Source organism: Dorea sp. 210702-DFI.3.17 (assembly GCF_020560825.1).
GTDB lineage: Bacteria > Bacillota > Clostridia > Lachnospirales > Lachnospiraceae > Dorea > Dorea formicigenerans.
Genome location: NZ_JAJCNB010000020.1, coordinates 1 through 48,000 on the forward strand (window position 1 = coordinate 1; position 48,000 = coordinate 48,000).

41 protein-coding genes and 1 other RNA gene are annotated in these 48,000 nt (G+C 41.4%); 10 read left to right on the top strand and 32 right to left on the bottom strand.

All coding sequences use genetic code 11. The annotated features are described in order from the left end of the window. Positions 1-398 precede the first annotated feature (398 nt). The 4 genes from LI149_RS10205 (at position 399) to LI149_RS10220 (ending at position 4,449) form a co-directional block, all read left to right on the top strand. Positions 399-1,034: a helix-turn-helix domain-containing protein gene (locus tag LI149_RS10205; RefSeq protein WP_101629280.1), complete on the top strand. Its 636-nt coding sequence runs from the start codon at positions 399-401 to the stop codon at positions 1,032-1,034. Between the two features lie 411 nt (positions 1,035-1,445). Continuing rightward, the gene (locus LI149_RS10210) at positions 1,446-1,763 is read left to right on the top strand and encodes a hypothetical protein (protein WP_227086713.1); all 318 of its coding nucleotides are present in this window, start codon (positions 1,446-1,448) and stop codon (positions 1,761-1,763) included. Between the two features lie 77 nt (positions 1,764-1,840). Next, positions 1,841-3,796: a hypothetical protein gene (locus LI149_RS10215; RefSeq protein ID WP_101629281.1), complete on the top strand. Its 1,956-nt coding sequence runs from the start codon at positions 1,841-1,843 to the stop codon at positions 3,794-3,796. Positions 3,797-3,798: 2 nt separating this feature from the next. Then, positions 3,799-4,449 carry an ATP-binding cassette domain-containing protein gene (locus LI149_RS10220; protein ID WP_009243732.1) on the top strand — a complete coding sequence of 217 codons (651 nt, stop codon included), beginning with the start codon at positions 3,799-3,801 and terminating at the stop codon, positions 4,447-4,449. Between the two features lie 278 nt (positions 4,450-4,727). Here LI149_RS10220 and rnpB read toward each other — a convergent pair. The 8 genes from rnpB to der form a co-directional block, all read right to left on the bottom strand. Further along, positions 4,728-5,091: RNase P RNA component class A (gene rnpB / locus LI149_RS10225), an RNA gene on the bottom strand. 45 nt (positions 5,092-5,136) lie between these two features. After that, positions 5,137-5,589, bottom strand: coding sequence for a ribonuclease HI (gene rnhA, locus LI149_RS10230; RefSeq protein WP_005331130.1), 453 nt, complete (start codon positions 5,587-5,589; stop codon positions 5,137-5,139). Next, on the bottom strand, positions 5,590-6,288 hold the full coding sequence (locus LI149_RS10235) for an MBL fold metallo-hydrolase (RefSeq protein ID WP_227143317.1): 699 nt from the start codon (positions 6,286-6,288) through the stop codon (positions 5,590-5,592). Then, the gene (locus LI149_RS10240) at positions 6,288-6,758 is read right to left on the bottom strand and encodes a molybdenum cofactor biosynthesis protein B (RefSeq protein WP_005331133.1); all 471 of its coding nucleotides are present in this window, start codon (positions 6,756-6,758) and stop codon (positions 6,288-6,290) included. Before LI149_RS10240 ends, LI149_RS10235 begins: the two co-directional genes overlap by 1 nt. 116 nt (positions 6,759-6,874) lie before the next feature. Continuing rightward, positions 6,875-8,347, bottom strand: a complete 1,473-nt coding sequence (gene spoIVA / locus LI149_RS10245; protein ID WP_029730374.1) for a stage IV sporulation protein A — start codon at positions 8,345-8,347, stop codon at positions 6,875-6,877. A gap of 389 nt (positions 8,348-8,736) precedes the next feature. After that, positions 8,737-9,750, bottom strand: coding sequence for an NAD(P)H-dependent glycerol-3-phosphate dehydrogenase (locus LI149_RS10250; protein WP_227143318.1), 1,014 nt, complete (start codon positions 9,748-9,750; stop codon positions 8,737-8,739). A gap of 14 nt (positions 9,751-9,764) precedes the next feature. After that, a complete protein-coding gene (gene plsY, locus LI149_RS10255) occupies positions 9,765-10,406 on the bottom strand; it encodes a glycerol-3-phosphate 1-O-acyltransferase PlsY (protein ID WP_117606059.1) in 642 nt (213 codons plus the stop codon). A gap of 3 nt (positions 10,407-10,409) precedes the next feature. After that, on the bottom strand, positions 10,410-11,738 hold the full coding sequence (gene der, locus LI149_RS10260; protein ID WP_005331138.1) for a ribosome biogenesis GTPase Der: 1,329 nt from the start codon (positions 11,736-11,738) through the stop codon (positions 10,410-10,412). A 206-nt stretch (positions 11,739-11,944) separates the two neighbouring features. Between der and LI149_RS10265 the strand changes: the two genes are divergently transcribed. Beyond that, on the top strand, positions 11,945-13,162 hold the full coding sequence (locus LI149_RS10265; protein WP_005331139.1) for a ribose-phosphate pyrophosphokinase: 1,218 nt from the start codon (positions 11,945-11,947) through the stop codon (positions 13,160-13,162). Positions 13,163-13,352: 190 nt separating this feature from the next. Here the strand turns inward: LI149_RS10265 and LI149_RS10270 are convergent, their stop codons facing one another. The 12 genes from LI149_RS10270 to LI149_RS10325 all read right to left on the bottom strand — a co-directional run bounded on the left by LI149_RS10270 (position 13,353) and on the right by LI149_RS10325 (position 27,871). Continuing rightward, positions 13,353-14,516 carry a phosphoglycerate dehydrogenase gene (locus LI149_RS10270; protein ID WP_005331141.1) on the bottom strand — a complete coding sequence of 388 codons (1,164 nt, stop codon included), beginning with the start codon at positions 14,514-14,516 and terminating at the stop codon, positions 13,353-13,355. 1 nt (position 14,517) lies between these two features. Next, positions 14,518-15,600 (bottom strand): 3-phosphoserine/phosphohydroxythreonine transaminase, encoded by a 1,083-nt coding sequence (serC, locus tag LI149_RS10275; protein ID WP_005331142.1) that lies wholly within the window; start codon positions 15,598-15,600, stop codon positions 14,518-14,520. Between the two features lie 48 nt (positions 15,601-15,648). Continuing rightward, positions 15,649-17,325, bottom strand: coding sequence for a biosynthetic-type acetolactate synthase large subunit (ilvB, locus tag LI149_RS10280; RefSeq protein ID WP_227143319.1), 1,677 nt, complete (start codon positions 17,323-17,325; stop codon positions 15,649-15,651). 23 nt (positions 17,326-17,348) lie between these two features. Next, entirely contained in the window at positions 17,349-19,022 is a 1,674-nt protein-coding gene (ilvD, locus tag LI149_RS10285) for a dihydroxy-acid dehydratase (RefSeq protein ID WP_173786201.1), read from the bottom strand. A 116-nt stretch (positions 19,023-19,138) separates the two neighbouring features. After that, complete coding sequence (gene leuB / locus LI149_RS10290; protein WP_005331145.1) at positions 19,139-20,221, bottom strand: 3-isopropylmalate dehydrogenase; 1,083 nt, start codon at positions 20,219-20,221, stop codon at positions 19,139-19,141. A 148-nt stretch (positions 20,222-20,369) separates the two neighbouring features. Continuing rightward, entirely contained in the window at positions 20,370-21,068 is a 699-nt protein-coding gene (deoD, locus tag LI149_RS10295; protein WP_029730369.1) for a purine-nucleoside phosphorylase, read from the bottom strand. Between the two features lie 4 nt (positions 21,069-21,072). Further along, entirely contained in the window at positions 21,073-21,849 is a 777-nt protein-coding gene (gene udp / locus LI149_RS10300) for a uridine phosphorylase (RefSeq protein ID WP_227143320.1), read from the bottom strand. Positions 21,850-21,871: 22 nt separating this feature from the next. Beyond that, the gene (locus LI149_RS10305) at positions 21,872-23,692 is read right to left on the bottom strand and encodes a DUF6320 domain-containing protein (protein WP_117606054.1); all 1,821 of its coding nucleotides are present in this window, start codon (positions 23,690-23,692) and stop codon (positions 21,872-21,874) included. Positions 23,693-23,694: 2 nt separating this feature from the next. Further along, complete coding sequence (locus tag LI149_RS10310; protein WP_173786199.1) at positions 23,695-24,615, bottom strand: alpha/beta hydrolase; 921 nt, start codon at positions 24,613-24,615, stop codon at positions 23,695-23,697. Positions 24,616-24,666: 51 nt separating this feature from the next. Next, entirely contained in the window at positions 24,667-24,972 is a 306-nt protein-coding gene (gene yajC / locus LI149_RS10315; protein WP_005331150.1) for a preprotein translocase subunit YajC, read from the bottom strand. Between the two features lie 202 nt (positions 24,973-25,174). After that, positions 25,175-26,305: a tRNA guanosine(34) transglycosylase Tgt gene (gene tgt / locus LI149_RS10320; protein WP_173786198.1), complete on the bottom strand. Its 1,131-nt coding sequence runs from the start codon at positions 26,303-26,305 to the stop codon at positions 25,175-25,177. A gap of 24 nt (positions 26,306-26,329) precedes the next feature. Continuing rightward, positions 26,330-27,871, bottom strand: coding sequence for a peptidoglycan binding domain-containing protein (locus LI149_RS10325; protein ID WP_227143321.1), 1,542 nt, complete (start codon positions 27,869-27,871; stop codon positions 26,330-26,332). 167 nt (positions 27,872-28,038) lie between these two features. Between LI149_RS10325 and aroC the strand changes: the two genes are divergently transcribed. After that, positions 28,039-29,142: a chorismate synthase gene (gene aroC, locus LI149_RS10330; protein WP_005336765.1), complete on the top strand. Its 1,104-nt coding sequence runs from the start codon at positions 28,039-28,041 to the stop codon at positions 29,140-29,142. Positions 29,143-29,219: 77 nt separating this feature from the next. Here aroC and LI149_RS10335 read toward each other — a convergent pair whose 3' ends face one another. The 6 genes from LI149_RS10335 to LI149_RS10360 form a co-directional block, all read right to left on the bottom strand. After that, positions 29,220-31,526 (bottom strand): xanthine dehydrogenase family protein molybdopterin-binding subunit, encoded by a 2,307-nt coding sequence (locus LI149_RS10335; protein WP_227078193.1) that lies wholly within the window; start codon positions 31,524-31,526, stop codon positions 29,220-29,222. Beyond that, on the bottom strand, positions 31,514-31,999 hold the full coding sequence (locus LI149_RS10340; protein WP_005331169.1) for a (2Fe-2S)-binding protein: 486 nt from the start codon (positions 31,997-31,999) through the stop codon (positions 31,514-31,516). Before LI149_RS10340 ends, LI149_RS10335 begins: the two co-directional genes overlap by 13 nt. Continuing rightward, entirely contained in the window at positions 31,989-32,801 is an 813-nt protein-coding gene (locus LI149_RS10345) for a xanthine dehydrogenase family protein subunit M (protein WP_173789338.1), read from the bottom strand. The genes LI149_RS10340 and LI149_RS10345 overlap by 11 nt, the downstream gene beginning before the upstream one ends. Positions 32,802-32,918: 117 nt before the next feature. Further along, complete coding sequence (locus tag LI149_RS10350; RefSeq protein ID WP_227086529.1) at positions 32,919-33,902, bottom strand: ATP-binding protein; 984 nt, start codon at positions 33,900-33,902, stop codon at positions 32,919-32,921. Positions 33,903-33,924: 22 nt separating this feature from the next. Further along, entirely contained in the window at positions 33,925-34,998 is a 1,074-nt protein-coding gene (locus LI149_RS10355) for a hypothetical protein (protein ID WP_227143322.1), read from the bottom strand. Continuing rightward, complete coding sequence (locus LI149_RS10360) at positions 34,995-35,765, bottom strand: ABC transporter substrate-binding protein (RefSeq protein WP_227143323.1); 771 nt, start codon at positions 35,763-35,765, stop codon at positions 34,995-34,997. The genes LI149_RS10355 and LI149_RS10360 overlap by 4 nt, the downstream gene beginning before the upstream one ends. A 284-nt stretch (positions 35,766-36,049) precedes the next feature. On the opposite strand from LI149_RS10360, the gene LI149_RS10365 reads away from it, so the two are divergent. The 4 genes from LI149_RS10365 (at position 36,050) to LI149_RS10380 (ending at position 40,462) form a co-directional block, all read left to right on the top strand. Continuing rightward, positions 36,050-36,589 (top strand): helix-turn-helix domain-containing protein, encoded by a 540-nt coding sequence (locus LI149_RS10365; RefSeq protein ID WP_117614050.1) that lies wholly within the window; start codon positions 36,050-36,052, stop codon positions 36,587-36,589. Positions 36,590-36,676: 87 nt separating this feature from the next. After that, positions 36,677-37,750, top strand: a complete 1,074-nt coding sequence (locus LI149_RS10370; protein ID WP_040015300.1) for an ABC transporter ATP-binding protein — start codon at positions 36,677-36,679, stop codon at positions 37,748-37,750. Next, positions 37,722-38,567 (top strand): ABC transporter permease, encoded by an 846-nt coding sequence (locus LI149_RS10375; protein WP_052302905.1) that lies wholly within the window; start codon positions 37,722-37,724, stop codon positions 38,565-38,567. Before LI149_RS10370 ends, LI149_RS10375 begins: the two co-directional genes overlap by 29 nt. Beyond that, the gene (locus LI149_RS10380; RefSeq protein ID WP_040015301.1) at positions 38,564-40,462 is read left to right on the top strand and encodes an extracellular solute-binding protein; all 1,899 of its coding nucleotides are present in this window, start codon (positions 38,564-38,566) and stop codon (positions 40,460-40,462) included. The genes LI149_RS10375 and LI149_RS10380 overlap by 4 nt, the downstream gene beginning before the upstream one ends. A gap of 97 nt (positions 40,463-40,559) precedes the next feature. Here LI149_RS10380 and LI149_RS10385 read toward each other — a convergent pair whose 3' ends face one another. The 6 genes from LI149_RS10385 to LI149_RS10410 all read right to left on the bottom strand — a co-directional run bounded on the left by LI149_RS10385 (position 40,560) and on the right by LI149_RS10410 (position 47,933). Then, the gene (locus tag LI149_RS10385; RefSeq protein WP_173786196.1) at positions 40,560-42,230 is read right to left on the bottom strand and encodes a nucleoside kinase; all 1,671 of its coding nucleotides are present in this window, start codon (positions 42,228-42,230) and stop codon (positions 40,560-40,562) included. Positions 42,231-42,274: 44 nt separating this feature from the next. Continuing rightward, positions 42,275-43,087, bottom strand: coding sequence for a Nif3-like dinuclear metal center hexameric protein (locus tag LI149_RS10390; RefSeq protein ID WP_173786195.1), 813 nt, complete (start codon positions 43,085-43,087; stop codon positions 42,275-42,277). Positions 43,088-43,148: 61 nt separating this feature from the next. Continuing rightward, positions 43,149-43,877 (bottom strand): class I SAM-dependent methyltransferase, encoded by a 729-nt coding sequence (locus tag LI149_RS10395; protein ID WP_117614052.1) that lies wholly within the window; start codon positions 43,875-43,877, stop codon positions 43,149-43,151. Positions 43,878-43,890: 13 nt separating this feature from the next. Continuing rightward, the gene (gene rpoD / locus LI149_RS10400) at positions 43,891-45,021 is read right to left on the bottom strand and encodes an RNA polymerase sigma factor RpoD (protein WP_005336805.1); all 1,131 of its coding nucleotides are present in this window, start codon (positions 45,019-45,021) and stop codon (positions 43,891-43,893) included. A 38-nt stretch (positions 45,022-45,059) separates the two neighbouring features. Then, positions 45,060-46,835, bottom strand: a complete 1,776-nt coding sequence (gene dnaG / locus LI149_RS10405) for a DNA primase (RefSeq protein WP_173786194.1) — start codon at positions 46,833-46,835, stop codon at positions 45,060-45,062. Positions 46,836-46,928: 93 nt separating this feature from the next. Beyond that, positions 46,929-47,933: a deoxyguanosinetriphosphate triphosphohydrolase gene (locus LI149_RS10410; protein WP_227078187.1), complete on the bottom strand. Its 1,005-nt coding sequence runs from the start codon at positions 47,931-47,933 to the stop codon at positions 46,929-46,931. Between the last annotated feature and the right edge of the window lie 67 nt (positions 47,934-48,000).

Consider the following 48,000-nt stretch of genomic DNA (forward strand, 5'->3'; position numbering starts at 1 on the left):
ACAGTTTCTAGGTACTATGACATGTATGCGCAGGGCGGTGTTACATATACGCCCTGTACGGAACGCCTACGGCGTTCCTTTTCTTCCTGCACCAGCCCCGTTCTTAACGCTCACGAGCCTTTGGGAGGCTCGTGGCTAAACGGGGCAGGCACAGGAAGAAACACCGTTTTCGGTCGGATAGTCCATGCCTATTCATGCTATCAAAGCGAAAATAACTCTTTTCTATGCCTACTCAAGCGTGTGATTGACCTCATTGTGCTTAATCACTATATCCTCCATGAGAATAACGCCGTTAGAATTACTTGTCAAGAACTTTTTCTTGACTTTTTCGGCTATAATAAGTATGATAGGCTTATAAAGGAACGAAAAAGCCGGGAAAGGAAAAGATATAAGAAGTTATGGAGCATGACACAAAGAAAATAAATTTTTTAGGGGAGAACATACAGACCATAAGAAAACACAGGAAAATGAAACAGCAGGAGCTTGCGGACGCCATCGGTATCAATATGCAGAGCCTTTCTAAGATTGAACGAGGGGTAAACTATCCCACCTTTGACACGCTGGAAAAGATAATGGACGTACTGGAAGTAACACCGAATGAATTGTTGTCGGGAGAATGGAAGTTTGTCCAACAGGCGGAAAAAGAGGTATGCAAGTTTTTACGGACGGAAGAACGCCTAAATGCAGAACTGAAACACGGACACTATGATAACTTCTTTGACAGTGAAGAAGAATGGCTAGAGTATGAGTTGGAGCAGTTGCGGAAATACATCACAGACTATATCAAGGGAGAGGACATACAAGCGTCCGACCTTTACCCTATCAAAACATTTATCCAGCACTTGAAATTTCAGAAAGTATTAGACCGTTATGATGATTTATACAGCATGGATATGTTCGGGGAAAGCACAGACGGACACAAGTACGGTACACCTTATCAGGTTGTAAAGAGGATAAATCCCAACTCAAAAGAAGATATGGAGCTGTTGCGGGAAGTCTTAAAGGACAGCCATTTTGACAACGGGGACGAGTAGCCTTTTTCCTCTTGCAAAAAGATACAGCAAACAAAAAGCCCAGATCAAGAGTGCAAGCACCACTTCTAAAGAAGTGGCAGGCTCTTGACAGGGCTTTTTCTTTTCTGTTTATGGCAGACAAGAGAAAAAAGGATAGCTATATTGTATAGTTTCTCTAATAATTTTAGAGCAATGAATTTATCACAGGTACTTCGTCTTTTCATTGTAAAAGTACAATCGTGGAAAGCACTAATATTGGCACTTTGATTTTGTGCATTATGCACAAAATATGATAGCAACAAAGAGGTCATATATAAAATAGAAACAAAAATAACTTGACATTTAATGAAATATATGTCATGTTGAGGTTAGTAAAAACAGTACGTGACATAAAACTATCAAAAAGTAAAAAAGAGAAAGGAGGTTTATCGAATGAGAGCAAAGAAGTTGAGAACGAAAGTAGTTGGTCTTGTAGCAGCAGTTATGGTTGTCGGCGCTCCACTTACAGCGTGGGCTATTGATGTAGCGGGTGGAGATTTGTACTACAATGGAGGGCAAACAGACACCATTGTATATTCCGAAATTGGGCGTAAAGCAGGTATTAGTCGCAACTACATGGTAAAGGCAACTGTAAAGGTCGGCGGAGATACATATACCAGTGGATTCAAGTCAAACTACGCTTACAAAGATGCAAAGAGAGTTTGGTGGGCGAACGAAACATCTTATTATATTATTATCCATATTAAGTAAAATAGTTCAAACACCTAGGGCGGGGCTATTTGTCCCGCCCTATTTTATACATTTCTTCAAAGAAAGGGGCGTATGTTATGAAAAAATTTTTAAAGATTTTTATTTTCCTTGAAGTCATACTCTTTGCATATATTTTTAATACTTCTATTTACAACATTTATGAAAAGAATAACATTGCTACTGAGAATTTAAAAGGGTATGTTTTAGAAGAAACATCGCCAGAAATTCTCGACAAATTTTATACAATATTTACAGAAGAATATTCTCAAAATAAATTAGAACTCATTAACAATACGCTCACTTCCACAGATAAATCTGTTTATGATTTATATTGCTATCCATTAAATGAGTTTACACAAAAACAGCCTATATCTTCCTCTATTTTGTTTCAATATCATGAATTGCAAAAGGAAGATTTTTTAGATAGTGTTGGTGTATTCTATACAGATTTACCAGCTAACGCAATTAAAGAGATAGCTTCTCAACTGTCCGTCGCAATAAATAACTTTGAAAATGACGCTATTCCGTATAGTATGGTATTAGAATTGAATCTTCTGAATTTTGTAATCTTATTTATTGTACTTCAAATCATATACTGTATTTATACGTCTTATAGTTTGAAAAAAATAGGTATTAAAAAAAGCATGGGCTTTTCTACTATACATATTTTAAAGGAGCAAATTACCAGTGTAATAAAATATTTTGCTGTAATATGTTTAGTATTACTGTTCTTGCTAAATTTATATTACGCATTAACAAACAGATATGATTTTTCTTATTTAGCAACAAGTGTACTGTTCTTTATTGGTGTTTTAGCTATAAATATACTTTGTGTTTTAATTACAAGTATTTTAATTAAGTTTGTTTCTTTAGAGGCAATGATAAAAAATAAGACTTTAAATAGCGGCACAAATATTGTAGTTCAGGCTATAAAAATAATTTTTTCGGTAATAATCGCTATCACTATTATTTCATTGCTGAATCAGGGGAACTCATTTAGACAAAGCCAACAAGCTGTTTTAGATTATAAGTATCTGGACGGATATTATACCGCTAATGGTTTTAATTCATCGGAGTATGATTATGCGTTAGCAAACACAGACATATTAGAAAAATATTCTGAACAAACATTAGAGATGTATAATCATAACCATTCACTACTATGTGATTTTAGGACAGACGGTGGTTTGCAGACATCACGCCCCTATTATGAACAACAGCTTGTTATTGCAAATAGAAATTATCTGAATGAATTTTCAAATATCCAGCTCAGTGGAAAACCATTGGGAGAAGATATATTTAGTGAACCAACAGTATTAGTTCCACATAAATATAAGAATGATGAAAATTCTATTAGCGAATATATTAAGCAAGAATATTTCCGATTGATGAATTACAATCAATTTTATGGAATACCGGGAGAAGAAAAAACTATTGATAAATTTAATGTTGTTTATATAGACGATGATTCTACGATAAAAGTCAATACAGAAAATGGTTTTTCGGATATGGCTAATCCTGTTATCATTGTTGATACGGGCAATTTTGCAGGACTTTACTATTTGGATTCTTTAAATACAAGGTGTTTATTTTTTCAAATGGAGTCAAGAGAAGATTTTTCTTCTTTGTTATCAGAATATGATTTAGAGCAATTAGTTACAGCTGGAACATTACTTACACCTTATTTAATGCAACTTGAAAATGTGACATTCGTTCTTAAAACACTCACTATGTTTACGATTGTCTTTATAGTGTCTTTACTGTTTATTTTGTATATTTCAAATTATGTGGACATTTTTGTAAATCGAAAGAGATATGCGGCAAAAGAGATTTTAGGATTCTCTCATTTTAGGACACTGAAAAATCGGTATATTTTTTGGGGAATCGAAATAATTATATCAGGCGTATTAACTGCTATAAATTATTATTTTGCTTGCCTTTTTGCGATTATACTTATTGACTACATATTCTGCGAATTGCTTTATAGAATTTATATCTCAAACGCTTTATATGAGATTGAAAAGGGGGCATAAGTATGTCATTGATTACATTAAAGAACGTCAAAAAAGAATATGGGAAAAATCAGGTTCTATTTGAAAATTTATCTTTAGAAATAGAAAAAGGCGAATTTGTGGGGCTTGTAGGGAAAAGCGGGGCAGGTAAAACGACACTTTTAAATATAATAGGATTGATTACTGATATATCCGAGGGAACAATCACTATTGATAGTCATAAAAATTTGTCCATGAACGGTAAAAATGCTATGATTTTGAGAAGATATACAATAGGCTATCTATTTCAAAATTATGGACTAATAGAAGATGAAAGCGTGTTGTGGAATTTAAAATTAGCTCTTGAATATAAAAAAGTAAAAAAAGAAGAAAAACTGAAACTAATCAATAAGTATTTAAAGCAATTTGAGCTAAGTGACATGCTTAACAAAAAAGTATATCAGTTAAGCGGTGGAGAGCAACAGCGAATTGCAATTATTAAATTGATTTTGCAAGGAAGTCAGATTATATTAGCTGATGAACCAACTTCTGGACTTGATAAAGAGAACGAATTGATAGTGATGAAACTTTTGAAAGAATTAAATGAAAAGGGCATTACTATAATCATGGTCACTCACAACATGAATTTGTGCGATTGTTTTTCCAGAGTTATAAATGTAGAAAACTTTAGATAGTTTGTTAAAGGGAGATACGCGGTTTTATTATACGTGCAATCTCCCTTTATATTTCGTCATATCAAGACTCATATTCAATTATGGTAAATTCGTGGTAAAACACTTATTTTTTCAAGTGATGAACAGCCCTTAAATGCTGTATTTATGCGGATAATCGGATTTTCTATATCAAGTTTTATATAATTGATGATAAACATTGAATTAAATGTATAAAAAAGATTTTCAGTTTCAATTTTCGAAGCTGAAAATCTTTTTTATTACCATATTGGAATAAAACAAAAGCAAGCAAGACGATAAGCCGGGTTATGTCGTTGAGTGATCATCTATCTAGACCTGATGTTGCCATCAGGTTCCAGCGACCTACCTGAGACTTGACGGGCCGCCAAATTGTCTCTGCACGGTCTTGCTTCGAGTGGGGTTTACATGTGCCCCGGTCGTTACCGGCCGGGCGGTAGTCTCTTACACTGCCCTTCCACCCTTACCTGTCCATTCTCATAAGAGTCTGTCAGGCGGTACATTTCTGTTGCACTGGCCTTGGAGTCGCCTCCACCGGACGTTATCCGGCACCCTGCCCTGCGAAGCCCGGACTTTCCTCACCTGCTGCCTTTCGGCAATTACAGCCGCGATCACCTGTCTTACTTGCAAGTATTTATTATATCATATTTTTTCTAAAAAGAAAGAACTTTTTTACCTCATTGCATCTGCTGCAGAAGTTGCGAGTTCATCGCATCGCTCATTCTGAGGATGTCCATCATGTCCTTTCACCCAGATAAATGTCACATTGTGTGGCTCTTTCGCTTCCAGAAGCCGTTTCCAGAGATCCACATTTTTTACAGGCTCATTCTTTCCACGTTTCCAGCCTTTCTTCAGCCACCCGCCGATCCAGTTCTGATTGAATGCATCTACCACATACTTTGAATCAGAATACAACTTCACATCACACGGACGGTTCAATGCTTCCAGTCCAGCTATGACTGCCATCAACTCCATGCGGTTATTCGTTGTCTTCTCATATCCCTTTGACAATTCCTTTATATGAAGTTCGCCTTTTGAATCTACGTACTCTAAAATGGTTCCGTATCCTCCCGGTCCATCCGGGTTTCCTCTGGCTGCTCCATCGGTGTATATACTGACCAGCATCTATCTTTCCTCCTCAAAATAAAAGCTCTGCCCCGGTTCTTTCACCTTCATGATCCGCTCTCTATACGGCTCCGACACCGAATTTTTCAAAAACTTATCTAAAATGTCATACCCCCACATATGCATTGGGAATACAATCTTTGTATTCGTATGCCGCATAAAATAATTGATACCAAGTACAGACTCTTCTCCCTGTCTGGAATCAAGCGGGAAAAATGCATAATCAATTTCTTCACCCTCGATTTTTGCAATCTCTTTCTGATATGCCTGTCTCATCGGTTCATTCCAGGTCTCATCTTCCTCTTCTTCCCAGTACCACCAGTTCAGATCTCCTGCATGAAAAAATGTTTTCTCTTTCACCCTTACAAGAAATGCCACACCTTCATCGGTGGATTTCAGTGTATGAATCCTTAAATCCCAAATATTAAAATCTGCATCTGCACCTATATGCTCCGTCTGATCTTTTGGCCCTGCCGCCTCAATGTCATCAGATAAAATATAGTGGATATTCTCATATTCTTCTGCCCACGTAAATATTTTCTTTTTAAAATGATCGTAGTGCACATGACTTGCAAATACACAGATTTTTTTATCTTTATCAAACTGTGGCAGATTTCCTTTATAATAATCAAAAATCAATACATATTCGTCACACTCAACAGCAAATCCGCTATGTTCCAGGTAAGTAATTTTAATCATTATTTTATTCCCTGTGCCACTTCAACTGCATGCATGACCTCTGGCAAGATGTATCCAAGACATTCCTTTACAGCTCCTGCTTTTCCAGGAAGATTTACAATCACAACATTTCCACGGATTCCTGCCGCTGCACGGTTCAACATAGCTCTTTTTGTCAGTGTAAGCATGTGTGCACGCATACCTTCCGGAATTCCAAGAAGTGGTCTGTCTACAACTTCCATAGTTGCCTCCGGTGTGCAGTCTTCCGGTCCGCAGCCTGCTCCTCCTGTTGTCAGGATCAGGTCTGCAAGATTTCCATCTGCCATTCTCTGAAAAACAGTAGATAATACAGTTTTGTCTGTCGGGAGAGCCTTCATGAACACAACGTCAAGCCCTGCCTCCTCCACCATCTTGCGGATTACTTTTCCACTTGCATCCTCCTGCTCTCCTTTATAAACTGCTGTACTTGCAGTAATAATCGCTACTTTCATCAAATTGTACCTCCATACATTTTTCTATCTCATTCAAGGTCTTATCTTTTTTCTTAAGTTCCTTTTTGACATTCATAAAATAGTATAGCACAAATTATACAGGGGGTAAATCATTTTTATATGATGATGCACACCAGTCCTCCATTACTGTCATTGACAATCTTCTGCATTGTATCCTGAAGCTTTGTCTGGCTTTCATCCCCGATCATGGCAATTTTACCCCGGATACCATCCATCACTAATTCTTCCACAGATTTTCCGAAAATGTTCGTCTCCCAGATTCCATGTTCGGTTTCTGCTTCCTGCTTAATGAATGTAAGAAGATCTTTCGCCTGATCTTCTGTTCCGACAATCGGTGCAATCTCTGTCTCGATATTCGCCCGGATCAGATGGATAGACGGGGCCTTTGAATGTATCTTCACGCCATATTTATTTCCCTGTTTGATAAGCTCCGGCTCCAAAAGTGTAATTTCATCTCTTACCGGACTGACCACCCCATATCCTTTCATTCGAACAGTTGTAAATGCGTCCCGGACTCCTTCATATTCTTCCTTTAATTTCGCAAGTTCCTGAATTGTTGCAACCAGCTCATATTGTCCTGCAATCTTCGTTCCCGTCATCTCGCTTAACATTTCGTAATAATATCTTTCTGGTATAGAAATGTTGATATTCACACAGCCCTGACCCATTCCAATCTGATCCACTTTGCAGGAATCTATGTACTCACTCTCAGAAACATCTATACTTCCAAGAGCATCCCGGATTTTGGTAAGTCGTTCCAGAATCACTCTCACATGTTCAATCAGATCTTGTTTGATCTTGTGGTCTCTTGGAAGCATCTCCACCCATTTCGGAACAAAAAACTGAATTTCAGATATCGGAAACTCAAAAAGGACTTCCGATAAAATCTGGCAGATATCCTCTCTGGTAAGTTTTTCACAGTTGACCGGCAGCGCCCGTACTCCATATTCCTGTTCCAGATTCTTCGCGGTGTTCTGCGCCCGTTCTCCCTGTGGCTCTTTTGAATTCACAAGTACAATGAACGGCTTTCCGATTCCATTTAATTCCTGTATCGTCATACGCTCCGCATCTTTGTAATTTTCTCTTGGAATGTCTGTGATGGTACCGTCTGTCGTAATCACAATTCCAATGGTTGAATGATCATGAATTACTTTTCTAGTTCCAATCCCGGCAGCCTTTGCAAATGGGATCTCATAAGCAAACCACGGTGTTTTCACCTGTCTCTGGGAATCCCCGTCCATATAACCGGCAGCACCTTCTACCATATAACCGACGCAGTCAATCAGACGTACCTTCACATCTACGTCATCAGCAAGCCGGATTTTTGCTGCTTCCTTCGGCACGAACTTTGGTTCCGTTGTCATAATCGTGCGTCCCGAAGCAGATTGCGGCAGTTCATCCTGCGTACGCATTCTGGCATGTTCATCTTCCATTTCCGGAAGCACCAGCACATCCATGAATCTTTTAATAAATGTAGACTTTCCCGTCCGGACCGGTCCCACAACACCAATGTAGATTTCTCCATTCGTCCTCGCTTCGATATCTTTGTATACCTGAAATCTATCCATCAAAATACCCCCATGCATGAACTTGTTTTACTGTTAACAGATTATGCCGGAAACATTCCGAGTATGTATAGAATTCTGCTTACTATGTATGAATTTTCTGCTTATGGATTTAAAAAGAACATAAACTTACACATGCGCCTTATACACATCGAAAACAATTCATGAAACTTACTCTTAAAAATACAGAACACCTGATATATCAAATAACACGCGCGACTTATGTACGATGGAAATGAGACTCTGTCAATCTTAACTGCCCTTGCAGATAAGATTGACTGCCTTAGAGGCTCATTGGAATGTTTCGTACATGAAGCAAGTGTATTCGATATACCAGGTGTTCGTCCTATTTTATGTTCTTGTTGTTCGTCCTGTTTTAATATCTTTTACAATTATTTCTCCCACGGAAGTGCTGTATGCTCCGCCTTATTATCTCTGAGCATGAGTTCATTAACTGCTTCTTTCGGGTCTTTTCCATCAAACAATACTTCGCTGACTTTATTGATGATCGGAAGTGATACTCCATATTTTTCGCCAAGTTTTACTGCTGCTTTTGCAGAATACACTCCTTCTACTACCATCTGAACCTCATCCATTGCTTCCTGCATGGATTTGCCTTGCCCCATGAGATAACCTGCTTTGCGGTTACGGCTGTGGACACTGGCACACGTTACAATCAGATCACCGATTCCTGTAAGTCCAGAAAATGTCTCAACTGCGCCGCCCATTTTCACACCTAGTCTTGCAATCTCTGCAATTCCTCTTGTGATGAGTGCAGCCTTTGTATTATCTCCATATCCCATTCCGTCAGCAATACCTGCTGCCAGAGCGATGACATTTTTCAAAGAACCGCCAAGTTCCATGCCAAGCATATCCGGGCTTGTATATACACGGAACACTTCACTTGCGAACATCTGCTGCAGATACTCGGCTGTCTTTTCCGTCTTTGCTCCCACAACAACAGTAGTCGGAAGTCCTCTTCCTACTTCCTCAGCGTGGCTTGGTCCGGACAGGACTGCTACATCAGCCTGTGGAATTTCATCCTCGATCTGCTGAGATAGTGTCATCAGAGTTGCCTCTTCGATTCCTTTCGCAACATCAACAATGATCTGACCTTCCGCTACATATGGGCACATATTTTTCGCTGTTCCCCTTGTAAATGTAGACGGCACTGCAAGCACAAGGAAATCTTTTCCTTCTACAGCTTTCTTAAGATCTGTTGTAAATTTCATTGTATCCGGAAGCTTCACGCCCGGAAGCTTTGATTTGTGCTCACGCTCTTTATCCAGCATCCGGATTTCATCTTCCAGAATTGACCACATAGTCACATCATGACCGTTTTTACTCAGAAGAAGCGCCAGTGCAGTCCCCCAGCTTCCTGCCCCTATCACACTTACATTTGCCATAATCTTCCTCCTTATTATTTCTTTCCGATACTGATCTTATTCTCCGTACCGTTCATGAGCCTTACAATATTTGCCTTATGTTTATAAAATGCGGATAACATCAGAAATGCCGCAATTCCATACATTTCATAAAGATACGGCGGTTTTACACCAAATCCTCCCATCTGGCCATACACAACCACTTCGATCAAATAAATGATCACAACTGCCAGGGAGCCAAGAGACACATAACGTGTCACTGCCACGATTCCGAGAAATGCAAATAAACAAATCAAAACCATCCATACATTTGTCGTACTTAAGATCAGTCCGGCTGTCGCTGCGATTCCTTTTCCACCTTTAAAGTTCAGATAAAATGGATAGTTGTGCCCAAGTACCGCACCCATCCCTGCATACATGGCAAGGAGTGGGAAAATGTCTGCGTAAGTCTTTCCGTAAATCAGGTAAACTGTCACAACTGCAAAGACACATTTAAAGCAGTCTCCAAGAAGTGTGACAAGTCCCGCTTTGATTCCCATCGTGCGAAGAGCATTAGTGCTTCCTGCATTGCCGCTTCCCTCTTTTCGGATATCAACTCCTCTCATCTTACCATAGATGTATCCTGTCTGGATCAGTCCAAATGCATACCCGATCAGTAGACATATAAAACGTTCCATTTTCTAATTATCCCTTTCTTTTCTTTCTCTCACAAAGAATTTTAGTGATGTTCCCTTGAAGCCAAAGGACTCTCTGATCTTATTCTCCAGATATCTCTGATAGGAGAAATGCATCAGTTCTTTATCATTGACAAAAATTACAAATGAAGGCGGCTTTACCGCTACCTGCGTCATGTAATAGATTTTCAGACGCTTTCCTTTGTCTGAAGGCGGCTGCTGCATTGCTGTTGCTTCCATCAGAATCTCATTAAGTACCCCTGTTGCAACACGCAGTGTCTGATTCTCAATGACCATATCAATCATATCGAACATTTTTGGAAGACGCTGACCTGTCACTGCAGACACGTACATAATCTCTGCGTATGGCATAAATGAAAGGACACGGCGCACTTCATTCTCATACTCACGCATGGTCTTATCATTTTTCTCAATAGCATCCCACTTATTTACCACGATGATAACACCTTTTCCACGCTCATGCGCAATTCCTGCCACCTTGGCATCCTGTTCTGTCACACCCTGAGTCGCATCAATTACCACAAGGACCACATCTGCACGCTCTACCGCTGTTACGGTACGGATAATACTGTATCGCTCCAGTTCCTCTTTAATCTTATTCTTTCTGCGAAGCCCTGCTGTATCAATAAAGACATATTCTTTTCCATTGTGCACGATCTCCGTATCAATGGCATCCCTTGTTGTTCCTGCAATGTCACTGACGATCACACGCTGCTCTCCAAGAAGCTTGTTAATAATAGAAGACTTACCTACGTTCGGTTTGCCTACGATTGCCACACGCGGACGAGAGTCCTCTTCCTCTTCTCCTGCATGCTCCGGGAAATGTTCGATCACCTTATCAAGCATATCTCCAAGTCCGAGTCTTGATGATGCAGAGATTGGCACCGGATCACCGATTCCAAGATTATAGAACTCATAAGTATCTGCCATATATTTATCAAAATTATCTACTTTGTTTACAACAAGAATGACCGGCTTTCCGCTTCTTCTTAACATATCTGCAACTTTAGAATCGGAATCCACAAGCCCCTGCTTTACATCTGTAATAAAAATAATAACATCTGATGTATCAATAGCAATCTGAGCCTGTTCACGCATCTGCGACAGAATAATGTCCTTGCTCTCCGGTTCAATACCACCGGTGTCGATCAATGTAAAATCTTTATCAAGCCAGCTGACATCTGCGTAGATTCGATCACGGGTAACTCCCGGTGTGTCTTTTACAATTGAAATCTTCTCTCCTGCCAGCGCATTAAAAAGTGTGGACTTACCCACATTCGGTCTACCCACAATCGCTACTACTGGTTTACTCATATATTTATCTCCATTTCTGTAAATATTCGATTTTTCATCTTATCCACTTGATTTTACAATATCTGCTTCAACTTGTAAAGTTTATAAAATAGAAAACATACCATTGACCTTACATAGGTAAAAATGATATAACTGTAATGTGAGATATGTTAGAACAAAATATCATAAAAAAGAAATGAAATATTTATATGTAACAGGAGAGCGTTATGAACAACATTACGATTAACAGTAACAGTAATGATATCAAGGAGATGGAAAAGCTTTTCCCAAGAGCCCCTCTGAAGATCATTGCTATGGAAGGCTGCAAAGAACTGGGACAGAAAGTGAATGACTATATTGTCAACTTCAGGCAGTCCTCTTACCGTGAAGAATTAAAATCACCAATGTATGCAACTTATCTTCAGGACAATTATCTGGTAGATGCACATTGCCCACGTTTTGGAAGCGGTGAAGCAAAAGGTGTCCTGAACGAATCTGTCCGTGGGAAAGACCTGTTTATTATGACAGATGTATGTAATTACAGCCTGACATATTCCGTCAACGGATATGTGAACCACATGTCACCGGACGATCACTATCAGGATCTGAAACGTCTGATTTCCGCTGCTAATGGTAAGGAACACCGCCTTAACATTATTATGCCGTTTTTGTATGAGAGCCGTCAGCACAAACGTACAAAACGCGAGTCTCTGGACTGCGCTTTGGCACTTCAGGAACTGATTGACATGGGCGTAGACAATATCTTCACATTTGATGCCCACGATCCGCGTGTACAGAATGCAATCCCGCTTTACGGATTCGACAGTTTCAACCCGCCATATCAGTTCATGAAAGCACTGCTTCGCGCAGAACCAAACCTTTCTGTTGACCCGGATCACCTGATGATCATCAGTCCGGATGAAGGTGCAATGTCCCGTGCCGTATACTTCTCCAACGTTATCGGAGTTGACATGGGTATGTTCTACAAGAGACGTGATTATTCAACAGTCATAAATGGAAAGAACCCAATTGTAGCACATGAGTTCTTAGGTTCTGATATCAAAGGGAAATCTGTCATCATCATCGATGATATGATTTCTTCCGGTGAAAGTATGTTGGACGTAGCTAAACAGATGAAAGACCGTGGTGCAAAACAGGTATTTGTATGTACAACATTTGGTCTTTTCACAGATGGATTTGAGAAATTTGACGAATTCCATGAGAAAGGTTATATTGATCGCGTGATCACTACGAACCTGACTTACCTCCCACCTGCATTCTATGAGAGAGAATACTTCACAGTTGCAGATATGAGTAAATTCATCGCGCTGATCATCGATTCCATGAACCACGATGTATCTATCAGTTCTGTATTAAGTCCGACTGACAGATTACACGCTCTTCTTGAAAGACACAGAAAAGATTTAGCAGAGAAAAATTTATAGGATTTTCTCATAATCAGATATATGTGCATTTTTATAGACCGCCAGTTAATAGCTGGCGGTTCTATTTTTCATGATTGGAAATAAGACTATGAACTTTTGAACGTCAAAAAAGGAATAGTTACAAGAATCTCTTCCATCACTATTCCTCTTTATATTTTGATTATGTTTGATCAACCTGCAATTGTACCAATTAACGAATCACACGTACTCTTAACACATCTTTGACTTTTGTAAGATCTTCGATAACACTGTCTGTCACATCAGAATCTATATCAATCATCGTATATGCATACTCACCTTTGCTTTTATTCGTCATATCTGCAATATTCATATTATCATCTGCAAGGATCTTCGTGAATTGTCCGATCATATTCGGTACATTATGGTGAAGTAATGTAATTCTTGTATTTTCACCTTTGACTCCCATGTCGCAGTCCGGATAGTTTACAGAATGCTGGATGTTACCATTTTCCAGATAATTTCTTACTTCTGCAACTGCCATCTTCGCACAGTTATCTTCAGACTCTTCTGTAGAAGCTCCAAGGTGTGGTGTGATAATTGCACCTTTGACTCCTGCCACGATTGGTGTCGGGAAATCTGTCACATAGTTCTTAACATGTCCGGAAACAAGTGCATCTACTACTGCCTCTTCATCAACCAGGACATTTCTTGCATAATTCAGAATGACAACGCCATCTTTCATAAGACCAATCGCATTCTTGTCAATCATACCTTTTGTACTATCCATAGCCGGCACATGTATCGTAATATAATCACAATCTTTATAAAGCTCATCAACGGTCTTTGCATGATGAATATTTCTGGACAGTCTCCATGCTGCATCCACAGACAGATATGGATCATATCCGTAAACTTCCATTCCAAGATGTACGGCTGCATTAGCAACAAGAACACCAATGGCTCCAAGTCCAATGACTCCCAGCTTCTTACCTTCGATTTCGCAGCCGGCAAACTGTTTCTTTGCCTTTTCGGCATCTTTTAAGATATTGCCGTCTTCTTCATTCTCCTGGACCCAGTTGATTCCTCCGATGATATCACGAGACGCAAGAAGCATACCTGCGATCACAAGCTCTTTTACACCATTTGCATTTGCTCCCGGTGTGTTGAATACAACGATTCCCTGCTCTGCACATGTATCCAGAGGAATGTTATTAACTCCAGCTCCTGCTCTTCCAATAGCCTTTAAGTTTTTGTCAAACTCCATGTCATGCATAACTGCACTTCTTACGAGAAGCGCATCTGCACCTTCTGCAGTATCAATCTTTGTATAATCTTCTGTAAAGTTATTCAATCCAATATCTGCGATTGGATTTAAGCAATGATATTTGTACATATTAAGCGTTCTCCTTTTCAAATTTCTTCATGAATTCGACTAATGCTTCCACGCCTTCGATTGGCATCGCGTTGTAAATACTAGCACGCATACCTCCGACAGTACGGTGCCCTTTTAAGTTTACAAATCCGGCTGCATCTGCTTCTTTGACGAATTTAGCCTCCAGATCTTTGTCACCAATTACGAATGGAACATTCATAAGAGAACGGTCTTTTGGTACAACAGTTCCTTTGAACATCTTGCTCTGATCCAGGTAATCATACAGAATCTTTGCTTTTTTCTCATTGTGTTCTTTCATTGCAGCAAGTCCGCCCTGTTTTTTCAACCATTTGAAGACTTTGCCGCAAATATAAATTCCATAACACGGAGGTGTGTTATAAAGAGAACCTTTGTCCGCCTGTGTTTTATATTTTAACATAGTCGGTGTGCCTGGAAGTACGTCATCACGGATCAAATCTTCACGGATAATTGCAATCACAACTCCGGCAGGTCCAATATTTTTCTGTACTCCACCATAGAGAACACCGTATTTTTCTACATCGTGAGGCTCTGACAGGAAACAGGAAGATACATCTGCAACCAGCGTCTTGCCTTTCGTATTCGGAAGTTCTTTGTACTTCGTTCCATAGATTGTATTATTCTCACAGATATATACGTAATCTGCATCGTCATCAATCGGAAGATCGGAACAATCCGGAATATAAGAAAATGTCTTATCTGCGGAAGATGCAATGACATTCACCTTGCCGTATTTTTCTGCTTCTTGTGCTGCTTTTTTCGCCCACTGGCCTGTCACAATATAATCTGCGACACCATTTTTCATCAGGTTCATAGGAACTGCAGCGAACTGCTGGGATGCGCCTCCCTGCAAGAACAGTACCTTATAATTGTCCGGAATATTCAGCAAGTCTCTAAGATCTGCTTCTGCCTCATCGATAATATTCTGGAATACCTGAGAGCGGTGACTCATTTCCATCACGGACATTCCTGAACCCTGATAATCCAGCATCTCTGATGCTGCTTCTTTAAGGACCTCCACCGGTAACATTGCCGGACCTGCTGAAAAATTGTACACTCTACTCATAGTATTGCCTCCATTTCCCTTGCTCTTTTTGAGCTGTTAATTTGTTTATTATTTATTCTTCAAATCTGCTTCATCAAACGCTTCACTGATTGCCGCTCCAGGCGCAACCATTGGCCATACCTTATCATCACTGTCAATCTGACAATCGATGACAACCGGTTTTCCAAGATTCATTGCCTTTTCAAAAGCTGATTTAAATTCTTCCTGTGTTGTTACGCGGATGCCTTCTGCACCCATTGCTTCTGCAAGTTTTACAAAATCTACTGCATCATTCAGTACTGTCGCAGAGTATCTTTGTCCGTAAAACAGATTCTGCCACTGTCGTACCATACCAAGAACGTGGTTGTTGATGACTACCTGAATCACTGGAATATTGTGGCGGACTGCAGTTGCGATCTCATTCATATTCATTCTAAAGCAACCGTCTCCTGCAATATTGACAACCACTTTGTCTTCTCTTCCACTCTTCGCTCCAAGAGCTGCGCCAAGGCCATATCCCATGGTTCCAAGTCCTCCTGATGTCAGGAATGTTCTTGGTTTTGTATATTTATAAAACTGTGCTGCCCACATCTGATGCTGTCCGACCTCTGTAGAAATAATAGCCTCGCCCTTTGTCTGGCGATAAATCTCTTCTACTACGAACGGACCACTCAATACATCTTTATGATAAACTAGTGGATATTTTTCTTTGTATTCCTGAATTTTAGTCACCCATTCTGCATGATCCTGCTGTTCCAGGCGCTCATTCAATCTGTCAAGAACGACTTTTATGTCTCCTACAACACCTGCAGAAATCATCACATTTTTGTTCATCTCGGCAACATCTACATCAATCTGGATAATCTTTGCATTCTGTGCAAATTTCTGTGCATTTCCGGTTACACGGTCACTGAATCTTGCTCCGATCACAATCAGAAGATCACACTCACTGACACCGTAATTGGAAGTTTTTGTTCCATGCATTCCAAGCATTCCTGTATATAACGGGTCTGTTCCAGGAAATGCTCCCTTTCCCATAAGAGAATCTGTTACCGGTGCATCCACTTTTTTTGCAAATGTATAAACTTCTTCGCTGGCTCCGGATAAAATTGCTCCTCCACCAACGAAGATATAAGGCTTCTTTGCCTCCTTTATCATCTCTACTGCTGTGTCAAGCTGTGTTTCACAGATATTCTGTGATGGCTCTACAGCTACAGGCTTTTCTTTTACATACTCTGCCTTATTTGCAGTGACGTCTTTCGGAATATCAATCAGAACCGGACCCGGACGACCTTTTTTCGCAATGGCAAATGCCTTACGGATCGTCGCTGCCAGATTATTTACATCCTTTACAATAAAGTTATGCTTTGTAATTGGTAACGTAATTCCTGTAATATCAATCTCCTGGAAACTGTCTTTTCCAAGGAGGGAAACTCCTACATTACATGTGATTGCAACAATCGGAATGGAATCCATATATGCCGTAGCAATCCCTGTTACAAGATTCGTAGCTCCCGGTCCACTCGTTGCAAGACACACACCAACTTTACCTGTTGCTCTCGCATATCCGTCTGCTGCATGCGCTGCTCCCTGTTCGTGGGAAGTCAGGATATGCTTGATTTCATTCTGATGTTTATATAATTCATCGTACACATTTAAAATTGCTCCGCCAGGATACCCAAATACAGTATCCACGCCTTGCTCTTTCAAACATTCGATTACGATTTCTGATCCTGTCAACTGCATACTTTATAACTCCTGTTCTATCATTATTTAGCTTTCGGTACTTCCAGGATCGCTCCCCGGTTTCCGGATGTAACCATAGCTGCATATCTTGCAAGATATCCGGTTGTAACCTTCGGCTCTCTTGGCTGCCATTTTTCTTTTCTCTTAGCCAGTTCTTCATCAGATACATCTAACTCAAGCTTCATGTTCGGGATATCGATCTTGATGATGTCTCCTTCTTCTACAAGTGCGATTGGTCCGCCAACTGCAGCCTCTGGTGAAACATGTCCAATAGATGCTCCTCTGGAAGCTCCACTGAAACGTCCATCTGTGATCAGAGCAACGCTGGAACCAAGTCCCATTCCTGCGATTGCAGAAGTCGGGTTCAACATCTCTCTCATACCAGGACCACCCTTTGGTCCTTCATAACGGATAACAACAACATCACCGTGGTTGATCTTGCCGCCTTTGATTGCTGTGATTGCATCTTCCTCACATTCGAAGACTCTTGCCGGTCCTTCATGTACAAGCATTTCATCTACTACTGCAGAACGCTTTACAACACTTCCGTCCGGTGCAAGATTTCCTTTTAATACTGCAAGTCCGCCTGTCTGGCTGTACGGATTGTCGATTGGACGGATAACCTCTGGATTTTTGTTCTGCACTCCTTCAATGTTCTCGCCTACTGTCTTACCTGTAACTGTCATGCAGTCTGTATGAAGCAATCCTTTTTTGTTCAGTTCAGCCATAACCGCATAGACACCACCTGCCTCATTGAGATCCTCCATATAAGTCGGACCTGCCGGCGCAAGGTGGCAAAGGTTTGGAGTCTTTTCACTGATTCCATTTGCGAAATCAATCTCAAAATCCATACCAATCTCATGTGCGATTGCCGGAAGGTGAAGCATACTGTTTGTAGAACATCCAAGTGCCATATCAACCGTCAATGCATTCAAGATTGCATCCTCTGTCATAATATCTCTTGGACGGATATTTTTCTCCAATAATTCCATAACCTTCATACCTGCATGTTTTGCAAGACGGATTCTCTCAGAATATACGGCCGGGATTGTTCCGTTTCCACGAAGTCCCATTCCAAGCACTTCAGTCAGACAGTTCATACTGTTGGCTGTATACATACCAGAACAAGATCCGCATGTTGGACATACTTTGTTCTCAAATTCGCACAGATCTTCATCAGAAAGTGTTCCTGCTGCATTCGCTCCAACAGCCTCGAACATGCTGGAAAGACTTCTCTTCTGGCCTTTTACATGTCCTGCAAGCATCGGTCCTCCGCTGACAAAGATTGTCGGAATATTAATTCTGGCTGCTGCCATCAGAAGTCCCGGTACGTTCTTATCGCAGTTCGGAACCATAACAAGTGCATCGAACTGATGCGCCATTGCCATAGCCTCTGTAGAGTCTGCGATCAGATCTCTTGTTACAAGAGAATACTTCATTCCAATATGTCCCATCGCAATTCCATCACAGACTGCGATTGCCGGAAATACAACTGGTGTTCCACCAGCCATTGCAACACCCTGTTTTACTGCATTTACGATCTTATCCAAATTCATATGTCCTGGAACGATTTCATTATAAGAACTTACGATACCAACTAATGGTCTGTCCATCTCTTCCTGTGTCATTCCCAGTGCATTAAAAAGGGAACGATGTGGTGCCTGCTGTTTTCCTTTTGTTACTGTATCACTTCTCATTTTTTTGTTCTCCTTTTTGTATTATTCTTTCATACCACACGGATTGTTCCGCATTTCACGCTCTTACAATCCCACGCAATATTCGAATATCGTGTAGTATACACCACACTGTTATTCTATATATTTGCTGCGATTTCATCACCCATCCGGGCTGTTCCGATCTGAGTCTTTCCTTCAGACATGATATCAATGGTACGATATCCGTCTTTTAATACTTTTGCCACAGATGCCTCAATTGCGTCTGCTTCTTTGTCAAGGTCAAAACTAAATCTTAACATCATTGCTGCAGAAAGAATTGTTGCAATTGGGTTTGCGATTCCCTGTCCTGCAATATCCGGTGCAGATCCGCCGCTTGGCTCATAAAGGCCAAATTTTGTCTCGTTCAGGCTTGCGCTTGCAAGCATTCCGATGGATCCTGTGATCATACTTGCCTCGTCAGAAAGAATATCTCCAAACATGTTCTCTGTCAGGATAACATCGAACTGTTTCGGGTCTTTTACCAACTGCATTGCACTGTTATCTACAAGCATGTGCTCCAAAGTTACTTCCGGGTAATCCTTTGCAACTTCTTCCACTACTTTTCTCCAGAGTCTGGAAGAATCCAGAACATTTGCTTTATCTACACTTGTAACTTTCTTTCTGCGCTTCATCGCAATGTCAAATGCTCTCTTTGCAATTCTGCGGATTTCATTCTCGTTATATGTAAGACTGTCAAATGCAGTCATCACTCCATCGACTTCTTCTGTCTTTCTCTCTCCAAAGTAAAGTCCACCGGTAAGCTCTCTCATGATCATCAGATCAAATCCGCCTTCTGTGATCTCTTCTTTTAACGGACATGCTCCTTTCAATTCATCGTAAAGAATTGCCGGTCTTAAGTTTGCAAAAAGATTCAACTCTTTACGGATACGGAGAAGTCCTGCCTCCGGTCTTTTAGATGGCTCTAATTTGTACCATGGTGATGTACTTGTGTTTCCACCGATAGATCCCATCAGAACTGCATCGCAGGATTTTGCCTCTGCTACTGTCTCATCTGTAAGAGGAACACCATGCACATCGATGGAAGCTCCACCCATCAGTAACTGTCTGTACTCTATATTATGACCGTAACGCTTGGCTACTTTATCTAATACTTTCATCGCCTCTGTTACGATTTCCGGGCCAATTCCGTCCCCTTTGATCACGCCAATTTTTAAATTCATATGTATCTTCCTTCCTAAACTAGTGCTGCAAAAAAATCTATGTTTTTTATATTAGCCTATTTTTTAACAGATTTCAATACTTTAATACGCTAAACCTATCAAAAAAACTGCTCCGGAACCTAGAAAATAAGCAAATACTCCATCAAAATCACATATCTAATGCAATTTGTATCATATTATCAAATCCCAGTTGCCGCTCCCTGGCAGATAATTTTTCATCTTTGTATAAATGATCGGAAATTGTAAGCATGCAAAGCGCCTTTTTTCCTGCTCTTGCTGCATTCATATAAAGTGCTGCTGCTTCCATCTCCACTGCAAGTACTCCCATCTTGCGCCAACGGTCATTGACTGTCGGATCATCATTATAAAACACATCGGAAGTAAGTACATTTCCGGCACGGACTGTCAGGCCTTTCTCTCTCACTGTGTTCACGGCGCTTTCCAGTAATTCATAGTCTGCAATCGGTGCAAATGTTCCCGGAAGATTATACTGTGCGGCATAATTCGAATCTGTACAGGCACCTACAGCAATGACCACATCCCGAAGATCCACATCATCCTGAAGGGCTCCTGCCGAGCCGATGCGGATAATTTCTTCCACTTCATATTCGTGGTACAGTTCATAAGTATAGATTCCGACTGATGGAACTCCCATACCGCCTCCCATAACAGAAATCTTCTCTCCTTTATAAGTTCCCGTGTATCCGAGCATATTTCTCACAGTATTAAAACATACTGCATCTTTCAAAAAATGTTCCGCAATATATTTTGCACGAAGCGGATCTCCCGGCATCAGAACTCGTTTTGCAACCTCTCCTTTTTCTGCTTCATTGTGTGGTGTTCCCATAGCATTATCTCCTCTCTTTTCTGATCAGTATACGAAGTGCTTCTACTGCTGTACGAATCGGTACCTCTGTATCATGCACGACTGGATTATCCAGTCCTTTCTTTGCCCGCTCCTGGTTCGCCATTGTAAGAAGAACCGTTCCAATCCGTACTTTCCTGTAACTTGCCACAACGAATAGTGCTGCTGATTCCATCTCTGAGGCCAGGCAGCCACACTGAACCCATGCATTCCATTTATTTAACAGTTCATATCCAACAGGCTTCGTCTGTGGTGCATGCTGCCCATAAAAAGAATCTTTACATTCCACCACACCCACATGATAAGGAAATTTCAGATCTTCTGCTGCCTCTACAAGCGCATTCGTGATATGAAAATCCGATACTGCCGGAAACTCAACTGGCGCATATTCTTTGCTTGTTCCTTCCATGCGGACTGCTCCTGTAGCAATGACAAGATCACCACTTTTTACCTCTAACTGCATACCTCCACTTGTTCCCACCCGGATAAATGTATCGGCTCCTACATTTGCCAGTTCTTCCAGTGCAATTGCTGCAGAAGGACCTCCGATCCCGGTCGACGTTACACTGACTTTCTCCCCTTCCAGATAACCGGTATACGTTGTAAATTCACGACTGTCTGCTACAGGCAGAGCATCTTCAAAATGTTCTGCAATCTTCTGACAGCGCTTTGGATCTCCGGTCAGAATCACATATCTCCCAACATCCCCTTCTTCCAGTTGTACGTGATACTGTCTGTCTTTGTCTTCTGAATAATTAATCATATGACATACCTCCTTCGCATCATTACACATGAAACTTTTTATACATTTCTTCTTTAAATTCTTTTTTTCTAAATAGAAGTAGTCTTATAAAGAATAAAAAGCTTAAGCCCACACAGATAACTGCAAATGCACGGTACAAGATCACACCTGTCGCCATCAGAATCAGAGGCAGTACCATGCTGTAGACCGATGCCATTACATAGTAAATCATATATTCTTTTGGCGGATGTGACTGGATCCTTGCAATCAACTCCATCAATATCTCCACGATCAGGCAGACTAGCGGCAATACCAGATCTACCGACCACCTGTGCCACCCTGTGAAAATATCCCACAAAATACTACCTATGCTCACAATAAGCAGCTGCCACATCGCATTCTTAAGTAAATTATAACGCTTCAGGTATCCGGTCGCAAATGCAAGCCACATACTAAATCCTCCTGCTACCGCAAATATCCACCAGTGTAAATCTGGTGTCAGGATCAGATTTAACATGATACACAGAACAACTGCTGCAATACAGCAGAAATTAAAAATCTGAAATACTTTCTTTCCTTCATAATTGGGTTTAGCCTCTTTCGGGTAATCTGCTTCCACTTTTTTTACGAAGATTCCCTGTTCCTTCAATATGCGATAAAAATTACGCTGAATATTCGTGCTGTCATATCTGGAAGTAAACGCAAATGACAATGTATCTCCAAAAGAGCATACACAAAGCTCTGTACGCATGGTGCTTGTGTAAACTCCGAAACGTTCAATATATTTTGCATATTCCGGCGGCATCTTCACCACACTCATATTGGACAATACTGCTGTCACTTCCCGCTCTGCAAGCTTCGCTCCCATCTTGATACAACGGTTCTTCAATTCCAGTGGCGCCCATTTTAAAATTTTATGTTTCTCATAGGCAATCAGATTGTTCATACGTTCCGCAATTTTTTCTTTTGACAGATTTTCTTCAAAATACTGCTTTGTTGCTTCCAGCACATCATCAAAAGAATCTTTGCCTTCCCCGAAACGATATCCCGGTTCAATATAACTAAAAAAATTCAGCATAGAATCAGATGGAAAAATTTTTCTCAAATTCACTGGAACCATTAAAATTACAGGCTTCTTTTCCTGAATCTTACTTTGTTCTTCATGAATCGCACAGATCATCGCTGCCGTCAAAAATACAGACATGGATACGCCATGTTTTCTTGATACTTCCAGAAGTTCTTTTACTGAGGCAGTCGTCTCGCCAATCTGAAGTTCTTCATATTCCTTACTCTCCCGGCGAATCTGATAAGCATGATTCTTTTTCTTTCTCGTGCCACGCTCATCTGGATTGTAGTAACGGCCAAAACCATCCTCCTCCTGATCTTTTACTGTCAGATCTTGCTCCGTAAGGATCACATTTTCCAGGCCATCCTTTTCATGCATCAGATAAAGATAGTTCTTCACAAGCTCTCGCAAAAATTCAGTTGCTCCCGTCCCGTCTGTCAGTGCATGAAACACTTCAAAATTAATCCGGTTCTTATAATAGGTGACTTCAAATAATAATTCTTTTTTATCTCTTATATAAAGATGGCTGCACGGTTCCTTGTACTCTTCCCTTACGACCGGCCGCAGATCACTTTTCTCGAGATAATGCCAGAAAAGTCCTTTTCGCATGACTGACAGAAAGACCGGATACTTCTGGATTGTCTGATCCAATGCCATCTTAAGAATACTTCCGTCAATCTTTTCTTTTAATACGCAGTAAAAGCGAAATACCCTTGTATCCTTCGGGCTGCTGGCAGCGGAAAACATTTTTGCCGCATTGTCCAGATTCCGCCAATATGCTCTTCTTTGCTGGAACACTTTTATTCCCTCCTACCTAAGAACTGATTGATCAGTTCAAAACTTTCCTGCACATGGAAATACCGGATCCCAAGCGCAAAATATCCGTGAAGCGCATCTTTGATTCGATGAACCTCCACGTAATTACCGGCTTCCTTTAGCCGTTTTCCATATTCTTCCCCTTCATCTCGAAGTGGATCGAACTCTGCTGTCAGAATTAATGTATCCGGTTGATTTCTGTAATCCGTCTCCATCAGTGGTGCAAAATATTTATTCTTCTTATCCTCTTCTCTGGCCGCATAAAAATCAATATAATCACGCATCTTTCCTGCTGTCAGAAGATAATCACTTCCACAGTCTTTTACAGACTGGAACCTGGAAGTATCACTGTAGTCATTATTCACTGCAGGATAGATCAAAATCTGTCTTTGGGGCTTAAAAATCCCATCATCTCTTGCTTTCAGCGAAACTGCTGCCGCAAGATTTCCGCCAGCACTGTCACCGATCAATGTAATGCGTTGAGGATTCACATTTAAAATAAACCGATTTGTATAAATGGCTTTGGCCACTGCATAACAGTCCATAAAACCTGTTGGAAATGGATGTTCCGGCGCCAGTCTGTATTCTACCGACACCACAATATGTTCTGTCGCGGATGCCAGTCTTGCACAGATTCTTTCATAATTATCAATACAATCCGTTACCCAGCCGCCACCGTGGAAGAACAAAAAGACCGGAAGATCTTCCGTCACCTTTTCTCTCGGCAGATAAATACGCACCGGCACTTCATAATCTCCGTTATATATCTTGTAATCGATTGTTTTGTGAAAGATTTTCATTGGGTCTATCGCTTTGAGGCTGGCAAGATGTCTGGCTGCCTCCACCTCAATCCCGTCAAACGACAGTGCCTTTAAAATCTTCTTCATAGAATGATTGATCGCCATATAGAAAAAGAAGAACCCCGGTCCCGGGATTCTTCTTCACTCCTCATCTTCCTATTCAGCAGATGCTTTCTCAACCTGTGCGATTGCTGCTTTCTGCATCGGGATTCTACAGTTCTTATTATTACCAAACTCTACGATAAGATCATCATCTGTAATGTCGATGATTACTCCGTAGAAACCGCTTGTTGTAAGTACGGTATCACCGACTTCCATCTCTGCGATCATCTCCTGGATTCTCTTCTGCTCTTTTTTCTGTGGGCGCATGAATAACATATAAAATCCACCGAATATTACTACATATACTAAAATCAGTACTACCCAGTTTGTTCCTGCGCTCTGTGCTGCCAATGCGTACATAATATTTCCTCCTAAATTTCATTAAACACTGTTTCTACTATACAGGAATTTGACATTTTCATCAAGATATTTTCATCATTTCTACGTGATTTTATAAATATTTTCTATTTTTACAATTCTCACCTGAAAATTCTGCCCGTTCCTGTACCAATTCAAGAATGTCTCGGCATTCTTGCTGCGATTTTTCTGATCTGCCTGTGATCTACTCGCCCTCTGCCATTCTGCGAAGCTTCTCTTCTTTATATTCTTTGTATCTTCCTGCCTCAATTGCCTCGCGGATCTCTTCCATCATCTTATTATAGAAATATAGATTATGAAGTACACAAAATCTCATGCCGAGCATCTCCTTTGCTTTCAGAAGATGTCTCACATAAGCTCTGGAATACGTTCTGCATACCGGGCAGTTACAACCTTCCTCAATTGGTCTTGTATCTAACTCATACTTGGCATTGAACAGATTCATCTTTCCATGATTCGTATACACATGTCCATGGCGTCCGTTTCTGCTTGGATATACACAGTCAAAGAAGTCAACACCACGTTCTACAGCTTCCAGAATATTCGCCGGTGTTCCGACTCCCATCAGATATGTCGGTTTATTTTGTGGCAGATGCGGCACAACTGCATCCAGAATCCGGTACATCTCCTCATGACTCTCTCCAACTGCAAGTCCGCCAACTGCATAGCCATCCAAATCCAGTTCTGAAATCTCCTGTGCATGGCGCACACGGATATCCTCATACACGCCGCCCTGATTGATGCCGAATAACATCTGATGCTTGTTAATTGTATTCGGCAGACTGTTCAGTCTGTCCATCTCTGCTTTACATCTCTTAAGCCATCTGGTCGTACGGTTCACAGAATTTTCCATATAATCCCGGTCTGCAACGCTGGACGGACACTCGTCAAATGCCATCGCAATGGTGGAGGCCAGATTGGACTGGATCTGCATACTCTGCTCCGGTCCCATAAAAATCTTTCTTCCATCGATATGAGAGTTAAAGTATACTCCCTCTTCTTTTATTCTTCTGAGCCCTGCCAGCGAAAACACCTGAAATCCACCGGAATCAGTAAGAATCGGCTTGTCCCACACCATAAACTTATGAAGACCGCCAAGTTTCTTTACGACCTCATCTCCCGGTCTTACATGAAGATGATATGTGTTGGATAATTCAACCTGTGTCCCAATCTCCTGCAGATCTGTTGTTGACACCGCGCCCTTGATTGCCGCAATAGTTCCTACATTCATAAATACAGGGGTCTCAATGACCCCATGTACTGTATGTAATCTTCCTCTTTTGGCAAGACCATCTGTCTTTAATAATTCATACATGATCTTTCCCTCTCTTTTTCTTTTTTAATAATGACATACTACCGGGCATCCATCCGGAATCAGGTCATAAAGTGCCGCCGCTTTATCTTTCGGCATATTAACACAGCCATGTGAACCGTGACTTAAATATCTGTTGCCTCCAAATGAAGACTGCCATGTTGCATCGTGGAATCCGATACCTCCATTAAATGGCATCCAGTAAGCAACCGGTGTCTCGTACTCGTAAGTTCCATCTGGTTTCTTTGTTCCGCGAAGTGTCTTATTTCTTGACTTGTATGCCAAAGAATAGGTTCCCTGCGGTGTCGCATTTCCCTTGTTCGGATTACCTGTTACAATATCTGTCTCCAGCGCAATCTGTCCGTCTTTAATAAACCACATATGCTGCGTGGTAAGATCGACTTCTGCATATGTATTTCCCATATCCATTGCAGTATGGTTGGCTGCACGACTGGAATATTCCGGCTCTCTTGTTACAGTCTCAGCATTCTGGATATTGGCGATCAATGCATCATACTCTGCATCCTGATTGATTTTCCATCCATAACCGCCACCTTCAACTGTGACAGTATTGCCTGTTGCAGTTGTAAACTGACGCGGTTTTCCTTTCGTATTATATTTTGTTGCAAGAGCAGCAATATACTCTTTTACTGCTTCCTGATTAAATGTAACGTTCATATCTGCATCCACAATCACCCACTGTGAAATGACAGATGCATCTACCACTTCTGTATTCGGATTAAAGTCATATGTAACATTCGCTCCAAGATAGCTGTTCATGGTATCCTTTGCTGCCACTACTTCCTGGGAATCTGATAAAAATCTCGGTTTGATATAGCAGTTCGTATCTGTCAGATTCAAGGTATCTTGGAATCCTTCTATCGACTCTCTGATATCTTTATTAAATGTCTCTGTATCAATCTGCGTACCAATGACCTCTGGCACGACCACAAACTCTGTATTCTGGAATTCTGGATGCGCATCTACAGAAGCCACCTGATTCTCTTCTTTCAGGCAATTCAAACTCTCAATACGCCTTGCAAGTGCATTCTCATCATACTTCACTCCAATCTTTGCCTCAATCACCGGCTTCTCCCACAGAGATGTAATCCAAAGAAACTTGTTCTGCTTCTTTGCCAGCTCTTTAACTTCATCTCCCGGCACATATTCCAAAGAAATCTCGCTTCCTGTAATCTGTTCACTGTCGCCGTCAGATTCCTGAAGTGTCAAAGTATAATCCGCAACCTGTTGTTCCATATATTTTTCCACCTGTGCAACACTCTTCAATGCAAAATTATTACCATTGATCGTTGTGTTGAACATAAAATGACTGTCAAAGTAAAACGCCATGCCAACATAAGCAACTACCAGAACTGCTAAGATCACACCAAACGTGATACCTACCTTCTTGCCAATGCCGCCTCTCTTTGGTTTCTCATCTTCATCTTCGTCCAGAGATACAAAGTCTGTCTCGAAATCTTCATCGTCATTATAATCTACGTCAAACTCGTCTCTGCCTTCTTCTACTACTTCTTCTTCGTACTCGTTTTTCTTCTTTTTTCCAAACATGTTCGTCAAACTCCCCTTTTCTAGTTCACACGCTATCATTATAATATGCACTCTTCTAAAAGTACAGAGCTAATTCACGAAAAATTCTTGAAGAATTTATTAAGATTGTTTTATAATAAAAAGAAATCTATAACAAAACCTATGACATCAAAGGAGAAATTGACATTATGGCTGGATCAACTTATGGAACATTGTTCCGTATCACCACATGGGGAGAATCTCACGGACCTGCAATCGGTGTTGTGATCGACGGGTGTCCTTCGGGACTTTCCTTAAGTGAAGAAGATATACAAAAACAGCTCGACCGAAGGAAACCTGGCCAGAGTAAATTTACAACGAAGAGAAATGAAAGCGACACTGCCCAGATTCTCTCCGGTGTTTTCGAGGGTAAGACAACCGGCACACCAATCTCTGTCATTGTCTACAATCAGGACCAGCGTTCCAGAGATTACGGTAAAATTAAAGACTGTTACCGTCCCGGACATGCTGATTATACATTTGATGCAAAATATGGCATCCGCGATTACCGCGGTGGCGGACGTTCTTCTGCCCGTGAAACAATTGGCCGGGTCGCAGCCGGTGCAATTGCAAAAAAAATCCTGGAACAATTAGGAATCGACCTGATTGCCTTTACCCGTTCTATTGGAGATATCTGTATTCCTGAAACGGAATATCGTTATGAAGATATTGCCGAAAATATGTTATATATGCCAAATAATGCTTATGCAAAAAAAGCTTCCGATTATCTGGAATCCTGCATGAAAAATCAGGATTCTTCCGGTGGAATTGTGGAATGCCGCGTAAAAGGCATGCCGGCCGGAATCGGTGAGACAGTCTTTGATAAACTTGACGCTTCTCTCGCAAAAGCAGTCGTTTCCATTGGCGCTGTCAAAGGTGTGGAAATCGGTGATGGATTTGAAGCTTCAAAAAGCCACGGCAGCAGCAACAATGATGCATTTACATGTCAGAATGGTGCCGTTATAAAAAAGACGAACCACGCCGGCGGAATCCTCGGAGGTATGAGTGATGGTTCTGAGCTGATTTTGCGGGCTGCATTTAAACCGACTCCTTCCATCAGCAAGGAACAGCAGACCATCAATACGGCTTTCGAAGATACGACGATTGCCATTACCGGACGTCACGATCCGGTTGTTGTACCAAGGGCTGTTGTTGTTGTAGAATCTATGGCCGCAATCACAATTTTAGACCAGATGATGATAAATATGTCCGCAAAGATGGATGCCTTAGAAGCATTTTACTGTAAAGAATAATAACGTCAAAAAAAGAGAAGTCCTAAGCTTTTACCCTTACGACTTCTCTTTTCAACTCATTTATCTGTACTATAACCCTACTTTTTCCACATCGGATTTTCTTCACACATAGCAATCTGTTCCGGCATGATTGGGAGTTCCCTGAATCGGTGTCCGGTTGCATTATAAATTGCATGAGCAATTGCCGAAAGTGGTGTATTGATCACGACCTCACCGATCGATTTTGCGCCAAATGGACCAGACTTTTCATAGCTGCTCTCAAACTCTACATGAATATGACCGATATCTTCTCTTGTCGGAATCTTATATTGCATGAGAGAATTTTCATAAAGTCTTCCCTTTGCATCATAAGTGATATTCTCCGTCAGTGCCATTCCGATTCCCTGAAGGATTCCGCCCTCAGCCTGAACTCTTGCCAGGTTTGGGTTCACCGGAGTCCCACAGTCAACAGCAGTATAATAATCTATCACTTTTGCCTGTCCGGTCAGAAGATCCACTTCCACATCTGCCACGCCTGCCATAAATGGCGGTGGTGAAGTTGGCTGGCTCATGGTCACAGTCTCTTCCAGAGCAATACTGTTGCCCGCCATAGACGCTGTTGCAATATCAAACAGGGAAACTTCTGTTTTTTCCAGAGTCTTTTCGCCTCTATAGATGACTTTATCACCGTCAAATTCTACTTCTTTCTCATCACATCCAAGCATCTTAGCTCCGACAAGACAAATCTTATCTCTAAGCTTTCTCGCACACAGCTCAGTTGCCTTTCCGGTTACATAAGTCGTACTGGATGCATAAGATCCCGAATCATATGGTGATGCATCCGTATCTGCTCCAAATACAATTACTTTATCAAGCGGACACTCCAATACTTCTGCTGCAATCTGTGCAAGAATCGTATCACAACCTGTTCCCATGTCTGCTGCTGCAATTCGCATAATGTAGAAACCTTCATCATTCAGTTTCAGCGCTGCACTGCCTACATCTAATCCACTGATACAAGATCCCTGCATGGCAAGTCCCATACCAAGAGCACGGACTTTTCCATGTCCTAGTTCGCGAACCGGATAATTCTCATCCCAGTGACTCATCTCTTTCACCTTTGCAATACAACGGTCCAAGGCACAGCTTGTATTTGTCTCACCGTAAAATGCAGGCATGACCTGTCCTTCTTTTACTATGTTCATCTCACGAAGTTTCATCGGATCCATATGGAGTTTTTCTGCCAGTTCATTAACTGCTGTCTCAATGGCAAAAAGTCCCTGTGTTGCACCATATCCACGATAAGCTCCAGAAGACATAACATTCGTATAAACCACGTCGTAAACAAAGTGGAATGCCTCTGCTTTTCCGTAAAGCGGAATAGATTTATGCCCGGACAGTCCGACTGTTGTCGGTCCATGTTCTCCATAGGCACCTGTGTTAGAAATGGTGTACAGATCAATTCCACGGATAGTTCCATCTTTCATAGCTCCAAGTTTCACATGCATTTCCATCTCATGTCGCGGAGAAGAAGCTGTCATACATTCCTCACGGGTGAAAATAATCTTACTCGGCTTCTTTGTCATCCAGGTCACATATGCCGGATAGACCTCACAGACCGCTGTCTGTTTTGTTCCAAAACCTCCTCCGATACGCGGCTTGCTGACACGTACCTGTGATTTTGGAATATGAAGTGCATTTGCAATGATCCTTCTGCAGTGAAACACAATCTGGGTAGAGCTAAATACATTCAGACGTCCATATGTATCAATGGAACAATATGTACGCATTGTTTCCATCATCGTCTGCTGGCACGCTTTTGTATGATATACCTGGTCGATGATAATGTCACAGTCTGACAGTACTTGATCAATATCTCCATGTTCACTCGCCTCATGTGCGCACAGATTTCTTTTATTATCTGCTCCTACCGGACAAAGCGCCTCCCAGTTATCTTCCGGGTGCACCAGAATTGGATTATCCAAAGCTTTATGATAATCAAGGATCGGTTCCAACACCTCGTACTGTACCTTGATCATGGAAATGGCTCTGTCCACCGCTTTTTCTGTCTCTCCTGCCACAATCGCAACCGGATCTCCTACAAATCTGACATGACGATCCAGAATCAGACGGTCATATGGACTGGGTTCTGGATAAGTCTGTCCTGCACATGTAAATCTTCGTCCATTCTGGTCGATATCCTTCCATGTATAGATGGCCTCAATTCCAGGAACTTTCATTGCCTTATCTGTCTGAATCTCCTGCACCACCGCATTTGCATGAGGGGATCTGAGCAGTTTCACGATCAGACAATCTTCCGGAATCATATCATCCATATATACTGGCTGACCGGTCACAAGCTGCATGGCATCTTTTTTTCTGACTGGCTGATTTACAATTTGCATGATACTTCCTCCCCTCTTTTTTCTTTCTTCCAGACAAGGAAATTCTGGATTCCACGAAGCTGTCCCTCATACCCGGAACAACGGCACAGATTCCCTGCCAGATACTCTTTTATCTCTTCCTCATTCGGAAATTCATTTTCACGGAATAATGCCAGTGCATTCATAATCATGCCCGGATTACAGAAACCACACTGCTCTGCTCCCTGGTCTGCAATGAATGCGCCAAACTCTTCTGCTTCTTCCTTAAGCCCTTCAAGCGTTGTGACTTTATGTCCATCTACTCTGGCTGCCAGAATAGAACAGGATAGTACCGGCTTATCATCTAAAAATACTGTGCAAAGTCCACAACCTGAAGTCTCACATCCACGTTTTACACTTTTACATCCATGCTTTCTTACAAAATCTATAAGAAGCAGGTCCGGTTCGATCTCTTCCTGAATTTTCTTTCCATTAAGTACGATACTAATCTGCATTTCTGTCACCTCCCAGTATACGAAGTGCGCGAACGGTCATAACCTCTGCCAGATGGCTTCGATATTCAGCAGTTCCTCGCATATTACTTCCAGTCGGAAGCTTTTCTTTTATCTCTTTGGCAAATGTGTGTATCTCTTCTTCTGTAACACTTCCATCTGTCAGCCCCTTCAACAATCCAGCCGCGTCTTCGAACAACATAGCTTTTCCCGGTCTGGCACCGATACTAATACGCATCTTATCAGCAAAGATTGCTGCTGTCAGGTTAAGTGTCGGGAAATCTGTCACTGTATTTCTCACAGACTGATAACAAATATGAACTGGCGTCTTCTTTATTATAATGTGAACCAGAATGTCATTGTCTCTTTTAAGTTTCGCAAACTCCTGAATGGACATGATTCCTCCTTTGTAAAGCTCCACATCACAATCTAATGCAAGCAGAAGTGTCAACACATCTGAGAATCCAAATCTGCCGAACAGACTTCCTCCGACTGTTGCAAGATTACGGAACTGTACTCCTACAATATGTCGAAATGCGTCTTTCACTGCGCCTTCTGTATAATGAGACAATCCTTCATGCAATTCCATCTGACGAAGCGTGACCATGCAGCCGATTCTGAACTCCTCTTCTGTCTCTTCGATCTGATCCAGCCCAAGTCCGGACAGGTCGATTGCAGTCTGCACATTAGCATCACTCATCTTTACCCAGAGCATACCTCCAATAATCCGGTTCGTGCGCTTCTGGTTCAGCTCCCAGGCTTCTTCCAGGTTTTCTACCTTTTTATAATTCTTGATCTTAATCATAATCTCTCTTCATTCTCCCTGATTTTTCAGAAATTTTAAAATCCATTTTGCATAAATAACCAATTATATTTTACGGAAATATAGGTGATTTGTCAAAACCTGTTTTGTTCTTTTTTATCATTCTCGTTTTTTCGCCTGAGCCTTCTGTTTTTCATTCCTAAGGAGTTCTCTTTGCGCCTGACTCATCAGAACTTCCCGCAGCTCTGAAAGAAACAACGGTTTCGACACAAATGCAGTTACTCCCGCCTCTCTTGCCTCCTGTTCAACATCTGACCAGTCATAGGCAGTCAGGATAATAATCGGATACTCCTCTCCAACCACCATACGAATCCTGCGTACTGTCTCGATTCCGTTCATATCCGGCATCAGCCAGTCAATGATATACACTTTAAATTCCTGATTCTGTTCATACGCTTCTTTTGCCCGAAGTACCGCTTCTTTTCCCGAAGTTGTCCAGTCTGCCGTCATTTCAATCTCACGCAGCATTCTGCTCACACTCATACAAGTTTGTGCATCATCATCCACCACAAGCGCTCTGGCACCTTTTAGCTCTGGAACAGGTTCCCGTTTCACTGTCTCTCCTGATGTTTCGCATTCAAGCATAATTGTAAATTCTGTTCCTTTTCCGGTTTCACTTTCAACCTGAATTGTACCACCCATCATGTCCACAATGTTTTTGGTGATCGCCATTCCAAGACCGGTTCCTCCAATCCCATTCTCCGTAACAGTATGCTCTCTTGAAAAAGAATCAAACACATGCTTTCGGAACTCCCTAGACATTCCGATTCCATTATCCTTCACACTGAAAACGACCGTTATGTATCCATCTCTTCTGCATGGCTTCTCCGAAACACGAATGTTAATCATACCGCCGACCGGTGTGAATTTTACAGCATTACTGCAAATATTGAGAAGGACCTGTGTCAGACGCAGCTTGTCGGTAATGATATCTTCATGAATTACATCCTGTGTATCAATATAAAGATCCTGCTGTTTGGAATGTACAGATCCCTGAATGATCGTTCTTAAATCATGCAAAATATCCGGCAGGTGTACCGTTGTATATTCAATTCGAACAGAACCGCTCTCGATTCTGCTCATATCCAACACATCATTGATCAGGCTAAGCAAATGCTGTAAATCCGATAATCACATTCATCGGCGTACGGATATTATGGGACATATTATTCAGGAACGCTGTTTTCGCCCTGTTTGCATGTTCCGCAGCTGCGAGTGCATTTCTCAGATTCTTATCCCGCTCTATCTCTCGTTCTTTTTCCTCTGTTACATCACGGTTCGCAACCAGAACTGTACTTAGTTTCCCAGTTTTATCATATCCCTGCGGCACAATGATTATTGTCAGCCACCTTCCTTCTACTGTCTGAGCTGTAAAGCTCAACGTCTCACGTTCTTCCAGACGCTGTGTCACCGTACTCATATTGATAAATTCACGATATTTCTCCTGAAATGGCTCTGTAATAACCTGCTGTATCAGTTCTTCCAGGTGCACTTTGGAAAGAATATCCCCTTTCTGATCCGGCTTCATATTCCTTGAAGATTTTACAATTTCGATTTTCTCTGTTTTTATATTCACAAGAGAAATAGAAGAATATGCATGGCCAAGTGCATTGATCACACGAAGTCTCTTCTGATCTTGAAGGATACTTCTCTTTTCTGTTCTGTTCCTGCTCACCCAATAAAGAGAGAAAAGAAGTAAGGCAAGTAACACATAAATCACACATACAATATTTCGTGTGATGTAAACCTGGCTTTCTGGGAAAAAGATATATGCATCATAGTCTTTAATCTTCTCCTCGCGTCCATACCAGTTTCCGGCCTTTGAATAAAGGCAGACAATTCCATTCCCCCCTACCTTAAATTCATTTTTATACAATGACTTTGATTCTTCTACAGAACTCGAAAGAAGCTCCTGTTTATTGGTACTGACAACCTGGTCATTCGTATTATAGATCTCATACCTTTCAATCCTGGTTTTTGCAAAGTCAAATGTCTCATTCAACGTACTATTCAGTTTTTTATTATCACTCGCTGTCAACAGAAGAAAAATCAGGATTCCGGAAAAAATCAGAACAAACACCAATAAGCATGCATTTTTGTCAAATTTCTTTCCTTTGCTTTTACTCCACTTATCTTTTTTCTGCGTCTGCGGCATCTGCGTTCTTACCTGTTTGCTCATTTGCTTTTTCCTCCCGGCAGGATTTCATCCGCATCCAATCCGTACTTTTTGACTATTTCTTCTGTAATGCCCTCATTTCGCATCTCTTCGAGAGTTTCTGTAAGCTCTTGTGCTACTTCTTTGTGGGTTCCATTTTTAAAAGCAATTCCGAGTTCTGAAGTATAGATACTCTCGTCCAGCATACGGTATGCATCCTCTCCATCTCTCACCAGGCTGCCCAGCATTGCCTCATGACCTGCAATCGCATCTACATAATTTTTTCTAAGTGCAGCATAAAGTTCATTCGTCATAGAAAAGCAGTTTACCGGCTCCATTTGTGGAAGATCTGACGCAATCTTATGAAGGAAAAAATCCTCTGCCTTTGTGGTCGCCTGAACCGCAATCCTCTTTCCTTCCAGATCCTGAATAGTATTGATTTCACTCTCTTTTCTTACAGCCACCATCTGACGACTGTACAGATACGAACCTACCCACTGATATTTATCTTCTCTTCCATTCATGGAATAACAGCTCCACAGACAGTCGATTGTTCCTTCTGCCAGAAGTTCGTCTTTATCTTCCCAGACTATATTCTCGAACTTAGGCTGGTATCCCAGCCTCTGATATGCTTCCTTGGCAAGTTCCACATCAATACCTTTATATTCACCATTACTCACCTGATAACTGTAAGGTTCAAAATAATCCATTCCAATGACAATCTCCGGCAGTTCGTTGTCTGCCGCTTTCTCTTTCTTTACTCCACACCCTCTCAGCTGACATATTGTCAAACTAAGTTATTATAGCATTCATGATTTATCATGTCCATAAAAAACTGCCTTCATCTGCATTTTTGCTCATTTTTACATTCTGAAATTTTACATTCATTTTTCAATTATTTTCATTTAAACTGTTGATTTTTAGTATTTTTCCTGTATAATGATTTTCAGGTCGTTTGTTAACAAATACTAAACTTTGAGTTTAATTTTATTTTTGTTGGTGACGGCTTTTATCATGTTTACTTTAAATCAACACAAGGAATCCATAATGATTCTTTCAGAAAGGTGGATTTTTGATGGATATCGGCAAAAAGATTAAGGAACTCCGCGTCGCCAAGGGGCTCACCCAGGAAGAGCTGGCAGACCGTAGTGAACTGTCCAAGGGATTTATTTCCCAGCTGGAACGGGATCTCACCTCCCCGTCCATTGCGACATTGATGGACATTTTGCAGTGCCTGGGCACAACCGTCTCAGAATTTTTTCAGGAAGAGCCGGAAGATCAGATCGTATTTCGAAATGAAGACTATTTTGAGAAAATTGATTCTGAACTTGGCAGCAAGACCGAATGGATCATACCGAACGCTCAGAAAAATATGATGGAACCGATCCGTCTGACTCTAAAGCCTGGCGGATTAACTTACCGGGATCTTCCACATGAAGGTGAAGAATTTGGTTATGTATTAAAAGGAAGTATCAAGATTCATATCGGACATAAAAGTTACACTGCGAAAAAAGGAGAATCTTTTTATTTCACACCTCACTCTGAACATTATATAGAAGCTTTTGGCACATCCGGTGCCGTTATTTTATGGGTCAGCACCCCGCCGAACTTTTAGGCTGAGCAGACTTCTTATCTATCAGGACTTCCTTGATAGCCGGCCTTAAGTTCTAAATTATAATTACATTTTTGGAGGACAATGAACATGTCTAATAAATTAATCGATATTGTAAATATATCCAAAGCATTTGATGAAAATGTCGTACTAGACGAACTGAATCTTTATATCCGGGAAAATGAATTTTTAACTCTTCTGGGACCAAGCGGTTGCGGAAAAACAACACTGCTTCGTATTCTTGGTGGATTCGAGACTCCTGACTCTGGAAAAATCATCTTCGATGGTCAGGATATCACGAACCTGGCTCCAAACAAACGACAGTTAAATACCGTATTCCAGAAATATGCACTTTTTACCCATATGACCATTGCAGAAAATATTGCATTCGGGCTAAAGATTAAAGGAAAATCTCAGAATTACATCAATGATAAGATTCGTTATGCGTTAAAACTTGTTAATCTTGAAGGCTTCGAAAACCGTACTCCTGCTTCCTTAAGCGGCGGACAACAGCAGCGTATCGCTATTGCAAGAGCCATTGTAAATGAACCGAAAGTCCTGCTTCTTGACGAACCTCTTGGTGCTCTTGACTTAAAGCTGCGTCAGGATATGCAGTACGAACTGATCCGCTTAAAAAATGAGCTTGGCATTACATTTATTTACGTCACTCATGATCAGGAGGAAGCCCTGACTATGTCCGATACGATCGTCGTTATGAACCAGGGATATATCCAGCAGGTAGGAACACCGGAAGATATTTATAATGAACCGAAGAATGCGTTCGTTGCAGACTTTATCGGTGACAGTAACATTCTTTCTGCCACGATGGTACATGACCGGCTCGTCAATATCCTCGGCGCCAACTTTCCGTGTGTCGATGAAGGATTCGGTCAGAAGAAGCCTGTTGATGCAGTGATCCGCCCGGAAGACATCGACCTTGTAAAACCAGAAGACGGAATTATCCGAGGCGTTGTTACACATGTTATTTTCAAAGGTGTTCACTATGAGATGGAAGTCATGGCAAATAATTACGAATGGCTCGTGCACAGCACCGATATGTTCCCAGTCGGAGCAGAAGTCGGACTGCGCGTAGACCCATTTGATATTCAGATCATGAAAAAACCAGAATCTGAAGATGAGGAGGCGGTACCAATTGAAGAATAGTAAATTATTAAAACAGATGCTTGCCGGTCCGTATCTTCTCTGGTCAGCAGCATTTATCATCATTCCTCTTATCATGGTCTTCTACTATGGTCTGACGAATAATGACGGTGGATTCACCCTGATGAATCTTGCCAGGATCACAGAACCTGAGAATTTAAAGGCATTGGGACTGGCACTTTTGTTATCCCTTGTCAGTACGATTATCTGCCTGATTCTCGCATACCCTCTGGCTATGATCCTGACTGGACTTGGCGTCAATCAGTCCAGCTTTATCGTACTGATTTTCATCCTGCCAATGTGGATGAATTCTTTGCTTCGGATCATTGCATGGCAGAATCTGTTGGAAAAGAACGGAGTTATCAACAGTCTCCTTCATTTTTTCCATTTACCGGCACTGGAAATCATCAACACTCCATATGCCATCGTACTTGGTATGGTCTATGATTTTCTGCCATTTATGATCTTACCAATTTACAATGTACTGTCCAAAATTGACACAAATGTGATCGAAGCAGCCAGAGATCTTGGTGCAAACAGTGTGCAGACATTTACAAAAATCCTGCTGCCACTGAGCGTTCCAGGGATCATCAGCGGAATTACCATGGTCTTTGTACCGTCACTGACAACTTTTGTCATCTCCGACCTCTTAGGTGGAAGTAAGATTCTCCTGATCGGTAATGTTATTGAGCAGGAATTTAAACAAGGAAGTAACTGGCACTCTGGCAGCGGTATGTCCCTTGTACTGATGATCTTCATTTTGATCAGTATGGCATTGATTGCAAAATACGATAAAGACGGGGAGGGAACTACATTTTGATCAAGAATTTTTTTAAACGGTTTTATCTGGTGCTGATATGCGTCATTTTGTACGCGCCGATCATCACCCTTATGGTATTATCCTTTAACTCCTCAAAATCCCGTTCCAAATGGGGAGGTTTTACAACAAAATGGTATGTGGAATTATTTAAAAATAATTCCATTATGAACGCACTTTATACGACACTGATCATCGCATTGTTATCTGCGCTGATTGCTACGATTCTCGGTACTGCTGCCGCTATCGGTATTCAGGCAATGCGAAAGAAAATGCGTACTGTCGTGACTGGTGTAACCAATATTCCTATGTTAAATGCCGATATTGTGACAGGAATCTCTCTTATGCTGTTATTCATCGCATGTAGATTTTCCCTTGGATTTAAGACAATCCTGATTGCACATATTACCTTTAACATTCCCTATGTAATCCTGAGTGTTCTGCCAAAGCTGCGGCAAACGAACGTCAGCACTTATGAGGCCGCCCTGGATCTTGGCGCTTCTCCGTTATACGCTTTTTTCAAAGTCGTATTCCCGGACATTCTGCCAGGTGTGTCCTCCGGTTTCCTACTGGCATTTACTATGTCCTTAGATGACTTTATCATCACGCATTTTACAAAAGGACCTGGTGTCGACACTCTGTCCACCAAGATTTACAGTGAGGTGCGAAAAGGAATCAATCCTTCCATGTATGCACTGTCCACATTGATGTTCCTGGTTGTCATGATTCTTTTGTTATTGATCAACATGAAACCAGATGAAAAAGCTGCCGGTGCAAAAAATGCTAAAATTTCCAAAGTTGCCAGTCAGCATCCAAAGCTTCGCAAATTCCGCAAAGTTATGATGTCGAGAGTGGTTCCGGTCTGTATGGTCGTTCTCATTCTGGCAGGTGGAATTTTCTATGGCATCCGCTCAAAAAGTTCCAGTGACAAACAGGTCATTGTGTACAACTGGGGAGAATATATCGATCCGGAAACTTTAGATATGTTTGAAGAAGAAACCGGCATTGATGTCGTTTACGAAGAATATGAAACAAACGAGATCATGTATCCAAAAATACAGTCAGGCGCCATTGCCTACGATGTCGTATGCCCGTCCGACTACATGATCCAGCGTATGATTGAAAATGATCTGCTGGCTGAACTGAATTTTGACAATATTCCGAACATCAAGAATATTGGAAGCACTTATATGGAGCATTCCAAAGAGTTTGACCCGGAGAATAAATACTCTGTTCCTCACCTTTGGGGAACTGTAGGAATCCTTTACAATAAAACTATGGTCGACGATCCTGTAGATAGTTGGGGAATTCTGTGGAACGAAAAATACAAAGATAGTATCCTCATGCAGGATAGTGTCCGTGATGCATTTGGCATCACATTAAAATACCTTGGCTACTCACTGAACTCAACCGATCTGGATGAACTGACTGAAGCTAAGAATAAACTGATCGAACAAAAGCCACTTGTCCAGGCCTATGTTGTCGATCAGGCCCGTGATAAAATGATTGGAAATGAGGCTGCTCTCGCTGTCATCTACTCCGGAGAAGCTATCACCTGTCAGCTTGAAAATCCGGACCTGGAATATGTCATTCCAAAAGAAGGAAGTAACATGTGGATTGACTCCTGGGTCATCCCGAAAAACGCAAAGAATAAAGAAAACGCAGAAGCTTTTATCAATTTCATGTGCCGTCCGGACATTGCTAAGATGAACTTCGACTATATCACCTATTCCATCCCGAATGAGGAAGGAAGAAAACTCCTCGATCCGGAATACCGTAATAATCCAATTGTATTTCCAGATGATAAAGCACTGGAAAATTGCGAAACATTCAAATTCCTGGGAGATGAAAATGATGCCATATACAATGAATTATGGCGTCAGGTAAAATCCAAATAAATTAATAAATCCAAACGATATCTTGAATCGTTTGGATTTATTTTTATATAACAGGAAATTGCATTTCCTTTTCTACGGCGTATTCCGGCACCATTTATCAAACCCGGAAGCAGCCGCCACCGATAAATTCTCGAAGCAATGAGTTCGTCGGCACTTTTTCGCTTCCGATTCCAACAAAGTAATCCAGGAATTTAAGCAGTCTCTTTGCCTCGATATATTCCGGGCACTCTCTTTCAACTCCGAATAACTGAGCTTCTACATATGGTTTCAATACTGCCAGTTCATAGATCAGAGCAGAATTGAACATGACATCTGCTTCCTCCTGGAATGGGAAAATATTCTCTTCCTCGCCTTTCCGTACAGAAGGCCACATCTGAATTGTCTTTTTTGCAGAAGCACCTCTTGTTCTTGCATCTCGCACAATTCTTCGAAGAAGCCGGCCATCTGTGGTTGGAATCCGGTTATGCTCATCAATGTTAAGCTGTGTCAGTGCACTGATATAAATTTTAAACTTATTCTCATCTGCCAATGCTTTTGTCAGCTTTGGATTCAGGCAGTGAATGCCTTCAATAACCAGAATATCGTGTTCTCCAAGTTTCAATGGACTTCCTACAAATTCTTTATGTCCCTTCACAAAATCAAAATTTGGAATTATCACTTCTTTTCCATCCATCAGTTCCTGCATTTGTTTCTCGAACAGATCAATATCCACTGCACAAAGTCCTTCAAAATTATAATTTCCCTTCTCGTCTTTCGGAGTCTCTTCTCTTTCTTTAAAGTAATTATCTACTGCGATCGGATGAGGACGCATTCCATTTGCACGAAGCTGTACAGACAGTCTGTGTGAAAATGTAGTCTTTCCGGAAGACGACGGTCCCGCAATCAATACGAATCTGATTTCCGGTCTGGAAGCAATCATCTGTGCAATTTCTGCAATTCTTCTTTCCTGCATTGCTTCCTGCACAAGCACAGTCTCCTGAACATCTCCACTGGTAATATTGCGATTCAATCCGCCAACCGTCTCAATCTCCTGAATATCTCCCCATTTCACAGATTCTTTCATGACCTGAAAGAACTTTGTTCTCGCCTGAAAATGTGGCACAATCTCCGGCTTATCAATCTCTGGCATCTGAAGTACAAATCCTTCATCATACCGATATAATTTAAAATATTTCAGATACCCTGTACTGTAAAGCATATATCCATAATAATAATCTTCAAACTCATTGATGCTGTAAAGGTTTACTTTGGATACACGGCGGTAACGGAACAATTCTTCTTTATCATACATTCCATACTGTCCAAAAAGTCCGATTGCCTCATCTGTATGAACCGTTCTTTTCTTGATTGATAGATCTGCCTCCACAAGTTCGTGCATCCTCGACTCGACACTCTCAAGAAAATCATCATCGACTCTTGTTTCGCCGGTAATCGTACAATAATATCCCGGTCCTATTGCAAAATGCATCCGAACCTTGTCAATATTCTTATGTCCTGCCACGTCATAAACTGCTTTTACAAGAAGGAAACTCATGCTTCGTTTGTATGCCTCATGTCCAATGGGATCCGCTGTTGTAACAAAACTGATTTCACAATCTTTTTTCAGACGCTTGTGCAGTTCCTGAAGTTTTCCATCTACAAACACCAGAACAATCTCATGCTCATAATCTTTCTGGTATTCTTTTGCAATGTCGTGATATGTGATACCAGCTTCATATTCTTTCACTTCATTTTTAATTTTTACATGATACATTCTTTTCTCTCCCATCTTCCGATCCTCCCTATATCATGACTGCTTCTGTAAAGCTTTCCCTATATTACTGTAAACGGATGGCTCACTGGGGCTTCTATGACCTCGACTCCCAAAAGGTGTGCTCGTAAATAATTCCCCATATCGCCGATAAATATGTGCTCCACCCCATAATGTCCTGCGTCGATGATATTAAGTCCTCTTGCCAGTGCGTCAATCCCTTCATGATGACCGATATCTCCGGTCACATAGACATCAGCCCCTGCTGCAATCGCCTGATCAATATCACTTTTACCAGACCCCGGACAGATTGCTACTCGGTGAACCTTTTGCTTCAGATCGCCGAATACTTTCACTGTATCAAGGGCAAATGCTTTCTTGACTTCTTCACAATAATCTGCCAGTGAAATTTCATTTCTCTGTTCATCATTATCAGAAGCAGATGGTATCTCTCCGACACGGCCAATACCTTCCGGTTCTCCCGATTCATTTTCTCCGGTGACATCCAGTATCTGACAATTCTCAAGTTTCAGATAATCTGCTGCCAGATCTGCCATACCTTTGACATCATAATTCGTGTGCATAGCATAATAAGAAATGTCATGCTGAATCAGTTTTACTAATCTTCTGCCGATGAAATTCTGATTATTCACTTGTTTCATACCGCTAAAAATCAAAGGATGATGTGTCACCAGCATATCTGCACCTGCCAAAATTGCCTCATCTACCACTTCATCTGTAGCATCCAGTGCCACATATATATTTGCAACTTCTTTATCATCTCTTCCTGCCAGCAGTCCGACATTATCCCAGGAAAGAGCATATCTTGGTGAATAGTCCTGTTCTATTATTTTGATAATATCTTTACATAGCATGCAATCATTCCTCTCTAATATTCACATAGTATTCAACAATGTTTTTCTTACAATGCTTTTCTTACTCTTCATAATAAGACATTGCTTTTTTTGCTACTTCCAGTTCATGTTCAATTTCTGTCATACGCTCTTTTATCCGCTCACCATCTTTTCCGGCAAGACCGAGAAGTATATCTTCACGAATACGGATTTCACGCTTCAGATATTCATATAATATCGGATTTTTGTTTTTTAAAAGTAGTGGTCCATAAAGGTACTCCCATTCCTCTTTTTTACAATCTTCCTGCCGGTCGGCCGTCTTATGTTCACAATATTCTGGTGGTACCACCCGCATCATAGGATAATATTTCCCGTCTTCCTCTACCATATCTTCTGCTTCGAACCGAAACCCATGTTCTACAAGATATTCCCGTACTTTCTGTATCTCAGACTGAGGCTGTAAGATGCAGCCTTTTAATGTGCTGACGATTTGTTTTCCTTCTTCCAGAATGTGAATCACAAGACCGCCGCCCATTCCGGCAACGATCATCTCCTCCACTTCTTTCGGCTTTACTGCTGCCAGTCCATCCGACAGCCTTGTCTCAATCCGGTCACTCATTCCATAGCCTGCTATGTGAATTCTCGCACGTTCCAGCGGTCCCTTATTGATATCCATCGCTATCACTTTCGGTGATAAATTCTGTTCTATCAAATGAATCGGTATATATCCGTGATCTGTTCCTATATCTGCGACAGAGGCGCCCTCTGTCACAAGACCTGCTACTGCAGTAAGTCTCTTTGATAGTTCCATAGGCGCCTCTTTCTTAATCCAGATAATCTCTTAATTTTCTACTGCGGCTCGGATGACGAAGCTTTCTAAGTGCTTTTGCCTCGATCTGACGAATACGCTCACGCGTTACATCAAACTCCTTACCAACCTCTTCCAGTGTACGTGCACGTCCATCATCCATACCAAAACGAAGTCTTAAAACTTTCTGCTCTCTCTCTGTCAGAGTATCTAACACTTCATCTAACTGCTCTTTTAAAAGTGTCTGAGCTGCGGCTTCAGCAGGTACCGGAACATTGTCGTCCTGAATAAAATCTCCCAGGTGACTGTCTTCCTCTTCACCGATTGGTGTCTCCAGTGATACCGGTTCCTGAGAAATCTTTAAGATTTCACGGACACGTTCCACTGGCATATCTAATTCTGCTGCAATTTCCTCCGGCGTAGGTTCACGTCCTAACTCCTGCAGTAATTGTCTGGAAACACGAATCAGTTTATTGATCGTCTCTACCATATGGACCGGAATACGGATAGTTCTGGCCTGATCAGCAATTGCTCTTGTAATTGCCTGGCGGATCCACCATGTTGCATAAGTACTGAATTTGAATCCTTTATGATAGTCAAACTTCTCAACCGCTTTGATTAGACCCAAATTGCCTTCCTGAATCAGATCCAGAAACAGCATTCCACGTCCCACATATCTCTTAGCAATACTGACAACAAGACGAAGGTTTGCTTCTGCCAGACGCTTCTTAGCATCCTCGTCTCCCTCTGCCATACGCTTTGCAAGCTCTACTTCTTCATCTGCTGAAAGAAGCGGTACCTTTCCAATCTCTTTCAGATACATACGGACCGGATCCTCTATACTGATTCCATCCGGCACAGACAAGTCGATTTTCTCCATATCAACATCGTCTTCATCTGTCAGAACAATATCAGAATCATCAACATCATCTAATTCCTCAATTCCATCCCCATCTCCGCTTACACGAAGCACATCAATATGATTGGCCTCCAGATACTCATAAACTTTCTCCATCTGTTCTGCATCAAGCTCCATATCTGAGAAAAAATCATTGATTTCCTGAAGTTCCAGGATACTCTTATTCTTCTTTCCATGAGCAACCAGTTGTTTTAACTTTTCCCCAAATTTCGCTATGTTTTCTTCCATGTGGTGTCCATCCTCCATTATATGTTTTTATTTTATCCTTAATTAATAGAAATATGCAATTTTTCAAGGTCCTGCAACGCCCGTTTTGCTTCCATCAGCTTCTGCAATCCCTGTATATCGGTCGGATCAAGCTTTGCTGAGTGTTCTTCAATACTATTCTTCTTTACCCGGATAATTGTCTCTTTTAATGCCTTTTCCTGTTCATATGCTGTTTTAATTTCCCGGATTCTTGTATTAAAAAGCGCTGCCACCTCACGATGTTCCTCTTCATCTGTAAAATGATTCATGATCTGCGCCGGATTGAGCTTTCCCTGTTCGTGCTGCGCATATAAAAGCTCAGCTACAGTCCGATATATCCCTTCCTGAAAATCTTCCGGATGAATATACTTCTGGATCTGTGCAAATACATTCTCATCCGATGCCATCCATGTCAGCAGAATCTTCTGTGACTTTCGTGTACCATCTTCCTTATCCAGGTTCTGACTCCTTGTAGATCTCGGTCTTTCCACCGGCTTTGCAAGTCCGGTCTGAACTGCCATTCGTCCGACCAGTTTTTTCAGATCTTCACTGCTGACATGATAAGTTCCTGCAACTGCATCAATGTAGTTATTGCGCTCTATCTCTTCATCAAACTCTGTAAGCTTTCTCGCAGCTTCCTTCATAAAGTCCGTTCTGCCTTCCGGCGACGTCATATCATAATCCCGTTCCAGAATTTCAAGACTGAACATAAATCCATTCCTTGCCTTCTGGATCCGTTCTTCAAAGGCTTCTGCACCGAGATTTTTAATAAATTCATCTGGATCTTTATACGGTTCCATCCGAATGATTTTTGCCGTAATCCCAACTTCACGCAGAATCGGTCCTGCCCTCAGAGCTGCTTTCGTTCCTGCCTCGTCACTGTCATACGTCAGGTAGACTTCATTGACATACCGTTTGATAAGCGCTGCATGTCCCGGTGTTAGGGCTGTTCCAAGTGACGCTACTGCATTGGTAAATCCCGCCTGATGCAGGGAAATCACATCCATATAGCCCTCACAAAGCAGAAAATAAGGCTTTCTCGACTTTCTTGCTCGATTCAGTCCATACAGGTTCCGGCTTTTGTCAAAAATGATCGTCTCCGGTGAGTTCAGATATTTTGGCTTTGCATCACCCATGACACGGCCGCCAAATCCAATAACACGGCTGTTTACATCCATAATCGGAAACATGACCCTGTTCCAGAACTTATCGTGAACTCCGTATTTTTCATCAATACTGATCAGACCTGCCTGTGAGATCATATCGTCTTTGTAGCCTTTTGATTTCAGATACTTGTACAGATCATCACTGTACTTGTTCGAATATCCCAGACCAAATGCTTTGATCGTATCGTCACTTAGCTTTCGATCTTTTAAGTATGTAAGGGCATGTCCCCCTTGCGGCCTTAGAAGCTGTACATAAAAGTACTGTGCTGCTGCCTTATTAATCTCCAGTAATATAGCTTTTGTATCTGCGCGCTTTTTCGCCTCCCCAGAGTACTCCGGTTCCGGAAGCTCTACGCCTGCACGATCCGCCAGATATTTCAGTGCCTCTACAAAAGAATAATTTTCATATTCCATCAGAAATGTGAATACATTTCCTCCGGCACCACAGCCAAAGCAATAATACATCTGCTTCTGTCTGCTGACTGAAAATGACGGGGATTTTTCATTATGAAATGGACATAATCCAAAGTAGGAGCTTCCTTTTTTCTGAAGTCTCACATAACTGGAAATTACATCTACGATATCATTTTTTGACCGGATTTCTTCCACTAATTCCTCTGGATAATACATATCTGCGTCCTTTCATTTTTCATCATCTCTTCCTCAAATCCAGAAGAAGAAACGTCCCTATTAATAATATTCGACACAAACTTTATATTTCCTTTAATTTTTCCAAGATTCTGGGATAAAAAATTCCGTAAATTTCTTCACTGCATAAGTATCCGTCATTCCTGCGATATAATCGCACACGACCCGTGACAGCTCTTCTCCCTTTTTTAACATATTCTGTGATTGTTCCGGAAGAAACTCCGGATTCTTTATATAGAATTCATATAGATTGGTAATCATATGGATTGCTTTGCCCTCTTCCTTCTTGGCAACCGGGTTACGGTAAACATTTTCAAACATAAATACACGAAGACCCTGCATAGCCTCATGAACTTCCTCAGACATCTGAATCACCGGACGATCCACACTGTTGATAATAACATTATGTACGAGTGTGTTCAGGCGTCCTTTCACCGAAGTTCCCAAAACATCCGTATATTTCTTCGGAATATCTTTTTCTCTTAAAATACCGCCACGGATTGCATCATCAATATCATGATTAATATAGGCGATCTTATCTGACAGGCGCACGATCTGTCCTTCCAGTGTTGCCGGGCATCCGCTTGTTTTGTGATTCCTGATCCCGTCAATGACTTCCCATGTAAGATTCAGTCCCCGTCCTTCCTTTTCTATAGATTCCACCACTCGCACACTCTGCTCATTGTGTTTGAAACCTCCCGGGCAAAGTTCATTGAGCGCACGCTCCCCTGCATGCCCAAAAGGTGTATGTCCCAGATCATGCCCCAGGGCAATTGCTTCTACCAGTTCCTCATTAAGCCGGAGTGCTTTCGCAATTGTTCTTGCATTTTGTGACACCTCCAGTGTATGTGTCAGCCTTGTACGGTAATGATCTCCTTTCGGAAGAAGAAACACCTGGGTCTTCTGCTTCAGTCTGCGGAAGGCCTTGCAGTGTACGATTCGGTCACGATCACGCTGAAAGACCGGACGAATATCACATTCCTCTTCCTTAATCTTTCTGCCTTTTGAATTCTTACTCAATGTCGCATAAGGACTTAAATACTCCAATTCTCTTTCTTCCATCTGCTCCCGAATCGTCATAGAATCACGCTCCCGTTACTGAAAACTTATAAAAAGTTACAAACTTCTATGTTTCATTCCTACTTCA

Excerpts from the sequence above, each read along its gene's own strand:
- LI149_RS10205 (WP_101629280.1), top strand. The coding sequence starts at position 399 with ATGGAGCATGACACAAAGAAAATAAATTTTTTAGGGGAGAACATACAG.
- LI149_RS10210 (WP_227086713.1), top strand. The coding sequence starts at position 1,446 with ATGAGAGCAAAGAAGTTGAGAACGAAAGTAGTTGGTCTTGTAGCAGCA.
- LI149_RS10215 (WP_101629281.1), top strand. The coding sequence starts at position 1,841 with ATGAAAAAATTTTTAAAGATTTTTATTTTCCTTGAAGTCATACTCTTT.
- LI149_RS10220 (WP_009243732.1), top strand. The coding sequence starts at position 3,799 with ATGTCATTGATTACATTAAAGAACGTCAAAAAAGAATATGGGAAAAAT.
- rnhA (WP_005331130.1), bottom strand. The coding sequence starts at position 5,589 with ATGCTGGTCAGTATATACACCGATGGAGCAGCCAGAGGAAACCCGGAT.
- LI149_RS10235 (WP_227143317.1), bottom strand. The coding sequence starts at position 6,288 with ATGATTAAAATTACTTACCTGGAACATAGCGGATTTGCTGTTGAGTGT.
- LI149_RS10240 (WP_005331133.1), bottom strand. The coding sequence starts at position 6,758 with ATGAAAGTAGCGATTATTACTGCAAGTACAGCAGTTTATAAAGGAGAG.
- spoIVA (WP_029730374.1), bottom strand. The coding sequence starts at position 8,347 with ATGGATAGATTTCAGGTATACAAAGATATCGAAGCGAGGACGAATGGA.
- LI149_RS10250 (WP_227143318.1), bottom strand. The coding sequence starts at position 9,750 with ATGGCAAATGTAAGTGTGATAGGGGCAGGAAGCTGGGGGACTGCACTG.
- plsY (WP_117606059.1), bottom strand. The coding sequence starts at position 10,406 with ATGGAACGTTTTATATGTCTACTGATCGGGTATGCATTTGGACTGATC.
- der (WP_005331138.1), bottom strand. The coding sequence starts at position 11,738 with ATGAGTAAACCAGTAGTAGCGATTGTGGGTAGACCGAATGTGGGTAAG.
- LI149_RS10265 (WP_005331139.1), top strand. The coding sequence starts at position 11,945 with ATGAACAACATTACGATTAACAGTAACAGTAATGATATCAAGGAGATG.
- LI149_RS10270 (WP_005331141.1), bottom strand. The coding sequence starts at position 14,516 with ATGTACAAATATCATTGCTTAAATCCAATCGCAGATATTGGATTGAAT.
- serC (WP_005331142.1), bottom strand. The coding sequence starts at position 15,600 with ATGAGTAGAGTGTACAATTTTTCAGCAGGTCCGGCAATGTTACCGGTG.
- ilvB (WP_227143319.1), bottom strand. The coding sequence starts at position 17,325 with ATGCAGTTGACAGGATCAGAAATCGTAATCGAATGTTTGAAAGAGCAA.
- ilvD (WP_173786201.1), bottom strand. The coding sequence starts at position 19,022 with ATGAGAAGTGATACAGTAACAAAAGGAAAACAGCAGGCACCACATCGT.
- leuB (WP_005331145.1), bottom strand. The coding sequence starts at position 20,221 with ATGAATTTAAAAATTGGCGTGATCAAAGGGGACGGAATTGGCCCGGAA.
- deoD (WP_029730369.1), bottom strand. The coding sequence starts at position 21,068 with ATGGGAACACCACACAATGAAGCAGAAAAAGGAGAGGTTGCAAAACGA.
- udp (WP_227143320.1), bottom strand. The coding sequence starts at position 21,849 with ATGATTAATTATTCAGAAGACAAAGACAGACAGTATCACGTACAACTG.
- LI149_RS10310 (WP_173786199.1), bottom strand. The coding sequence starts at position 24,615 with ATGGCGATCAATCATTCTATGAAGAAGATTTTAAAGGCACTGTCGTTT.
- yajC (WP_005331150.1), bottom strand. The coding sequence starts at position 24,972 with ATGTACGCATTGGCAGCACAGAGCGCAGGAACAAACTGGGTAGTACTG.
- tgt (WP_173786198.1), bottom strand. The coding sequence starts at position 26,305 with ATGTATGAATTATTAAAGACAGATGGTCTTGCCAAAAGAGGAAGATTA.
- LI149_RS10325 (WP_227143321.1), bottom strand. The coding sequence starts at position 27,871 with ATGTTTGGAAAAAAGAAGAAAAACGAGTACGAAGAAGAAGTAGTAGAA.
- aroC (WP_005336765.1), top strand. The coding sequence starts at position 28,039 with ATGGCTGGATCAACTTATGGAACATTGTTCCGTATCACCACATGGGGA.
- LI149_RS10335 (WP_227078193.1), bottom strand. The coding sequence starts at position 31,526 with ATGCAAATTGTAAATCAGCCAGTCAGAAAAAAAGATGCCATGCAGCTT.
- LI149_RS10340 (WP_005331169.1), bottom strand. The coding sequence starts at position 31,999 with ATGCAGATTAGTATCGTACTTAATGGAAAGAAAATTCAGGAAGAGATC.
- LI149_RS10345 (WP_173789338.1), bottom strand. The coding sequence starts at position 32,801 with ATGATTAAGATCAAGAATTATAAAAAGGTAGAAAACCTGGAAGAAGCC.
- LI149_RS10350 (WP_227086529.1), bottom strand. The coding sequence starts at position 33,902 with ATGAGCAGAATCGAGAGCGGTTCTGTTCGAATTGAATATACAACGGTA.
- LI149_RS10355 (WP_227143322.1), bottom strand. The coding sequence starts at position 34,998 with ATGAGCAAACAGGTAAGAACGCAGATGCCGCAGACGCAGAAAAAAGAT.
- LI149_RS10365 (WP_117614050.1), top strand. The coding sequence starts at position 36,050 with ATGGATATCGGCAAAAAGATTAAGGAACTCCGCGTCGCCAAGGGGCTC.
- LI149_RS10370 (WP_040015300.1), top strand. The coding sequence starts at position 36,677 with ATGTCTAATAAATTAATCGATATTGTAAATATATCCAAAGCATTTGAT.
- LI149_RS10375 (WP_052302905.1), top strand. The coding sequence starts at position 37,722 with ATGAGGAGGCGGTACCAATTGAAGAATAGTAAATTATTAAAACAGATG.
- LI149_RS10385 (WP_173786196.1), bottom strand. The coding sequence starts at position 42,230 with ATGGGAGAGAAAAGAATGTATCATGTAAAAATTAAAAATGAAGTGAAA.
- LI149_RS10390 (WP_173786195.1), bottom strand. The coding sequence starts at position 43,087 with ATGCTATGTAAAGATATTATCAAAATAATAGAACAGGACTATTCACCA.
- LI149_RS10395 (WP_117614052.1), bottom strand. The coding sequence starts at position 43,877 with ATGGAACTATCAAAGAGACTTACTGCAGTAGCAGGTCTTGTGACAGAG.
- rpoD (WP_005336805.1), bottom strand. The coding sequence starts at position 45,021 with ATGGAAGAAAACATAGCGAAATTTGGGGAAAAGTTAAAACAACTGGTT.
- dnaG (WP_173786194.1), bottom strand. The coding sequence starts at position 46,835 with ATGTATTATCCAGAGGAATTAGTGGAAGAAATCCGGTCAAAAAATGAT.
- LI149_RS10410 (WP_227078187.1), bottom strand. The coding sequence starts at position 47,933 with ATGACGATTCGGGAGCAGATGGAAGAAAGAGAATTGGAGTATTTAAGT.